This is a genomic window from Streptococcus sp. DD12 (genome assembly GCF_001578885.1).
GTDB lineage: Bacteria > Bacillota > Bacilli > Lactobacillales > Streptococcaceae > Streptococcus.
In genome coordinates this window covers 1,019,808-1,077,478 of record NZ_KQ969495.1, presented here as the reverse complement: position 1 = coordinate 1,077,478, position 57,671 = coordinate 1,019,808, and the positions used below count along the sequence as shown (strand labels likewise).

General features: G+C 45.9%; 56 protein-coding genes, 1 tRNA gene and 2 pseudogenes (2 of these 59 cut by a window edge). 48 read left to right on the top strand and 11 right to left on the bottom strand.

From position 1 onward, the window contains the following. The 32 genes from STRDD12_RS04985 to lytR form a co-directional block, all read left to right on the top strand. Positions 1-276, top strand: the end of a protein-coding gene (locus STRDD12_RS04985; protein WP_066915731.1) for a hypothetical protein. It extends 921 nt beyond the left edge of the window; the window shows 276 of its 1,197 coding nt (coding positions 922-1,197); its start codon lies off the left edge, out of view; its stop codon occupies positions 274-276. Positions 277-319: 43 nt separating this feature from the next. After that, positions 320-1,189, top strand: a complete 870-nt coding sequence (locus tag STRDD12_RS04980) for a hypothetical protein (RefSeq protein ID WP_156471443.1) — start codon at positions 320-322, stop codon at positions 1,187-1,189. 3 nt (positions 1,190-1,192) lie between these two features. After that, entirely contained in the window at positions 1,193-1,534 is a 342-nt protein-coding gene (locus STRDD12_RS04975; protein ID WP_066915727.1) for a hypothetical protein, read from the top strand. A gap of 753 nt (positions 1,535-2,287) precedes the next feature. Beyond that, positions 2,288-3,229, top strand: a complete 942-nt coding sequence (locus STRDD12_RS04965; protein WP_231853443.1) for a TNT domain-containing protein — start codon at positions 2,288-2,290, stop codon at positions 3,227-3,229. A 10-nt stretch (positions 3,230-3,239) separates the two neighbouring features. Beyond that, a complete protein-coding gene (locus STRDD12_RS04960; protein ID WP_066915723.1) occupies positions 3,240-3,623 on the top strand; it encodes an Imm63 family immunity protein in 384 nt (127 codons plus the stop codon). A gap of 79 nt (positions 3,624-3,702) precedes the next feature. Beyond that, positions 3,703-3,867, top strand: coding sequence for an Imm59 family immunity protein (locus STRDD12_RS08510; RefSeq protein ID WP_269450041.1), 165 nt, complete (start codon positions 3,703-3,705; stop codon positions 3,865-3,867). Next, positions 3,860-4,033 carry an Imm59 family immunity protein gene (locus STRDD12_RS08530; protein ID WP_331709086.1) on the top strand — a complete coding sequence of 58 codons (174 nt, stop codon included), beginning with the start codon at positions 3,860-3,862 and terminating at the stop codon, positions 4,031-4,033. Before STRDD12_RS08510 ends, STRDD12_RS08530 begins: the two co-directional genes overlap by 8 nt. 472 nt (positions 4,034-4,505) lie before the next feature. Then, positions 4,506-5,147, top strand: coding sequence for a guanylate kinase (gene gmk / locus STRDD12_RS04950; protein WP_066915721.1), 642 nt, complete (start codon positions 4,506-4,508; stop codon positions 5,145-5,147). A gap of 10 nt (positions 5,148-5,157) precedes the next feature. After that, positions 5,158-5,475 (top strand): DNA-directed RNA polymerase subunit omega, encoded by a 318-nt coding sequence (gene rpoZ / locus STRDD12_RS04945; protein WP_066915719.1) that lies wholly within the window; start codon positions 5,158-5,160, stop codon positions 5,473-5,475. A 43-nt stretch (positions 5,476-5,518) separates the two neighbouring features. Then, complete coding sequence (locus tag STRDD12_RS04940; RefSeq protein ID WP_066915717.1) at positions 5,519-7,897, top strand: primosomal protein N'; 2,379 nt, start codon at positions 5,519-5,521, stop codon at positions 7,895-7,897. A gap of 18 nt (positions 7,898-7,915) precedes the next feature. Further along, positions 7,916-8,851 carry a methionyl-tRNA formyltransferase gene (gene fmt, locus STRDD12_RS04935; RefSeq protein WP_066915715.1) on the top strand — a complete coding sequence of 312 codons (936 nt, stop codon included), beginning with the start codon at positions 7,916-7,918 and terminating at the stop codon, positions 8,849-8,851. Beyond that, complete coding sequence (gene rsmB, locus STRDD12_RS04930) at positions 8,841-10,160, top strand: 16S rRNA (cytosine(967)-C(5))-methyltransferase RsmB (RefSeq protein WP_156471442.1); 1,320 nt, start codon at positions 8,841-8,843, stop codon at positions 10,158-10,160. The genes fmt and rsmB overlap by 11 nt, the downstream gene beginning before the upstream one ends. A 37-nt stretch (positions 10,161-10,197) precedes the next feature. Then, positions 10,198-10,932, top strand: coding sequence for a Stp1/IreP family PP2C-type Ser/Thr phosphatase (locus STRDD12_RS04925; RefSeq protein ID WP_066916235.1), 735 nt, complete (start codon positions 10,198-10,200; stop codon positions 10,930-10,932). Positions 10,933-10,934: 2 nt separating this feature from the next. After that, on the top strand, positions 10,935-12,842 hold the full coding sequence (gene pknB, locus STRDD12_RS04920; RefSeq protein ID WP_066915711.1) for a Stk1 family PASTA domain-containing Ser/Thr kinase: 1,908 nt from the start codon (positions 10,935-10,937) through the stop codon (positions 12,840-12,842). Positions 12,843-12,966: 124 nt separating this feature from the next. Then, positions 12,967-14,199, top strand: coding sequence for an aminoacyltransferase (locus tag STRDD12_RS04915; protein WP_066915709.1), 1,233 nt, complete (start codon positions 12,967-12,969; stop codon positions 14,197-14,199). Positions 14,200-14,453: 254 nt separating this feature from the next. Beyond that, complete coding sequence (locus tag STRDD12_RS04910) at positions 14,454-15,440, top strand: Gfo/Idh/MocA family protein (protein WP_066915707.1); 987 nt, start codon at positions 14,454-14,456, stop codon at positions 15,438-15,440. A gap of 115 nt (positions 15,441-15,555) precedes the next feature. Then, a complete protein-coding gene (gene glmU, locus STRDD12_RS04905) occupies positions 15,556-16,938 on the top strand; it encodes a bifunctional UDP-N-acetylglucosamine diphosphorylase/glucosamine-1-phosphate N-acetyltransferase GlmU (protein ID WP_066915705.1) in 1,383 nt (460 codons plus the stop codon). A 4-nt stretch (positions 16,939-16,942) separates the two neighbouring features. Further along, entirely contained in the window at positions 16,943-17,512 is a 570-nt protein-coding gene (locus STRDD12_RS04900) for an NUDIX hydrolase (RefSeq protein WP_066915704.1), read from the top strand. A gap of 25 nt (positions 17,513-17,537) precedes the next feature. After that, positions 17,538-17,852: a cell wall synthase accessory phosphoprotein MacP gene (gene macP / locus STRDD12_RS04895; protein ID WP_066915703.1), complete on the top strand. Its 315-nt coding sequence runs from the start codon at positions 17,538-17,540 to the stop codon at positions 17,850-17,852. A 9-nt stretch (positions 17,853-17,861) separates the two neighbouring features. Further along, a complete protein-coding gene (locus STRDD12_RS04890) occupies positions 17,862-18,557 on the top strand; it encodes a 5'-methylthioadenosine/adenosylhomocysteine nucleosidase (RefSeq protein WP_066915701.1) in 696 nt (231 codons plus the stop codon). 54 nt (positions 18,558-18,611) lie between these two features. After that, positions 18,612-19,820, top strand: a complete 1,209-nt coding sequence (locus STRDD12_RS04885; RefSeq protein ID WP_066915699.1) for a hypothetical protein — start codon at positions 18,612-18,614, stop codon at positions 19,818-19,820. Between the two features lie 74 nt (positions 19,821-19,894). Beyond that, the gene (locus STRDD12_RS04880) at positions 19,895-20,953 is read left to right on the top strand and encodes a hypothetical protein (protein ID WP_066915697.1); all 1,059 of its coding nucleotides are present in this window, start codon (positions 19,895-19,897) and stop codon (positions 20,951-20,953) included. 43 nt (positions 20,954-20,996) lie between these two features. Beyond that, complete coding sequence (locus STRDD12_RS04875) at positions 20,997-21,392, top strand: single-stranded DNA-binding protein (RefSeq protein ID WP_066915695.1); 396 nt, start codon at positions 20,997-20,999, stop codon at positions 21,390-21,392. 139 nt (positions 21,393-21,531) lie between these two features. Further along, positions 21,532-21,816, top strand: a complete 285-nt coding sequence (gene groES, locus STRDD12_RS04870) for a co-chaperone GroES (RefSeq protein ID WP_066915693.1) — start codon at positions 21,532-21,534, stop codon at positions 21,814-21,816. 28 nt (positions 21,817-21,844) lie between these two features. Beyond that, a complete protein-coding gene (groL, locus tag STRDD12_RS04865) occupies positions 21,845-23,470 on the top strand; it encodes a chaperonin GroEL (RefSeq protein WP_066915691.1) in 1,626 nt (541 codons plus the stop codon). Between the two features lie 145 nt (positions 23,471-23,615). Continuing rightward, positions 23,616-24,401, top strand: coding sequence for a TatD family hydrolase (locus STRDD12_RS04860; RefSeq protein WP_066915690.1), 786 nt, complete (start codon positions 23,616-23,618; stop codon positions 24,399-24,401). A gap of 96 nt (positions 24,402-24,497) precedes the next feature. Then, entirely contained in the window at positions 24,498-25,067 is a 570-nt protein-coding gene (rnmV, locus tag STRDD12_RS04855; RefSeq protein ID WP_066915688.1) for a ribonuclease M5, read from the top strand. A gap of 221 nt (positions 25,068-25,288) precedes the next feature. Continuing rightward, complete coding sequence (rsmA, locus tag STRDD12_RS04850) at positions 25,289-26,164, top strand: 16S rRNA (adenine(1518)-N(6)/adenine(1519)-N(6))-dimethyltransferase RsmA (protein WP_066915687.1); 876 nt, start codon at positions 25,289-25,291, stop codon at positions 26,162-26,164. Between the two features lie 119 nt (positions 26,165-26,283). Further along, the gene (gene rpmH / locus STRDD12_RS08090) at positions 26,284-26,418 is read left to right on the top strand and encodes a 50S ribosomal protein L34 (protein ID WP_003082097.1); all 135 of its coding nucleotides are present in this window, start codon (positions 26,284-26,286) and stop codon (positions 26,416-26,418) included. A 148-nt stretch (positions 26,419-26,566) separates the two neighbouring features. After that, on the top strand, positions 26,567-27,010 hold the full coding sequence (gene tsaE, locus STRDD12_RS04845; RefSeq protein ID WP_066915685.1) for a tRNA (adenosine(37)-N6)-threonylcarbamoyltransferase complex ATPase subunit type 1 TsaE: 444 nt from the start codon (positions 26,567-26,569) through the stop codon (positions 27,008-27,010). Then, the gene (locus STRDD12_RS04840; protein WP_066915683.1) at positions 27,003-27,533 is read left to right on the top strand and encodes a GNAT family N-acetyltransferase; all 531 of its coding nucleotides are present in this window, start codon (positions 27,003-27,005) and stop codon (positions 27,531-27,533) included. The genes tsaE and STRDD12_RS04840 overlap by 8 nt, the downstream gene beginning before the upstream one ends. 5 nt (positions 27,534-27,538) lie before the next feature. Further along, on the top strand, positions 27,539-28,660 hold the full coding sequence (lytR, locus tag STRDD12_RS04835) for a glycopolymer--peptidoglycan transferase LytR (protein WP_066915681.1): 1,122 nt from the start codon (positions 27,539-27,541) through the stop codon (positions 28,658-28,660). 139 nt (positions 28,661-28,799) lie between these two features. Here the strand turns inward: lytR and serS are convergent, their stop codons facing one another. The 6 genes from serS to STRDD12_RS04805 all read right to left on the bottom strand — a co-directional run bounded on the left by serS (position 28,800) and on the right by STRDD12_RS04805 (position 34,606). After that, positions 28,800-30,080, bottom strand: coding sequence for a serine--tRNA ligase (gene serS, locus STRDD12_RS04830; protein ID WP_066915679.1), 1,281 nt, complete (start codon positions 30,078-30,080; stop codon positions 28,800-28,802). Positions 30,081-30,285: 205 nt separating this feature from the next. Continuing rightward, on the bottom strand, positions 30,286-30,663 hold the full coding sequence (locus STRDD12_RS04825; protein WP_066915677.1) for a DUF956 family protein: 378 nt from the start codon (positions 30,661-30,663) through the stop codon (positions 30,286-30,288). Between the two features lie 152 nt (positions 30,664-30,815). Further along, entirely contained in the window at positions 30,816-31,727 is a 912-nt protein-coding gene (locus STRDD12_RS04820) for a PTS system mannose/fructose/sorbose family transporter subunit IID (RefSeq protein WP_066915675.1), read from the bottom strand. Positions 31,728-31,745: 18 nt separating this feature from the next. Continuing rightward, entirely contained in the window at positions 31,746-32,552 is an 807-nt protein-coding gene (locus STRDD12_RS04815; RefSeq protein WP_066915673.1) for a PTS mannose/fructose/sorbose transporter subunit IIC, read from the bottom strand. Positions 32,553-32,579: 27 nt separating this feature from the next. Next, positions 32,580-33,575, bottom strand: coding sequence for a PTS sugar transporter subunit IIB (locus STRDD12_RS04810; RefSeq protein WP_066915671.1), 996 nt, complete (start codon positions 33,573-33,575; stop codon positions 32,580-32,582). Positions 33,576-33,793: 218 nt separating this feature from the next. Beyond that, positions 33,794-34,606 carry a Cof-type HAD-IIB family hydrolase gene (locus STRDD12_RS04805; RefSeq protein ID WP_066915668.1) on the bottom strand — a complete coding sequence of 271 codons (813 nt, stop codon included), beginning with the start codon at positions 34,604-34,606 and terminating at the stop codon, positions 33,794-33,796. Positions 34,607-34,848: 242 nt separating this feature from the next. On the opposite strand from STRDD12_RS04805, the gene STRDD12_RS04795 reads away from it, so the two are divergent. The 3 genes and pseudogenes from STRDD12_RS04795 to STRDD12_RS04785 all read left to right on the top strand — a co-directional run bounded on the left by STRDD12_RS04795 (position 34,849) and on the right by STRDD12_RS04785 (position 38,555). Continuing rightward, a complete protein-coding gene (locus STRDD12_RS04795) occupies positions 34,849-36,285 on the top strand; it encodes an NCS2 family permease (RefSeq protein WP_066915664.1) in 1,437 nt (478 codons plus the stop codon). A 173-nt stretch (positions 36,286-36,458) separates the two neighbouring features. Next, positions 36,459-37,359: pseudogene (locus STRDD12_RS04790) on the top strand (ABC transporter ATP-binding protein). After that, complete coding sequence (locus STRDD12_RS04785) at positions 37,356-38,555, top strand: ABC transporter permease (protein WP_066915662.1); 1,200 nt, start codon at positions 37,356-37,358, stop codon at positions 38,553-38,555. The pseudogene STRDD12_RS04790 and the gene STRDD12_RS04785 overlap by 4 nt, the downstream one beginning before the upstream one ends. 69 nt (positions 38,556-38,624) lie before the next feature. Here the strand turns inward: STRDD12_RS04785 and STRDD12_RS04780 are convergent, their stop codons facing one another. Together STRDD12_RS04780 and STRDD12_RS04775 are read right to left on the bottom strand one after the other, a co-directional pair. Beyond that, positions 38,625-38,930 carry a hypothetical protein gene (locus tag STRDD12_RS04780; protein ID WP_066915660.1) on the bottom strand — a complete coding sequence of 102 codons (306 nt, stop codon included), beginning with the start codon at positions 38,928-38,930 and terminating at the stop codon, positions 38,625-38,627. 1 nt (position 38,931) lies between these two features. Continuing rightward, the gene (locus STRDD12_RS04775; protein WP_066915658.1) at positions 38,932-39,345 is read right to left on the bottom strand and encodes an HIT family protein; all 414 of its coding nucleotides are present in this window, start codon (positions 39,343-39,345) and stop codon (positions 38,932-38,934) included. A 64-nt stretch (positions 39,346-39,409) separates the two neighbouring features. On the opposite strand from STRDD12_RS04775, the gene STRDD12_RS04770 reads away from it, so the two are divergent. From STRDD12_RS04770 to STRDD12_RS04715, 12 genes and pseudogenes are all read left to right on the top strand, one after another. Continuing rightward, on the top strand, positions 39,410-40,144 hold the full coding sequence (locus STRDD12_RS04770) for an ABC transporter ATP-binding protein (protein WP_066915656.1): 735 nt from the start codon (positions 39,410-39,412) through the stop codon (positions 40,142-40,144). Continuing rightward, a complete protein-coding gene (locus STRDD12_RS04765) occupies positions 40,141-41,196 on the top strand; it encodes an ABC transporter permease (RefSeq protein WP_066915654.1) in 1,056 nt (351 codons plus the stop codon). The genes STRDD12_RS04770 and STRDD12_RS04765 overlap by 4 nt, the downstream gene beginning before the upstream one ends. Before the next feature lie 39 nt (positions 41,197-41,235). Then, positions 41,236-42,021, top strand: a complete 786-nt coding sequence (ccrZ, locus tag STRDD12_RS04760) for a cell cycle regulator CcrZ (RefSeq protein WP_066915653.1) — start codon at positions 41,236-41,238, stop codon at positions 42,019-42,021. Further along, positions 42,018-42,659 (top strand): tRNA (guanosine(46)-N7)-methyltransferase TrmB, encoded by a 642-nt coding sequence (gene trmB, locus STRDD12_RS04755; RefSeq protein ID WP_066915651.1) that lies wholly within the window; start codon positions 42,018-42,020, stop codon positions 42,657-42,659. Before ccrZ ends, trmB begins: the two co-directional genes overlap by 4 nt. A gap of 54 nt (positions 42,660-42,713) precedes the next feature. Next, positions 42,714-42,800, top strand: a tRNA-Ser gene (locus tag STRDD12_RS04750). Between the two features lie 191 nt (positions 42,801-42,991). Continuing rightward, a complete protein-coding gene (rimP, locus tag STRDD12_RS04745) occupies positions 42,992-43,465 on the top strand; it encodes a ribosome maturation factor RimP (RefSeq protein ID WP_066915650.1) in 474 nt (157 codons plus the stop codon). Between the two features lie 24 nt (positions 43,466-43,489). After that, positions 43,490-44,725: a transcription termination factor NusA gene (gene nusA, locus STRDD12_RS04740; protein WP_066915648.1), complete on the top strand. Its 1,236-nt coding sequence runs from the start codon at positions 43,490-43,492 to the stop codon at positions 44,723-44,725. 10 nt (positions 44,726-44,735) lie between these two features. After that, complete coding sequence (gene rnpM, locus STRDD12_RS04735; RefSeq protein ID WP_066915646.1) at positions 44,736-45,032, top strand: RNase P modulator RnpM; 297 nt, start codon at positions 44,736-44,738, stop codon at positions 45,030-45,032. After that, positions 45,025-45,327, top strand: coding sequence for a YlxQ-related RNA-binding protein (locus tag STRDD12_RS04730; protein WP_066916233.1), 303 nt, complete (start codon positions 45,025-45,027; stop codon positions 45,325-45,327). Before rnpM ends, STRDD12_RS04730 begins: the two co-directional genes overlap by 8 nt. A gap of 18 nt (positions 45,328-45,345) precedes the next feature. Beyond that, positions 45,346-48,092 (top strand): annotated as a pseudogene (gene infB / locus STRDD12_RS04725) (translation initiation factor IF-2). A 29-nt stretch (positions 48,093-48,121) separates the two neighbouring features. After that, a complete protein-coding gene (gene rbfA, locus STRDD12_RS04720; protein WP_066915644.1) occupies positions 48,122-48,472 on the top strand; it encodes a 30S ribosome-binding factor RbfA in 351 nt (116 codons plus the stop codon). 99 nt (positions 48,473-48,571) lie between these two features. Further along, positions 48,572-49,240 carry a CPBP family intramembrane glutamic endopeptidase gene (locus STRDD12_RS04715; RefSeq protein WP_066915642.1) on the top strand — a complete coding sequence of 223 codons (669 nt, stop codon included), beginning with the start codon at positions 48,572-48,574 and terminating at the stop codon, positions 49,238-49,240. A gap of 244 nt (positions 49,241-49,484) precedes the next feature. Here the strand turns inward: STRDD12_RS04715 and pulA are convergent, their stop codons facing one another. Then, positions 49,485-51,593, bottom strand: a complete 2,109-nt coding sequence (pulA, locus tag STRDD12_RS04710; protein WP_066915640.1) for a type I pullulanase — start codon at positions 51,591-51,593, stop codon at positions 49,485-49,487. Positions 51,594-51,879: 286 nt separating this feature from the next. On the opposite strand from pulA, the gene STRDD12_RS04705 reads away from it, so the two are divergent. Continuing rightward, complete coding sequence (locus tag STRDD12_RS04705; RefSeq protein WP_066915638.1) at positions 51,880-54,144, top strand: glycogen/starch/alpha-glucan phosphorylase; 2,265 nt, start codon at positions 51,880-51,882, stop codon at positions 54,142-54,144. A gap of 306 nt (positions 54,145-54,450) precedes the next feature. Here the strand turns inward: STRDD12_RS04705 and glgB are convergent, their stop codons facing one another. Together glgB and glgA are read right to left on the bottom strand one after the other, a co-directional pair. Continuing rightward, positions 54,451-56,334, bottom strand: coding sequence for a 1,4-alpha-glucan branching protein GlgB (gene glgB, locus STRDD12_RS04700; protein ID WP_066915636.1), 1,884 nt, complete (start codon positions 56,332-56,334; stop codon positions 54,451-54,453). A 93-nt stretch (positions 56,335-56,427) separates the two neighbouring features. Next, positions 56,428-57,671, bottom strand: partial view of a glycogen synthase GlgA gene (gene glgA, locus STRDD12_RS04695; protein ID WP_066915634.1) — the 3' portion only. It continues 223 nt past the right edge of the window; the window shows 1,244 of its 1,467 coding nt (coding positions 224-1,467); its start codon lies off the right edge, out of view; it ends in the stop codon at positions 56,428-56,430.

The window sequence follows — 57,671 nt, the reverse complement described above, 5'->3', positions numbered from 1 at the left end:
GGAGAAATATTAAAGAAATTTGATGACGGAATAAAACGATCTGCCATGTCTCAAGATATGCGGGATATCTTAACAGGAGATAGTGATAAACCCATCACTGAGATTGAGCCAGATGTTATTAGAGATGCTTTAAATAAGGTGAATAGGGTTGCCTGTGATTTGAATACGAATGACGGATTAAGATGGGTAACTCGGTATTATGACAATAATTACCGTGACTTTGATGGATTGACTGGTAATGCAAAGACAAGTCATGTGGAAGGGAGCGCAGAATGAAAGGTAAAAAGTAAAAAAGATTCTCGGAAGTGTTTCTGTATTTTTGATACTGAGTGCGATTGCCTATACTGTCTATTCCCAGTTCTTCGCGTATCGTTTTGAGGAAGAACATGCGGCTAATATTACATCTATGGAGCTATTTGGCGACCAAAAGCAGTATCTCTCGGTCGTTGTAGAAGAAGGGACAACTGATGGTTGGAGAAGCGGTATCACGGTTTCGCAGAATTACTTAGTATCGGTGGATTCTAAGAAGCGCACGGATCGCTTGTCCAATCCCTACCAAATGGATGAGGGAGAGTCCGTCATGGTGACTACCTATGATTTAAATACAAGTAATTTTGCCCGAGAGTCAATTGATTTGGCCGATAGATGGCGTAAAGCCAACTATACCTATCAAATTGTGAACGTCTATGCCATAACCTATCAAGGGGAAGACTACCTCTCCATCGGATATGATGAAGATGAGTATTCTTCTGGTGTGGTTTGGTATAACCTGAAGACAAAGGCCTTTACCCAATACAAAGGTAAGGGTTCTCAAAGCAGTCTGCAAGTTTTGAGGGGGGGATACTACACTGGTATTGATGATAAGTTATCTGAATTGAATATGGATCTAAGGCAGTATTCGTTAAATTACAATTTTCAGAAGGCAAAAGGTATAAAAGACTTAAATATTTCAACGGAGTATCCTCAGATCGCCAAAAGGTTGACTGACGGCGGAGCTATCTATGCCCGCCCGACCATGGTCGATAAGGCTACCTGGTTTAACACGCTTATCCATTGGTTTGCGCCAGAAGGGCAAGAAGTCATGGAGCTCTATGCGAAGGATAATGAAACTGGTAAAAAGACTCCAATCAGAAGTTATGCGGACTATGAAGCGTGGAAAAAAGAATATTCAGAAAGCATGAGCAAATAATTTATGGGAAAGATAAAAATTAAAACCAACCAATTAAATATGTCTACTTCCAGCATCTTGACCATGGAAAGACTTCAAGGAGCCTCAAATGGGACAGATGCCTCGGTCAAAGACACCTCTAAAGTACCGCTCGATGATTGTCTGTTGTTGGCAAATCAAGGTGCAAGTAAAATAAGCGAGACGGTCCAAAAATACAGCAATTTTCTAACATCACTGGCCGATGCCTTTAAAAAACAAGACGAAATGCTTTCTGAAAAGTTTGGTTTTACACCAACAATAAAGCACGCGAAGCGAAAGAAGACAGCTAAGTCCGACGCAAGGCAGAGCGATGTCTACTTTAAGTGAGTATGAAAACGAGTTCGCCCGTTTTTTATATAGTAAGAAGAAAAAAACGGCTAGTGATAGGTCTCGTCTAACTGAGCTACATAGTCAGCTAACTCAAGCCGAAGTCCAAAGGGAGCTTGGTAGCAGGTGTGCGATTAATTCTGGCAACAAAGAAAGTTTCTGTGCAAAAAAATACGACAGGAAATTCTCAGATTAATGTGTCAAATTAGCAAGGCCTTTGGAACTCTCTATTTGAATCTGTGGAACAAAACATTAACATTCAAAATTGAGGATTTCTTTATTCCACATACAGTAAGAAAAAGGTAGCAGGAAGTAGGGGAAAAATCAGGGGTATTTAATGACAAAACGAATAATGGCGCATTTTCAGGAATAGGAATCACTCTTGGTTTTGTCAGCTATGAAATGAAAGTTGGTGATTGGCACATTAATTCAGGTAAAGAGTTCAATATTATGTGCCATACGTTTGGTTCGAAAACTTTTGGATGAGGGTAAGGGATAAGTATGTTACATTCAGTCATTAAAGTAGAGCAGCGTGTCTAATACAACCTTCAAGGGTATGGAGCATGAGTGAATGAAGGGCACTTTGTCCTCTGTTGTGGGCGATAAAAAGCCATTATTTTAGAAGGCCTAGGTCTTCTTTTTTTGCTGGTCTTGACAATACCCTGAGAAAATCTGACAATGTTTGAGTAGCAGTTTCTCCTAACCGCCACTGAACTCAGCTACAACACGGTGGTCAAGGGTGAGGACCCGACCATGGCTATCGCTAGCTTTGCCATGGGCAAGTTTGCAGGTAAGATAGCCGATGTTGGCATGACCCGGCAGAAGAGCCTTTCTGGCGTCGCTACCGATGTAGAGGTCTCTGCCAAAGGTAGCGACCTTGACAGTGCAAACGTCGATGCCACTATCGCTAAGAAGCTAACTGATGTGGACCTGACCGCTAAAGGTAGAGTCACCGCCGAGACCGCGGGAGCTGTCGCAGGGGCGAAGGTTGCGGACTTGGATGTGCCGAAGGTGACGGAGACCCAGGATATCGAAGCGCCTAAGTATAACCGAGAACTGATTCTAAGAAATCTGGAAGAAAGCAGGCTTGCGAGGGAGTCCAGTAACTTTGACCAATATTTGGCGAAGGAGAAATTTCAGCAAACCTTTATGGGTATGGAATCGATGGACCATCAGAGCTATCTTCAATGCCATAAATTTGCCGAGGCAGGGATCGAACCATACGATAGAGTTAAATTAAGAAATTGGTCCTATCCACCTGAGCCAGAATTTTACCTTAAAAATAAAAATGTATATGATAATCCGGATTATTTTAATCAGCTAACAGGTGATACAATTTATCCGGGAAGTCCCGAGAGTTCCATGGGTAGAGTTGATGGAAGTATACATAAAAATGGATTTTTGAATGGCGAATATGTAGAAGACATAATAGAACCAGGAGCAATTCTAGATCGTTATGGAGATAATGATTCTGGACGTTATTTTTCTCCTTCGGGCGCTAGTTTTGGAGAAAGAGCGCTACCCCCTTTCATGAAAAACAAGCCTAAGATAACTTATATCGTATCAAAACCAATCCCTAATAAAAAAGGATTAATTGCTCCATGGTTTGACGAGCTTGGAATGGGCATTCAACACTTTACAGATATGGAAGTGGGGTATTTGGTGAATAATGGTTATCTAATAATAATAGAGTGAGGTAAAAATAATGCAGTTAAAGCAAGAATTAATGGAGTTGCTAGTAAAAATAGGAGAGACAAATCTTAATCAGTCAGATTTATTTACAGAAAAAAAACCATCTCTATTCCTACCGGAAGGACGTACTATTTATTTAGAGGGCAATTATTACTATGTTGTTGGTGTCGAACGTGGAAAAATAAATTCTGAGAAGAAATTTGATAATAAGGAAGATATTCTTTATTATCTTTTGCAATCATATGTTACTAGAATAGCATCAAAGAACGCATGGACTAATGCCAATGGAGATTTTGAACGTTATAATAGCTTTCTACAAAAAGAACAAATTCGCTTATTTAGTATAATTAATCCTAAGTATGGGGAGAGAAGAAGAAAGGAAATTGAAAGAAACTAAGTTGAAGGGAAAAATAAATAATTTGATAGCATCTACAGGTAGAAAATGTTGAAGATATTCTACGTGGAGATAAAATAATATGGTATCAAAAGAATTGATTGAACAGTATAAGCAGGAAATAGAAATACTAATTAGAAAAAATAACTTTCAAACGTTGAGATATGAGTTATTTAATGAACAGAGCAATCTTCCGTGGGCGACACATCTATTTTATAGGGATAACAAGTTTATGATAAATAAGTAGAGATGAACGCTCATATGTTGTTGGAGTAACTTGGGAATACGATACTATTAATGGAGCTATAGACAAGTCCATGAGTATACTGAAACAAACCATTAACGCTGAGCATTTAGCACCAGAACTAGGATTTTCTCATCCATACTCGTCACCACTTTGGAATGAGGATTAAAAATGATGTAGCCTGAAGGCTACAGTGGAATGCAAAATTAGGCTTGTTGGGAGAGGTAAAATAATGGTAAATTTAGATAAAGAGAAACAAGAACTGATGGAAGAAATTAAATTGCCCTGTTGCACTTCATTTTACAACAGGGCGAGGAATTCAGTCCCTAATAATTTGTTTTTTAACTGTAGTAAAACACCCCTGTCTCTAAAATACTAGAAACCGAGGTGTTTTTCTTGTGTGTTAAATTTGAAACTAAATCCAACAAAGCTTCTTTTTACGCTGAAGGCGAGGAGCTTGGTAGCTTACGACAGTCAAATGTCATGTTTGATGGGCTTGTCTGGGGTCATTAGGATGCCTAGAAATGGGTGGTGTTTCACAGGAAAGGATGGCTACCTGTCCTTGTTTTTACGGCTTCCAAAACCTTGCTATTTTATGGGGTGCATGCTATAATAGGTAGACTAATCTGAAGGAGTGTGCGATGGCAGAACGTGGTTTGCTGATTGTCTTTTCGGGGCCGTCTGGTGTAGGTAAAGGGACGGTGCGTTCCGAGATTTTCAAGGATGATGCGCATAATTTTGAATATTCGGTGTCGATGACGACACGTCCGCAACGCCAAGGTGAGGTAGAAGGTAAGGATTACTTCTTTCGGACACGTGAGGAGTTCGAGGATTTGATTCGCCGGGGTGAGATGCTGGAATATGCAGAGTATGTGGGCAACTATTACGGAACGCCTCTCACTTATGTCAATGAAACCCTGGACAAGGGGGTTGACGTCTTTTTAGAGATTGAGGTTCAGGGAGCTCTTCAGGTGAAAAAGAAAGTTCCAGATGGGGTCTTTATCTTTTTGACACCTCCAGATTTGGCGGAGTTAAAAGAACGACTCGTAGGTCGTGGAACTGATAGCGCCGAAGTGATTGCGCAACGGATTGAGCGTGCTAAGGAAGAGATTGCCCTCATGCGGGAGTATGACTATGCGGTGGTCAACGACCAAGTGCCTTTGGCAGCAGAGCGCGTGAAACGGATTATCGAGACAGAGCATTACCGTGTGGACCGTGTGATTGGTCGATACACCCATATGATTTCAGAAACTGATGCAGCAAAAGCTGCTGTAAGAAAGTAGGACGAGAATTATGATGTTATACCCTTCTATTGACACTTTGACGGATAAGGTACCTTCTAAGTATTCTTTGGTCATGCTTCAAGCAAAGCGTGCCCATGAGCTAGAAGCTGGTGCGACAGCAACGAAAAACTTTACGTCGGTGAAGTCAACGTTAAATGCACTGGAAGAAATTGAAGCAGGGACGGTGACAATTCACCCAGAACCTGAAGCTAAACGAGAAGCAGAACGTATCGAAAAAGCTTTGGAACGCATTGCCAAAGAAGAAGAAGAACGTAAGATTAAGGCGCAAATCGCCAAAGAAAAAGAAGAAGAAGGCAAACGAATCTAAGGTATCTATCTTAGATTTTTCGTTTCATAAAGGGGGTGCAGGTATGCAAGCACAAGTTATCGTGGATCTGCCGGTCATGAAGACTGACCGACCTTTTACCTACGCTGTCCCAGAAGATTTGCAGACCATGGTGGCGGTAGGGTCACGGGTACATGTGCCTTTTGGGAAAGGCAACCGTCTCTTGCAAGGCTTTGTGGTGGGATTAAGTAAAGAAGAGGAAGATACCGGTCTCAAATCTCTGGTGCAAGTTCTGGACGAAAAACCTGTCTTGACCAAGGAACAGCTGGCGCTTGCAGATGCCATGCGCCACACGGTTTTTTCTTACAAAATCAGTCTCTTAAAAGCCATGTTGCCCAATTTGCTTAATTCTCGCTATGACCGTTTGTTGACCCCGCTGGATGAGTCTGACGCTGACGTCCAATCTCTGTTTGCCGGTCAGGCGCAACTCTTGTACAGTCAGTTGTCGCTGTCTCAGCAAAATCTGGCGCTAGCTCTAGTGAAAAAGGGCCTTCTTGCAGCGAGCTATGAAGCGCAAGATAGAAAGTCTGTCAAAAAGGAAAAACATTATCGCGTTTTGACGGAAGCTTTAGCAGGCCTAGCCATCAGCAGTCGGGCCAAAAAACGTCAGGCTCTAAAGGCTTATCTGGAGGCGCAACCCGAGCCGGGGCTATTTTCGGACTTGGTCTCACGTTTTTCCCGGCCTGTGGTTAATTTTTTTGTGGAAGAAGGGGTCATAGAGGTGACGGAAGTCGCTTTGAATCGCAGCCAAGGCTACTTTGATCAGGTGGCAAAGAGTGACTTTCTCCCACTCAATGCGGAGCAAGAGGCGGCTTCTGCTGCGATAATGCGTCAAATTGGCCAAGAAGGGCCTCCTTTTTTGCTGGAGGGCATCACGGGTAGTGGAAAGACGGAAGTTTATCTGCACATCATCCGAGAAGCCTTGGAGCAGGGGAAAACAGCTATCGTTTTAGTGCCAGAAATTTCCCTGACCCCACAAATGACCCACCGCTTTATTTCCCGTTTTGGAGAGCAGGTGGCTATCATGCACTCAGGACTGTCGGATGGGGAGAAGTTCGATGAGTGGCGCAAAATTAAAGAAGGCAAGGCCAAGGTAGTGGTCGGCGCTCGGTCAGCGATTTTTGCCCCCTTGGAGAATATTGGTGTTATTATCATCGATGAGGAACACGAAGCCAGTTATAAGCAGGAGTCCAATCCGCGCTATCATGCGCGTGATGTAGCTGTTTTGCGGGCTAAGTCCCATGCGGCTGTCTTGGTTTTGGGGTCTGCTACACCGAGTATCGAGAGTCGAGCGCGGGCTCAAAAGGGTGTTTACCAGCTCTTACGCTTGACCCAACGAGCCAATCCTAAGGCAAAGATACCTCAAGTCACTGTGGTGGATTTTCGCCAACAGCTGGGGGAGGAAGCTAGCGGTAACTTCACGCCTATTCTCTTAGAAAAAATCAAGGACCGTCTGGCTAAAAAAGAGCAGGTCGTCCTCATGCTGAATCGGCGGGGCTACTCCAGTTTTATGCTGTGTCGTGACTGTGGTTATGTGGACGAATGCCCAAACTGCGATATTTCCTTGACCTTACACATGGACACCAAAAGCATGAATTGTCACTATTGTGGCTACCAAAAAGGGATTCCTCAAGTCTGCCCGCATTGCCAGAGTCGAGACATTCGTTATTACGGAACAGGGACGCAAAAGGCTGAAAAAGAGTTGCTAGAACGTCTCCCAGAGGCCCGTGTGCTCAGGATGGATGTTGACACGACACGGCGCAAAGGGGCGCATGAAAAGATTTTGACGGCTTTTGGACAGCATGAAGCGGATATCTTATTAGGAACTCAAATGATTGCGAAGGGATTGGATTTTCCTGATGTTACCTTGGTCGGCGTTTTAAATGCTGACACGGCTTTGAATCTGCCCGACTTTCGGTCGTCAGAACGCACCTTTCAGTTATTAACCCAGGTTGCAGGTCGGGCTGGTCGGGCTGACAAGGCAGGTGAAGTTCTGATTCAAACCTATAATCCAGGGCATTATGCGATTGCACTGGCCAAAGAGCAAGATTACGAAAAATTTTACCAAAAAGAAATGGCCATTCGCAGACAGATGGCTTACCCTCCTTACTACTATACGGTGGGGATAAGCTTGTCGCATGCAGACGCTGATTTTGTGGTTTCTAAGGCCTATGATGTTTTGACACTCTTGCGTCGGGGCTTATCTGACCGTGTGGTGATTTTGGGGCCGACCCCTAAACCCATTGCGCGAACGCACAACCTGCACCATTACCAGATTTTGATTAAATACCGTTTTGAGGACCAGTTGGAGGCTACTTTAAATGCCTTGCTCAATTGGTCACAAGAAGATGGGCAAAAGGGCCTGCGCTTGGCCATTGACCACGAACCTCAAAATTTTGTATAAGGAAAGAATGAGATTAGTATGACAAAACTTATTTTTATGGGGACACCAGATTTTTCAGCGATGGTCTTAGAAGGCTTGCTTAATGATGGTCGCTATGAGATTGTCGCTGTTGTGACCCAGCCCGATCGGGCCGTCGGACGGAAAAAAGTGCTCCGTCAAACACCGGTTAAGGAGCTTGCCCTGGCCCATGATTTACCTGTGTATCAACCTGAAAAATTATCAGGGAGTCCTGAAATGGAAGCTGTGATGGCTTTGGGGGCTGATGGGATTATTACAGCAGCTTTTGGGCAATTTTTGCCGGGGAAATTGCTAGATAGCGTGTCTTTTGCACTCAACGTTCACGCTTCTTTGTTGCCTAAACACCGTGGTGGGGCGCCTATTCATTATGCTCTGATACAAGGAGACAAGGAAACAGGGGTTACCATTATGGAAATGGTCCGCCAAATGGATGCAGGCGATATGGTTGCCAAGGCGTCAACCCCTATCACAGATGAGGACACTGTCGGCACGTTGTTTGACCGTTTGGCTGTGATTGGTCGCGATTTACTTTTGGAAGCCTTGCCCTACTATCTGGCAGGCAAACTGACCCCTAGTCCGCAAGACGAAGCTGAAGCGACTTTTTCGCCCAATATTCAACCAGAAGAAGAGCGTATTGATTGGACACAATCTAATCGTGAGATTTTCAATCATGTTAGAGGCATGAATCCTTGGCCTGTAGCGCACACACTCTGGCAGGGGCAACGCTTCAAACTGTATGAGGTGACACCAGAAGCCGGCGAAGGGGAAGCTGGCCAAGTTATTGCAAAAACCAAAAAAGACCTCTTGGTGGCAACGGGTGATGGCGCACTGCGCTTGAAGGTCGTCCAGCCAGCTGGCAAGCCCAAGATGGCCATTCAAGACTTCCTAAATGGTGTCGGAAGAAAGATAGAAGTAGGAGATAGCTTTGGTCACTAAAGAAGCTAGTGCACGGTCTTTAGCCTTGGATATCTTAGGGCAGGTACTAGGGGATGGGGCCTATGCTAATCTTGCCTTGCAACAAAGCTTGGCGACAAGTTCGCTGTCAGCAAAAGACAAGGGGCTGGTCACTGAGTTGGTCTATGGAACCTTGACTCGTAAAATACAGCTAGAATGGTACCTGTCTCATCTGATTGCAGACCGAGACCAGCTAGAGCCATGGGTTTACCACCTCTTGCTCCTCAGCCTTTATCAAATCTGTTACCTCGAGCGAATCCCTGACCATGCAGTGGTCAATGAAGCGGTGACGCTTGCTAAAAAGAGAGGGCATAACAGAGGAGCTGAAAAACTGGTAAACGCCGTCCTACGTCGGATTTTACGAGATGGGGTGGCCGATGTGACGACCATCAAGCGTAAAAACAAGCGCCTGTCCATAGAGTATAGTCTTCCTGTCTGGCTGGTGAAAAAACTGCTTGAACAGTACGGAGAAAGCCGGGCTCAAGCCATCATGGCAAGCTTATTAGAAAAAAGTAAGGCCAGTATCCGTGTGAGTAAGGGGCAAGATTTGGCTCGGATTGCCCAAGAAACGGATAGCCAAGTCTCCCGTTTGTCTCCGGTTGGATTGGTGAAGACAAGCGGGCATTTTGCAGCCAGCCAGCTCTTCCAGAAGGGGCAAATTACCATCCAGGATGAGTCCAGTCAATTGGTCGCTCCGACCTTGCGACTGACTGGAACTGAGAGGGTCTTGGATGCTTGTGCGGCCCCTGGTGGGAAAACCTGCCACATGGCTTCTTATTTGACGACAGGAGAGGTTCTGGCTTTGGACCTGCACGAACATAAGCTGGCTTTGATTCGGGAAAATGCAGAACGCTTGGGCGTGGCGGACCGTGTCAAAACCCAGCAAATGGATGCGAGCACGGTCCACCAGCACTTTGCACCAGATAGTTTTGATAAAATTTTGGTGGATGCTCCCTGCTCAGGAATGGGACTTTTGCGTCGCAAGCCAGATATTCGCTTTCGTAAAGAGGGTTCAGACTTTGCTCAATTAGCCGATATTCAACTGGCCATCTTGGACAGTGTTTGTCAAACCTTACGTAAAGGTGGTATAATAACCTATAGTACCTGTACACTTTTTCAGGAAGAAAATCAAGGCGTGCTCCAACGGTTCTTGGAAAAACATAGCAATTTCGAGTTGGTACCTTTGGAACACCCACAAAAAGATATTGTTGTTGATGGTTGTTTGGTCATTACGCCTGAACTCTATGGTTCAGATGGCTTTTTCATCGGTCAGCTCAAACGGATAAACTAATCAGGAGGAAGAAACCTTGTCTGAAACACACCAAGCTGTGCAGATTGCTGTACGGACAGATATTGGTCAAAAACGTACGGAAAATCAAGACTACATCTCTAGTTATACCAATGAAGTGGGTCTGCCTCTGCTCGTCTTAGCAGACGGCATGGGAGGTCATCGTGCGGGGAATATTGCCAGTCAGATGGCAGCGACCCTACTGGGTGAAAAATGGCGCCAAAGTTCACTGACAGACTTGTCGGCTATTCGTCGGTGGCTCCAACAAGAGATTGAGACGGTCAACCGTTTGGTGCATGAAAAGGGCCTCGAAGAGCAATACCGTGGGATGGGAACGACCATTGAAGCGGTTGTAGTGGCTGGTCATGTGGCGCTTTATGGCCATGTTGGCGATTCTCGTATTGGTCTTTATCATGAAGGCAGTTACCAGCAGGTGACTAATGACCATTCTTTGGTGAATGAATTGGTGCAAGCGGGTCAATTGACCGAAGAAGAAGCCCAACACCATCCGCAAAAGAACATCATCACCCAGTCTATCGGTCAACCTTCACCTGTTGTGGTTGACGTGGGTGTTGAAACCTTGGTTGCAGGGGATATTCTGGTGGTTAACAGTGATGGTTTGACCAATATGATTTCAAAGGAGCAACTCGAAGAGGTCTTGTCACAAGCAGATAGCTTGGACGACAAAACCAAGGCCTTGATTGGACTTGCCAACCAAGCAGGTGGATTGGATAACATCTCTGTTGGACTGATTTTGGCAGAGAGTGAGGGGTAGGCATGATTGAAATCGGAAAACTCTTTGCCGGTCGTTACCGCATTCTCAAGGTTATCGGTCGTGGGGGGATGGCAGATGTCTATTTGGCCAATGACCTCATTTTAGATAATGAAGAAGTCGCCATCAAAGTCCTTCGCACCAATTACCAGACCGACCAAGTAGCCTTGGTGCGCTTTCAGCGTGAAGCGCGTGCCATGGCAGAATTAAATCACCCCAATATCGTTAGTATTCGTGATATTGGTGAAGAAGATGGCCAACAGTTTTTGGCCATGGAATATGTTGATGGGACGGATTTGAAACGTTACATCAAAGACCGTGCGCCTTTGTCAAACCAAGAGGCTATTCGGATTATGTCAGAGATTTTGTCTGCCATGACCCTAGCCCACCAAAAAGGTATCATTCACCGCGATCTTAAGCCACAAAATGTGCTCCTCACGCGAGACGGTGTGGCCAAGGTGACTGACTTTGGGATTGCTGTGGCCTTTGCAGAAACCAGCTTGACACAGACAAACTCTATGTTGGGATCTGTGCACTACCTATCGCCTGAACAGGCGCGTGGGTCGAAAGCTACGGTGCAAAGTGATGTCTATGCCATGGGGATTATGCTGTATGAGATGCTGACTGGGCATGTCCCTTATGATGGTGATAGTGCGGTTACGATTGCGCTTCAGCATTTTCAAAAGCCTCTGCCATCGCTCATGGCTGAAAATCACAATGTGCCACAGGCGCTGGAAAATGTTGTCTTAAAGGCGACTGCCAAGCGTTTGGACGACCGTTACAAGTCAACCATGGAAATGGCCAATGACCTGATGACTGTCTTAGACCCTATCCGTAGCTATGAGCCACGTTTAGAATTTGCACCAATGACACCACGCTCTCGGCCTAATCAGGTGACAACCCAGACACAACCCATCAAGACGGAAAATCTGAGCAAGCCAGTCCCTGTCGCTGAGAAAAAAGAGGAAACCTCTAAGGCAACCTCATCTGCTACGGAAAAACCGTCAAATCCAGCCACTGACCGTCAAAAGAAACGGCTCAGCCGTCGTCGGAAGGTATTTTATGCGGTCGTGGGACTCCTCGTGGGGGGAATCGTCCTTGCCCTATTGGCAAATATGTTTACCCAGACCAGCAATGTGACGGTACCAGATGTTGCGGGACAAGACCAGACCAGTGCGGAAAAAACGATACGAGATGCCAATCTCCAAGTCGGTAGTGTCAACAAAGTTGAAGATAGCACAGTAGAAGCGGGTAAGGTCATTCGGACCAATCCAGCGAGCGGTAGCAGCAAAAAGTCTGGTTCTAAAATTGACCTCTATATTTCGCGAGGTCAAGCGGTGACCCTGTCAGATTATACAGGCCAAGATATTGATAATGTCCAAAGTTCTCTGGCTGACCTTGGTATCACAAACATTGAAATAAAACGCGTGGAATCTTCTGATTATGACAGTGGCCAGGTCATTAGTCAAAGCATCAAATCAGGCACCAAGTATTACTTGGCTGAGGGTAAAAAGCTAACCTTGCGGGTGGCGAAGGCTTCAACAGCAACCATGCCCAACCTGGTAGGAGACAGCTACGAAGACGCCATTAACACCTTAACCAACCTTGGTGTTGACAAATCACGTATTCGTATCCATGTCAATAATACCGTGACACAGACTGCCTTAGGTAACAATTATCTGGTTTCAGGGCAATACCCTTACTATGGGTCAACCATTAACCTTAATGAAGACACCATTGACCTGTACTTCTATGATAGTACGGCAAATACTGAGACAACAACCAGTTCTTCAACGACTGCTTCAAGCAGTGTCACGACTAGTAGCGATAGTTCGGAGTCCACTAGCAGCACCTCATCGGAAAGCTCTTCAAGTAGTTCCAATGAATCAAGTGCGAGCAGCGGTGGTTCTTAAATGATTTCCTCAGTCAACCCAACAAATAGCATCCTCTTATGGGGTGCTATTTTTGTAATGACTTGGAACTATCACCTGAGTGATTTTTTTGGTACACTAGTAGAAATAGAAAAAGAGGAAGAAGATGCAGTTAGAAATTTTGTCTCTTGCAGACTACCAACGTTTTTTAAAGAAAGCGCGTCAAGCGTCCTTTACCCAAACACCTGAGATGGCTGAATTGCTAAAAAAACGTGGGTTTACCGTGGACTTCGTGGGGCTTCGTGTGGACGGGGTTCTTCAGGTCGCAGGTGTCCTATATAGTAAGCCGATGACAGGTGGCCTGCATATGGAGATGAACTCGGGACCAGTCTCTCTGAATAGGACCTATTTGGGAGATTTTGCGCAGGCCTTGGCTCAGTATGCCAAAGCAAACGGGGCCTTGGAACTGCTCCTAAAACCCTATGATACCTACCAAACTTTTGATGACATGGGGCAGGCGACGGGACCTGCTCATGAGGAACTTATTTTAGCCTACACATCTGCTGGCTATCAGTTTGATGGCTTACAGACTGGCTATCCAGGTGGGGAACCAGATTGGCATTATGTCAAAGATTTGACAGGTTTAACGAAGGCCAACCTGCGCCAATCCTTTAGTAAAAAAGGCAAACCCTTGGTGAAAAAGGCGGCTAGTTTTGGTACCCAGCTTCGCCCACTCAAGCGTGACGAATTAGCCATTTTTAAGGCAGTAACAGAAGCCACCTCAGAACGGCGAGACTATGTCGATAAGCCTTTGGATTACTATGAAGCCTTCTATGATAGCTTTGGTGATAAGGCTGAATTTATGGTTGCTACGCTCAATTTTCAAGCCTATGCGCAACACCTCGAAGAAGACCAAGCCAAATTGCAAGACAAGTTAGCCAAACTGGAAGAACGGTTTGTTGGCCAAGAAAGTTCCCCAAAATTTCAAAACCAAGCGCGGGAATTAAAGGCCCAGCTAGCTACCTTTGCCAAACGTATCGTAGAGGCACAGGAACTCATCGAACGCTATGGGACCAAGGACCAGGTGCTGGCAGTCAGTCTCTTTATCTACACGGACCAGGAGGCTGTCTATCTCTTTAGTGGGTCTTACCCAGAGTTCAATCGCTTTTATGCGCCAGCTCTTTTGCAAGAACACGTGATGACCCAAGCCATTCAACGGGGCATTAGCTTTTACAGCTTTCTGGGGATTATGGGTGTCTTTGATGGGTCAGATGGTGTATTTCGCTTCAAGCAAAACTTTAAGGGGTCAATTGTCCGCAAAATGGGAACCTTTCGTTACTACCCAAATCCCTTGAAATACAAACTGATACAAGGGCTTAAGAAACTTTTAGGCCGTTAGCAAAATGCAAAAAAAGTCTAAAAGATTGGGTTTCTTATTTCTCCTTACGAATAGATAGGTAAGGAGGTGAGAACATGAACTGGTCTTTTATTGCTTGGTGGTTGTTCCGTATGTAAGTTACGGATATATTTTTGAAGGCATGAAGAGGTTAAAAGATTGCAGTCACGGATGCAGTCTTTTGTTTTTTTAAGTCTTTGAAAACCCTACCAAGAAAGCCCCAAATATGCTATAGTAGATAGAAAAGGAGTGAAAACATGCAGTTAGCTATCTTTGGAACGGGAATGATCGTGCAAGAAGTTCTGCCAGTCTTGGCGGGGCTAGAAGACATTTCACTAGAAGCCATCCTATCGACCCCTAAGAGTTTGCCTCAGGCAGCCGAATTAGCTGAACGTTATGGGATTAAGCAGTATACTGCTACGTTAGAGGACATTTTAACCAATCCAGACGTGGATACGGTTTATGTCGCCTTGCCCAACCATTTGCACTATGACTACAGTCGTTTGGCGCTATTGGCAGGAAAGCATGTCATCTGTGAAAAACCCTTTACCTTGACCTTGGCAGAATATGATGACTTGGTAAACTTGGCCCAAGCTCGCGACCTTTTTTTGCTAGAAGCAATTACCAATCAGTACCTGCCTGCTTTTTTTGAGCTGAAAAAACACCTAAGTGCTTTAGGTGAGATAAAGCTTGTCACAGCTAACTATTCTCAGTATTCTTCACGTTATGACCGCTTTATGGCAGGCGAGTTACCCCCAGCTTTTGACCCTCAAAAAGGTGGTGGTGCCTTGCGGGATATCACAATCTATACGATTCATCTGCTGGTGGGGCTTTTTGGTCGTCCACAGGCAGTGACCTATCACCCGAACCTTTGGCGTGGTGTCGATACCTCAGGGATTTTGCTCTTGGATTACCCGAGTTTTAAGGCGGTGGCTATCGGAGCCAAGGATAGTTGGGGAAGAAATGGCCTCAGTATCCAGGGAAATCAAGGCAGATTAGACATGCGAGGGGCTGCCAATAGCTTGGGGCCAGTAACCTATCAAGCCTTGCAAGGGGAGATAGAGACCGTGTCTTTAGCCTCAGAGCAACACCGCATGGAGGCAGAATTCCGTCACTTTGTAACGATTTTAGCCCATCAAGATAAAGAGGCGGCAGCCAAGGCTATCGCTCACAGCCGTGATGTCATGGCGATTCTTGAAGCAGCTGCTAAGGATATGTCAGAGTTAACAATTTCTTTACAGTAGGTCTAAGATGGTAAATTTATGATAAAATAAAAAGGCATGACTTCTGCTGGCCCTTGCTTTTTCCTAGCTCAGGGACCTAAGGGAGCTTGAATACAGAAATGGAAAGAAGAAACCTATGTCAAACTACGCAATAATTCTCGCGGCCGGAAAAGGGACCCGCATGAAATCCGACCTTCCCAAGGTCTTGCACCAGGTGACGGGGCAAAGTATGTTGGAGCATGTTTACGATGCGGTTTCCGCTATCTCTCCAGATAAATATGTGACCGTCATCGGGCACAAGGCAGAGCTGGTTCGTGATGTGCTGGCTGGAAAATCTGACTTTGTCCTTCAAGAAGAACAATTAGGGACGGGCCATGCGGTACAGATGGCTGAAGGGATTTTAGGCGACTTAGAAGGGCATACCTTGGTGATTGCAGGTGATACGCCACTGATTACCGGAGAAAGCCTGAAGGATTTGATAGCCTTTCATGTCAACCATAAAAATGTGGCAACGATTTTGACCGCCCAAGCCCAAGACCCATTTGGCTATGGACGTATTGTTCGCAACGCCCATGATGAAGTGGTGAAAATTGTTGAACAAAAGGATGCCACTGATTTTGAAAAACAAATTCAAGAAATCAATACAGGTACCTATGTCTTTGACAACAAGCGTTTATTTGAAGCTTTGAAGAACATTACCACCAACAACGCTCAGGGCGAATACTATGTGACTGACGTGATTGGTATCTTTAAGGAAGCTGGTGAAAAGGTCGGCGCCTATAAATTGCGAGACTTTGATGAAAGTCTTGGTGTCAATGACCGTATCGCTTTGGCGCAGGCTCAGGCCATCATGCAGGCTCGTATCAATCGTCAACATATGGTGAATGGTGTTAGCTTTACGAATCCTCAAGCGACCTATATCGATACCGGGGTGACCATCGCAGCGAATGTGACCATTGAGGGCAATGTCACCCTGAAAGGGAAGACAAGCATTGGTTCTGGTAGTCTCTTGACCAATGGCACCCGTATTGAAGATTCGGAAATCGGTGACAATTGCGTCATCACCCAATCTGTGATTGAATCTTCTCGCTTAGCTGATGCGGTTACCGTTGGGCCTTTCGCTCATATCCGTCCGGACAGTCAGCTGGCAGATAATGTTCACATCGGAAACTTTGTCGAAGTTAAGGCAAGCACCATTGGGTCTGGCACAAAAGCAGGCCATTTGACCTATCTGGGAAATGCCAGTGTGGGACAAGAGGTCAACTTTGGCGCTGGAACGATTACGGTCAACTACGATGGCCAATCCAAATTTGACACGCAGGTGGCCGACCACGCCTTTGTGGGCAGCCATTCAACGCTGATTGCGCCTGTAACAGTCGGCGAAAATGCTCTGACAGCTGCAGGTTCAGTCATCACAGAAGACGTCCCTAAGGACGCTGTTGCCATCGGTCGTGGCCGTCAGGTCAATAAAGCAGGTTATGCCCTGAAAAAACCTCATCACCCATCTCACCGAGGATAACCTTATGGATTTTGAAGAAAAAACAATTGCGCGTGAGGAAATTTTTCAAGGTGCCGTCGTACACTTGGTAAAAGACAAGGTTGCCCTGCCAGATAAGAAGGGGGAAAGCTACCGCGAAATTATTCTCCATAATGGCGGTGTCAGTGTCTTGGCCATTACGCCAGAAGGTCGCATCGTCTTGGTCAAGCAATACCGTAAGGCTGTTGAAGAAGTTTCTATCGAAATTCCTGCTGGGAAACTTGAACCTGGTGAAGCGAGGGATAAAAAGGCTGCGGCCTTGCGAGAACTCGAAGAGGAAACCCACTACACAGGAGACTTGCGACAGATTGCTCAGTTTTACTCAGCCATTGGATTTTGCAATGAGGAGATAACACTCTTTTTAGGGGAACAGTTGACCCGGGTGACCAACCCACGTCCACATGACCCTGATGAAACCTTGGAGCTGTTAGAAGTGACTTTGGCTGAGGCTTTGGAGTTAATCGCCCAAGGGCACATTAAAGATGCAAAGACCATCATTGCGATACAATACGCCCAGCTCAACCTCGCTGAAACTTTAGGTCAGTCTGAGTCTTAACCCCGTCTGAAAAGGAGGAAATGCTATGGGAAAACCCTTATTGACAGATGAGATTATTGCCCGAGCCAATCGTGGTGCATACGATGAAGACCCTGAGGCGACCAAGGTCATGCCAGGGCAACTGATACCGGATGAGCCAGTAGACTTGGATGCGACTCGGACCTTTGTCTTGGACGACAGGCAAGAGGATTGGGCAGAAGAACCTTCGCATGAGAAAGTCTATAAGAGTAGACGAATTGAAAATGAAAAACGCAATGTCTTTCAGAGCAAACTCAACCGCTTTTTCGTGATTGTTTTGGTTTTATTGGCTATTTTAATTTATGCAATCTTTAACTGGTAAGGAGACGAGATGACAATTGGAATTATTGCAGCTATGGCTGAAGAACTCGCCTTTTTGCGCTACCACCTAGAGGAGCGAGAGGATCACGAGGTTTTGGGCGTGACCTATTCTCAAGGGCGGTTAGGTCAACAGGATGTGGTACTTGTGCAAAGTGGTATTGGTAAGGTTATGTCGGCCATGAGTGTGGCTGTTTTAGCTGACCACTTTGGGGTGCAAGCCATCATTAACACGGGTTCAGCGGGAGCTGTAGCACCCGGAATTGCTGTCGGGGACTTGGTCCTTTCAGAAAAGCTTGTCTACCACGACGTGGACGTCACCGCTTTCGGCTATGCTTATGGGCAAATGGCGCAACAAGACCTGTATTTTTCTGCCGACCAGACAATGCTGGACTGTTTTCGTCAAGTTGCTCAGGCAGAAGGGATGACCTGCCACCAAGGCTTAATTGCTACAGGCGATAGTTTTGTGGCTGACCCTGAACGGGTAGCGGCAATCAAAGAACATTTCCCAGACGTTCTGGCGGTCGAAATGGAAGGTGCCGCCATCGCCCAAGCAGCTCAGGCGGTCGGACTACCCGTCATGGTGGTACGGAGCATGAGCGATACGGCTGACCATGACGCTCAGGTGTCCTTTGATGATTTCATCTTTGAAGCCGGCAAGCGTTCTGCCCAACTGGTTTTGAATTTCCTCAAAGCTTATCAATCCTAGAAGGAAGCCCCCACCCCTTGTTTTGTAACTACTATTTTATATTAAGGAGATAAAATGACCCCAAAAGAAAAGTGGCTTAATGCCTTTGAAAATCGTCACGGCCGTAAGCCGTCTCCACAAGAATTTCAAGCTGCTAAGGCAGTTGATTTTGACGTAACTGATCTTGTGACGCCAGAAACTCCCCAAGCACAGGAGGAGCCAGTCACTCAAGCCCCTCAAGCCATTGCAGAAGCAAGTCAGCTTGACGCTCCAGAAGTACAGGAAAAAACAAAAGCAACAGCGGTTGAAGCAGCTCAGCCTGCTTTCCAAGGCCAGCCTGAGCCGGTAGCTGCGGCCAGCCAGCAAGATAAGGCAAGCATCATTCCACCGACAATTATCTTAGTAGGTGCTGTGATTTTCTTGGTTGTCGCTTTGGTTGTGCCAGTTCCCCTCGCTTGGCTTTTTGTGGCTTTGTCATTAGCGACAGCTACTGCAGGCTTGGTATTCTTTATCCTAGATTTGAAGAAATCCAATAAAGTCCTTAGTATCATTGCCTTTGCTGTGTCTTTGGTCTTGTTTATGGGAACAGCAGGAACCGTTTTGACCAAACAGCTTTTAGCTGTGGGATCACAAGCCCAAGAAGCCATTGAAGTCATCGAAGAAGTGGAGTCCAATGATTCGGGTAAAGACAGCTCTGACATTGATAATTATGTCGATGAAGATGCTGCCTTCAAATGGACTGAAAAAGATTTTAGGGCATTGAAGTTTAGCAACAAGTATGCGGGAACACGTCTGACAACTATTGTCAAAAAATATGGGAAAGCAACAAGAGGGACGGTTGGTACAGAGAGTCTGACTCTGGATTATTCAGGGAAGTCAGGCGATACGACTAAGAGTGTCAGTTTGACCTTCCGTAAGGATGATGAAGGGCACTATGTCTTAATGACTGGTTATGCGACCAATATCAGCAAAGCTCCTGTTGAAGCCCAAGACAGCGACAGCTACACGTCTAACTGGACCAAGTCAGACTATGAAGCTTTGAAGGTTCAGGAGTCTGGTGAAGACAGCAAAACAGGCACCACATTAAAGGATATCGTGGATAAACACGGTAACCCAACAGACGTCCAAATGGTAATCAACAATAGTGGGAATGGTTTTGGAGAACGCTTGTCTATTACTTACTCTGACTATGATACCGAAGACAAGTTGCAATACGTGAGCCTTGATTTTGAAAAAGTTGACGACAGCTTTTACTTGACCTATAAATACGGTTCTGATGACTAAGTGTTCTACCAAATAGAAAAAGTGCTTGACCAGTCGCTTTCTGGCAGGCATTTTTTGTGACAAAAGGAGATGAAATGACGCCTAAAGAAAACTGGGCATTGGCTTTTGAAAAACACATGGGGCGAAAACCTAACCCAGATGAGTTTTTAGAGGCCAGCCGCCGAAACTTTGACCTGGCTACTATCAATGACAGCGCTCATCTTGAGGCCGAGCAGAGGCCCCTTGGTTACGTTTGGCAACCTCAACTCACACCCCTTACCAGCCCACAGTTTCATGAGCCGGATTTTGCTGACAAGGGGCTTCCCTGGTCTTGGATTAGTTGGCTTGCTTTAGGGCTTGGGTTACTGCTTCCTTTTTCCTTTTTGCTTTTGCCTTGGCCCTGGACTTGGGGAAGCCTTGCTTTTTCCTTTGTCCTTTTTCTGCTTTACTTAGTGGGATGCTTAAAAGTAGGGGGCAAAACCTGGTTAGCTTGGTTGACCTTGGCTCTTGTGAGTCTTAGTTTAGTCCTAAATAGCGGAATTTTGCTCTATCAAGGCTTAGAGGTGGCTAATGTTTTCCCAGATAGCCGTGAGCCGTCACACTATGCCCAAGAAGATGCAACCTTCAACTGGACGACCAAGTCTTTTAAGCAGTATCGTTTTGAGGGGAGCCATCCTACGCCACTTAGACAGGTGATACGTGAACGTGGTTTGGCTTCTCAGAGTCAGATGGTAGCTGGCGACCTACAACTGGTTTATGTTAATCTAGCAGATACGTCACAGACGGTCACCTTAGTTTTTAGTGAGGATAAGGGGCATTTCTACCTCAAGGCAGGGCAGGCTGACAATCTGGATAAATCGGTCAGGACACAGGCGACTTATCAGTCAGATTGGACTAGGGAATCTTTTGAAGCTTTAAAGGTAGGGATAGGTGATGGTAGGGGCAGCTCTTGGTCACGTATCCAGGCGCAGCACGGCTTACCTTCGTCGGCCAAAGTAAGACTTACTAGTACAACAGACGGGCAATTTGACCAGGTCTTGACGGTCACCTATCGGGATAATGACACACCTGAAAATAGGCTATCTTCTGTTTATTTGACCTTTATCTGGAAGCAAGGGCAGTATACTTTGCAATCGAAATCATCTTTGGATTAATTTTCTGCTACTCTTTTCGAATAGAAAGGTAGGAGGAAGATAAATGTATAATAGAGTTGTATTGATTGGGCGTTTGACGGCCCAACCTCAGGTGCGTAAAACGGTTAAAGAGCGGTCGGTCTGTCAGATTCGTCTGGCTGTTAATCGCCGCTACAAGTCTGCTGATGGCAAACAAGAAGCGGATTTTGTGTCCATTACCTTCTGGGGACGTCTGGCAGAAACTCTGGGGTCTTATGGGAGTAAAGGGAGCTTGTTGACTGTTGAAGGCGAGTTGCGGACAGACCGCTACGAAAAAGACGGACAACAGCATTACACCATGGAAGTGCTGGGGCAAAGCTTTCAATTTCTTGAAAGCCGTAGCCAGCGAGAACAGCGGCAACAAGATAAAGGCGAAGCCTTGTCTGACCTTGTTTTAGAAGCAGAAAGCTTGCCTTTTTAAAGGGATTAGCACTCTAGATGAAAGAGTGCTAATTTTTTAGGTTTTTTGCTTGACTTGCTGTCGAAAGGTGGTAGAATAAGAACATACCGTTAGCAGACAACTCTTTAGAGTGCTAACGTCTTACTCGGAGGATAATCAGATGTTAAAACCTATTGGAGACCGTTTGGTCGTTACATTAGAAGAAGCAAAAGAACAAACTGTTGGTGGTTTTGTCTTGGCAGGTGCTGGACAAGCCCAAACACGTACCGCCCAAGTCTTGGCTGTCGGTGAAGGAAGTCGCACGCTCAATGGCGATCTGATTGAGCCAGCTGTTAAGGTCGGCGATCGCGTCATTGTTGACCAACACGTTGGGATTGAAGTGACAGATGGGGATGACAAGGTTTTGGTCATCCGTGAAGCAGACGTGATTGCTGTTTTGGTCTAAGATTGTAAGGAAAGAAGGACGATAAGTTATGGCAAAAGATATTAAATTTTCAGCAGATGCCCGTGAAGCAATGGTTCGTGGTGTGGATGTCTTAGCAGATACGGTTAAGGTCACCTTGGGCCCTAAAGGACGCAATGTCGTTCTAGAAAAATCCTATGGTTCCCCTTTGATCACGAATGATGGGGTGACCATTGCCAAAGAAATCGAATTAGAAGATCATTTTGAAAATATGGGAGCTAAGTTGGTTTCTGAAGTGGCCTCTAAAACCAATGATATCGCAGGTGACGGTACAACAACAGCGACAGTCTTGACCCAAGCGATTGTTCGTGAAGGCCTTAAAAATGTGACAGCTGGTGCCAACCCAATCGGTATCCGTCGTGGGATTGAAGCAGCGGTTGCAACTGCCGTTGAAGAACTCAAAGCGATTGCGCAACCTGTTTCTGGAAAAGAAGCCATTGCGCAGGTTGCAGCTGTTTCTTCTCGCTCTGAAAAAGTTGGTCAATACATTTCAGAAGCCATGGAAAAAGTAGGCAACGACGGGGTTATCACCATTGAGGAATCTCGTGGAATGGCGACAGAATTGGATGTTGTCGAAGGGATGCAGTTTGACCGTGGTTACTTGTCCCAATACATGGTGACAGATAACGAAAAAATGGTGGCAGAGCTAGAAAATCCCTTTATCTTAATCACAGATAAGAAGATTTCGAATATCCAAGATGTTCTGCCTTTGTTGGAAGAAGTGTTGAAGACCAACCGTCCGCTTTTGATTATTGCAGATGATGTGGATGGTGAAGCCCTACCAACTCTGGTACTCAATAAAATCCGAGGCACCTTTAATGTCGTAGCTGTTAAGGCACCTGGTTTCGGGGACCGTCGCAAAGCCATGTTGGAAGATATTGCAATCTTGACTGGTGGTACCGTGATTACAGAAGACCTTGGCTTGGAGCTCAAAGATGCAACTATTGAAGCCTTGGGACAAGCTGCCCGCATCAGCGTAGACAAGGACAATACAACAATCGTTGAAGGCGCTGGCTCACCGCAAGCTATCGCTGAACGCGTGGCTGTCTTGAAAGCACAAATCGAAGACACCACTTCTGAATTTGACCGTGAAAAATTACAAGAACGTCTGGCAAAATTGTCTGGTGGTGTGGCTGTTGTTAAGGTCGGTGCTGCGACAGAAACAGAACTTAAGGAAATGAAACTTCGTATCGATGACGCTCTAAATGCCACACGTGCCGCTGTTGAAGAAGGTATTGTGGCTGGTGGGGGAACAGCCTTGGTAAATGTCATTGCCAAAGTTTCTGCTCTAGATATGACCGGTGACGAAGCTACTGGACGTAACATCGTCTTGCGTGCTCTAGAAGAGCCTGTTCGCCAAATTGCGAAAAATGCAGGCTACGAAGGTTCTGTGGTGATTGAGCATTTGAAAAATGCCCCAGTCGGTACTGGTTTTAATGCCGCTAACGGCGAGTGGGTTGACATGGTGGCGTCAGGAATTATCGACCCTGTGAAGGTGACCCGTTCTGCCTTGCAAAATGCAGCATCTGTTGCTAGTTTGATCTTGACCACAGAGGCTGTTGTTGCTGATCAACCTGCGCCAGAAGCCCCAGCTGGTCCTGCCATGGATCCTTCCATGATGGGTGGGATGATGTAAAGGCAAAACCCACAGTGTTTGAAAAGTTTGTCCCAAGGGGGCAAGCTTTTTTGTTTTAAAGGAAAAACAAGTGAGACTTAAAGAACTTGCGCTTTTATGGTACAATGGCTAGGCAAGTAGGATGAGTTGAGAGGAAGGTAATAGGATGAGTCAACCACTCGCTATTTTTGATACCCATACGCATTTAAATGTTGATAACTTTTATGACCGTGTGCCAGAAGAATTAGAACTGGCTGCTGAAATGGGCGTCACCCAGATGAATATCGTTGGTTTTGATACGGAGACGATTAGCCGGTCTTTAGCGCTGTCAAAAACCTATCCCAATCTCTATAGTACGATTGGTTGGCATCCAACAGAAGCTGGGTCTTATAGTGATGCCGTTGAGGCGGAGCTGGTCTCGCATTTGCAAGATGATAAGGTCATTGCTCTGGGGGAAATCGGATTAGATTACCACTGGATGGAGGACCCCAAAGAGGTTCAAGAGAAAGTCTTTCGTCGGCAGATTCAGCTGTCCAAGGATTTTGATCTGCCCTTCGTTGTCCATACACGCGATGCCCTCGAAGACACCTATGCCATTATCAAGAGTGAGGGGGTCGGCCCACGCGGCGGTATCATGCATTCTTTTTCGGGCTCGTTGGCGGATGCCCATCGCTTTGTCGAGCTTGGGATGAGCATTTCCTTTTCGGGGGTTGTGACCTTCAAAAAGGCCCTCGATGTCCAAGAAGCTGCGACTTACCTCCCCTTGGACAAAATCCTTGTAGAAACGGATGCCCCTTATTTGGCCCCAGTACCTAAACGTGGCAGGGAAAACCATCCAGCCTATGCCCGTTATGTGGTCGATAAGATTGCTGAATTGAGAGGATTATCTGTCCAAGAAGTCGCTCAAGCCACCAGAAACAATGCCCTCAAACTCTTTAGGCTGGATGTCTGAGGCTGTGACAGCTAGCTGTTTTTAAAAAAGGGCAGGTATGTTCAGACAGGCATAAAGGTCCCTTCCCATGTAAAAAAGAAACGACTCAAACAAAGAATGATGGAAAAACAAAAAATTCAAGAAGTCGTTGTCGTCGAAGGTAAGGACGACACGGCCAATCTCAAACGTTACTATGAGGTGGACACCTACGAAACCCGCGGTTCTGCCCTAAACGAGGATGATTTGGAGCGAATTGAGGCCCTCAACGACTTGCGTGGGGTCATTGTTTTCACCGACCCCGACTATAATGGGGAACGCATCCGTAAGCGCATCATGCAGGCTGTCCCTAGCGCCAAACACGCCTTTCTCAACCGAGGGGAAGCCGTGCCCAAGTCCAAGACTAAGGGCAGGTCGCTGGGTGTTGAACATGCTAGTCAGGCGGATTTGGACAAGGCCTTATCAGGCCTTCTGGGGAGCTATGACGATGAAAACACCTTTGACATAACACGTAGTGACCTCATGCGTCTGGGACTTCTCATGGGGAACGATAGCCGCAAGCGACGTGAATACCTGGGCGAGCACCTACGTATCGGCTATACCAACGGCAAACAACTCCTCAAACGCCTAGAACTCTTTGGAGTGACCTTGGCGGAGGTGGAAACCTGCATGGACAGGTATGAGGTATAGCTTGTGTCTTAGTTGCCGACGCATGCCTGTGTTGCGCAAAACTAAGGGCTGTATTTTTGAAGGACAGGCTATGGATAGAATGGGGAAGGGCCTATATGCTAGCTTCCTTCGAGACCTCGGGTTTTGACAATGCCAAAGCGACCGGGGCATAACCATAAGAATAACACGAAAAATTACTAGACATTTACAAGAAATTTCGAATGAGTAGGGAAAATAGACACATGAAAATCGCAGACAAAACCGTTACCCGTGCTATTTTAGAGCGTCATGGGTTTACGTTTAAGAAGTCCTTCGGGCAGAACTTTTTGACCGATACCAATATTTTGCAAAAAATTGTGGACACAGCTGAAATTGATGACCAGGTCAATGTTATCGAGATTGGTCCTGGGATTGGCGCTTTAACCGAGTTTTTGGCGGAGCGGGCAGCTGAAGTCATGGCCTTTGAGATTGATGACCGCTTGGTGCCGATTTTAGCGGATACCTTGCGGGATTTTGACAATGTCACCGTGGTCAATGAAGACATTCTTAAGGTCGACCTAGCCAGTCACATCCAGAATTTCAAAAATCCCGACCTACCCATCAAGGTGGTGGCCAATCTGCCTTACTACATCACCACGCCCATCCTTATGCACCTGATTGAGAGCAAGATTCCTTTTGCCGAGTTTGTGGTAATGATGCAGCGGGAAGTGGCTGACCGTATCTCAGCGGCGCCAAATACTAAGGCCTACGGCTCGCTTTCGATTGCAGTGCAGTACTACATGACAGCAAAGGTCGCCTTTATCGTTCCAAGGACGGTTTTTGTTCCTGCACCGAATGTGGACTCGGCCATCCTAAAAATGACGCGCCTACCCCAGCCGGCTGTCTTAGTTGACGATGAGAATTTTTTCTTTTCCGTCGCTAAAGCTATCTTTGTCCAAAGGCGCAAGACCCTGTGGAACAATCTCCTTGGGCGTTTTGGCAAGTCACCTGAAACCAAGGAAAAATTAGAAGCGGCTTTAACTGCAGCAGGCATCGCCCCCAATGTCCGAGGGGAATCTTTGGACCTTTCAGCTATCGCCCATTTAGCTGACTGCCTCAAAGCTCAAGGTCTCTCGTAAATAAAATCCTAAGAGACCTTGACATTTGTCGGTGGAGGTAGTAAACTAGTAAGGTATGTTTAGTATCTTAGACAGATAGCCGGCTAAACCTATACGAAATCTAAGAGGAGGTAATTCACGTGAAACGCACTTTCCAACCAAGTAAAATCCGTCGTCAACGTAAACACGGATTCCGCCATCGTATGGCAACTAAGAACGGACGTCGTGTCCTCGCAGCTCGTCGCCGTAAAGGACGCAAAGTTCTTTCAGCCTAAGACAAAAGCACCCAAGAAGAACTCGAGCTTCTTGGTGCTTTTTTATTTTGGAGAAATTCTGTAGGGGGATTAGCCTTTCATGGTGGGGGTAAAAAGGCATTTCCGAATTTCTATGGTTTCTTGACAGAATTTTTGGTATAATCAGACTATGTTTTATAGTGAATCAGCGGATACTTTGATGGCCTTTGGTCAAAAGTTAGGAGAAAAGCTCGTGCCCGGCACGGTTATTGTCTTGACTGGAGACCTTGGGGCTGGTAAAACCACTCTGACCAAAGGTATCGCTCGTGGCTTGGGAATTGACCAAATGGTCAAAAGTCCAACCTATACCATTGCACGTTCTTATGAAGGACGCTTGCTCTTGCATCATTTGGATGTTTACCGCATCGATGGAGACACTGACTCGATTGATTTGGATGAGTTTCTCTATGGGGATGCGGTGACAGTCATCGAATGGGGCAATCTTCTTGAAGAGGGTCTCTTAGAAGATTATTTAGAGATTGTTATTGTGCCAAAGGGTGACGGGAGACAGCTAACCTTGCTTGGTCATGGGCCTCAAAGCCAACAACTGGTAAATGAGGTAGCCAATGGCTAAGGCGCAGGTCGTTGACATTCGTGAAGCACTTGCGACGGATAGTGAGGCCTTGCTTGCTTTTATGGCGCGTGTTCAGGAGCAGACTTCTTATATTTCGGTAGCAGACTGGCAAAATTTTCAGTCAGATGCGCTAGCCCACTTTTTAGCTGAAGATTGTGAGCGCTTGGGGCAATTCTGCCTGGTCGCCTGCTTGGGAAAACGCGTGATTGGCCTTTGTCACCTCAGTCGTGATCAAGACCCTATGTTGGCCCATATTGGGGACTTGTTTCTAGTCGTAGATGAGGACTTCTGGGGACAAGGTTTAGGACAAGCCTTGTTAGAGACAGTTATAGATTGGGCTGTGCATACGCCTGAGCTTGCCAAACTATGTCTGACCGTTCAGGCGCGTAATCAGGCAGCTATCCATATCTATGAAAAGAATGGCTTTGTCATTGAAGGCAAACATCCACTTGGGGTAAAAACGAGAAAGGGAGACTTTCTTGACACCTATTCGATGGGTAGGTTGATAGACGAAAGACGATAAAAATAATGAAGCTTGGAAAAAAAATCTTAATCATGGTCTTGGCCATTGTTGCCACAACGGTTGCTGCTGGGGTTATCTATATCACATCAGCATTTAATTATGGGACGTCAGCCTTGTCAAAAACCTATAAGGACTATGGCAATGGCGCCTCTAGCAAGGTCATTCAACAAACGCAGCCGATTTCCATCCTCTTAATGGGGATTGATACAGGGGATTCGCAACGGACGGATGCCTGGGAGGGGAATTCGGACACCATGATTCTCATGACGGTGAATCCCAAGACTAAAAAAACGACCATGACCTCGCTCGAACGCGACACGATGGTGAATATTACAACCACAGATGCAGGGACCTACCAGGCGAAGCTCAATGCAGCTTACGCGACTGGGGGAGAAACCTTGGCCCAATCAACGATTGAGAACCTCTTAGACATCAAAGTGGACTTTTATGTGCTCATTAATATGCAAGGTCTGGTGGATTTGGTTAATGCCGTTGGTGGAATCACTGTCACCAATGAATTTAGCTTCCCAATTTCCATTGCTGAAAATGAACCAGAATACACAGCGACAGTCGAACCGGGAACACACCATATCAACGGGGAACAAGCTTTGGTCTATGCCCGCATGCGTTACGATGACCCTGATGGCGACTACGGCCGTCAAAAACGTCAACGTGAGGTCATCTCCAAAGTTATGAAAAAAATCCTGTCAATGGATTCAGTTTCAAACTACCAGAAGGTTTTAGATGCTGTTTCGAATAACATGCAAACCAACATTGATGTGGCCAACAACTGGTCAAATCTATTGGGTTACCGCGATGCCTTAAAGAGCGTTAAATCTTACCAACTAAAAGGTGAAGATGCTATGGTGGATGGGGTTTCTTACCAGCTGGTGACCAATGACAGTCTGTTGCAGGTGCAAAATCGCATCAAAAAACAATTAGGGCAAGCCGAAAGTGATACTCTAAATAATGACAACAGTGTCATTACCTACGAGGACTACTATGGGACAGGCACCTATTACAATGGCTACGATAGCACAACTACAGGTTATGCTGATACCAGTACCTATGGCTATGATACAGGAACTGGAGCAGTTGATACGACCAATGGCTATAGCGCCTATTAAGACATAACGCTTGAGGTTACCTCAGGCGTTTTTTCTAGGGCTAGACCTAGCTTTTTTACGGCATTGTTTTGGACAACAAAGGCAACAAAAAAAAGTCCGTCCTCTAGCATCAGGCTAAGAGAACGAACTTTATGAGTTATTAGTCTTGAGGGGCAATTACTTCGACGCCTCCCATATATGGGCGCAAGACTTCTGGGATGGTAACTGAACCATCTTCATTTTGATAGTTTTCCAAGATAGCAGCGACCGTGCGGCCTACGGCCAAACCAGAACCATTCAGGGTATGGAGGAGTTTGACCTTGCCGTCTGCTTCATCACGGTAGCGGATTTGGGCCCGACGGGCTTGGAAGTCCTCGGTGTTTGAACAACTGGAAATTTCACGATAGGTTTCTTGAGCTGGAATCCAAACTTCTAAGTCGTAGGTCTTCGCAGCAGAGAAGCCCATATCTCCCGTAGACAAGGCTACAACACGGTAAGGCAGGTTGAGTTTTTGGAGAATAGATTCTGCATTTGCGGTCATTTTCTCTAACTCTGTGTAGGATTCTTCAGGTTTTGAGAATTTAACCATTTCAACCTTGTGGAATTGGTGCAAGCGGATAAGGCCACGGGTATCACGTCCAGCAGAACCTGCCTCAGAGCGAAAAGATGGGCTCATCGCTGTGAAGTAGATGGGAAGGTCCTTGCCATCAAGGATGTCACCACGATAGTAGTTGGTCAAAGGTACTTCTGCTGTCGGAATCAAAACATAATCCGTATCAGCCAATTCAAAGGTATCTTCCTTGAACTTAGGGTATTGACCAGTCCCAAACATGGAATCATGGTTGACCATATAAGGAGGAATGACCTCTGTATAGCCCTCTTTACCGTGTTCGTCAAGCATAAAGTTGTAGATAGCGCGTTCTAAACGAGCACCGAGTCCCTTGTAAAACAAGAACCGTGACCCTGTAACTTTTGCGCCAGCTTCCCAGTCGAGAATTCCCAAGTCTTCGCCCAAGTCCCAGTGAGCCTTAGGAGCAAATGCAAAATCACGTGGCGTTCCCCAGCGACGAACTTCCACATTATCATCCTCATCAGCCCCAACTGGGACATCGTCAGCTGGAATGTTTGGCAAGGTCGTTGTAAAGACGGTTAATTGTTCATCAAGATCGGCCAACTTGGCGTCAAGGGTTTTGATTTCTGCGGAAAGTTCTTGCATGGCAGCAATTTGAGCAGAAGCGTCTTCTTTGTTACGCTTGGCCTGAGCGATGGCAGCAGAAGCCGTGTTACGTTTGGCCTTGGCTTCCTCGACGGTAACAAGAACTTGGCGGCGGTCTTGGTCAATGGTGCGCATGGCTTCCAGTGTCTCTGCTGGGACGCCTCGTGTCGCTAATTTTTGCGCCACTTGATCAAAGTCATTGCGAATACGTTTGATATCTAACATAATTTCCTCCTACAAAAAAAGATTGTGAACTGTTGGAGTGCTCTCGCACGGTTCCATCCAACTTCACAATCTTTGTGCACTTAATCTGTCTATCTCAAAATATCACGGTAGAATTTCATCGCTTTGGCTTGCCTACTCGCAGCAACCGTAGGCTTTCTGGAAAGCACGCCGAGACTACTTATCCGTTAGCTTCATTATACACCAATTACTTTTTCTTGGCAAATCGTGTCTTTATCCAGCGACTGATGGTTTGTAAAAGTGTCGGTAGTTTGACGACTTTTTCATCACCTAGGTGGTCGCGGGCGATTTTGAGTATTTTTCCTGAATCTGATGAGGCAAAAAGAAATTTGCCTTTATCGGTAAAGACTTCGAAGTGGCGACTGATGTGTTTTCCTCGGGTTACATTAGCACCGATTTTGTCAATGCTTTCCCAAGGAATTTGGATAAAGCGCTCGACATTGTTATCATTGTAAAATTCAAAGCCCCTATCACCAATTAAAAAAGAACCGACATTGCTTCCCATAGACAGATAGGAACGTCCTTTTCCAGTGTATTCGACAGTAGTGTTGATGGATTGTGCCATGCGTCATCTCCTAACTCGCTCTTTTGTAGTTTATCGCTGTTTTTTATTATAACAAAATTTCCATCTGGGCACGGAGAAATGCTCTAGTCCTTAGTCTCCCTAATCTGAGAAAAACAAAAACGATTGAGACAGCTGTCTCAATCGTTTGACGATTACATCAAGCCAAGCACGTGGAATACGATACCCACGATGAAGAGCGCGATGATGATTGTGATAGGTGAGACTTTTTTCTTGAGCAACCACATACACAAGAAGGTCAAGAGCAAGCCCATTAAACCAGGGATTAGGGAATCCAATTGGCTTTGCAGGGTGTTAGCCTTTTCAGCTGTCAAGCTCAAACCGTCTTTGTATTGTCCCAAGATAGTTTGCAATTGTTCGCCAGTGACAGCATTTTTAGGGAATTCGATGAAGGCACCTTTGGACAGTTGTTGAGATGGCAAGTTAACAGTGAAATTAATGCTTACCCAACGTTCAACCAAAGCTGCCAAGATGAACATCCCAAGGATAGAAGCACCTTTGGTGATGTCTTGTAAGATACCGCCTGAGAGGTCTTTAGTGATTTCAGAACCTGCTTTGTAGCCCAATTCTTGGGTGTACCACAAGAAGGCCATACGGATGATGTTCCATCCGAGGAAGAAAATCAGTGGGCCTAAGATATTGCCGGTCATAGCAATAGAAGCTCCTAGGGCACCAAGGATTGGACGAACTGTAAACCAGAAGACTGGGTCACCGATACCGGCCAAAGGTCCCATCATACCGATTTTAACCCCTTGGATAGCCGCATCATCGATTTCAGCACCGTTTCCACGTTCTTCTTCCAAAGCCAGAGTAACCCCTAAGATAGGAGAAGCGATGTAAGGGTGCGTGTTGAAGAATTCCAAGTGGCGTTCCAAAGCTGCTGCTTGGTCTTCTTTTTTGGTGTAGAGGCGTTTGATAGCTGGGATTAATGAGTAAGCCCAACCCAAGTTTTGCATCCGTTCGTAGTTCCATGACCCTTGAAGGAAGGTAGAGCGCCACCAAACTTTACGACGGTCGGATTTTGTAAGTGTAATACGTTCTGACATAAGATAGTGCTCCCCTTTCTAGTAGTCTTCTAAAATGTCGCCGATTGGGTCACCTGAACTAGAACCGCCACCAGCGTTTCCAGAACCACCTTGTTTAGACAAGTTCAGGTAGATGAGAGCAATGGCTACACCGATAGCTCCAAGGGCAATCAAGGTGAAGTCAGTCACAGCCGCGAAAACAAAACCAAGAGCGAAGAATGGCCAAACTTCACGAGAAGCCATCATGTTGATAACCATAGCGTAACCAACCGCTACGACCATACCACCACCGATGGTCATACCGTCTTTCAGCCAAGCAGGAATAGCATTAAGCATAGCTTGTACAGTTTCTGTTGGCAAGGCCAAGAGCAGTGCGATTGGAATAGCAATACGCAACCCTTGAAGCAAGAGTGCCAAGAAGTGAGCACGTTCGACACCACCGATATTACCGCGTTTTGCAGCTGCATCAGCTGTATGAACGACTGCGACAGAAAGTGTCCGTACAATCATGGTCAAAGCAAGACCAGCAACGGCCAATGGGACAGCGACAGCAGTTGCGACACCGATACCTTGAGTGGAGAAGTCCCCACCTTTTACCAAGATGACAGCGGCAGCTGTGGAAGCTAGGGCAACGTCAGGAGCTACTGCAGCACCGATGTTTGCCCAACCGAGCGCGATAAATTGCAAGCTACCACCCAGGATAATTCCAGCGCTAGCATGCCCTGTTGCAAGACCAATCAAGGTACAAGCAACCAGTGGTTGGTGAAATTGGAATTGGTCCAAAATCCCATCAAGCCCTGCCAAGAAGGCTACGATAAGGACCAGAACAATGGAAATAACTGACATGTTATTTGTCCTTTCTCTTTATTTGAATTATTGAACGTTGGCTTTTTTGATCAGTTCCCAGAGATCTTTAGGGGTATCGTTGGCAACCTTACGGACGTCAAAGTCAACACCGAGGTCGCGAAGTTTTTCAAAAGTAGCGACGTCTTCTTTGTCCATAGACAGAACGTTGTTGACCATGGTTTTACCAGTTGAGTGTGCCATAGAACCAATGTTGAGTGAGGTGATTGGCACACCGCCTTCGATAGCGCGCAAGGCATCTTGTGGGGTTTCGAACAAGACCAAAGCATGCGTGTTTCCAAAGCGAGGATCTTTAGCGGCTTCAATCAGTTTAGCGATAGGAACAACGTTGGCCCGGACACCGTTTGGTGCCGCTTGTTTGATCAATTGCTTACGCAAGTCATCTTGGGCAACGCTATCTGAAGCAACGATGATACGGTCTGCTTTAGAGTATGGGGTCCAGTTGGTTGCAACCTGACCGTGCAAGAGACGTGTATCAACACGTGCCAAGTTGATTTTAAGTTTACCGTCTCCGATGACAGTTCCCTCAGGGATGGCACCTTGTGGGGCAGCTTCTTCACTAGTTGCAGCAGGGGCTTCTGCTTCGGCAGGGTTAAGCTCTTCAGGCAAGGCTTTGACACCGTCCTTAGCTTCCTTGATGATGTTTGCCGCCACTTGCTCAACGCCTGCATTGGCATCCATCAACCGTTCGGTGTAAGCTTGGATCAACATCGGCAAGTTTAATCCGGTGATGATTGCCATCTTACGGTCAGGGTTTTCCCCCATGACACGACTGGCTTGGTTAAAGGGCGAGCCACTCCAAAGGTCCGCAAGGACAAGAACTTCATCGTTAGCATCAAATGTTGCGATGGCATCGTTGAAGTGGGCGTAAAGGTCGTCTGGGCCTTCATTAGGCATGAAAGTAACCACTTGTACTTTCTCTTGATCGCCGAAGATCATAGAGCCTGATTGGTGAATCCCCTCAGCGAACTTGCCGTGACTGGCAATCACAATTCCGATTCCCATTCGTGTTCTACCTCCTTGATAAATTTTGTCTGAAACCGCTCTCTTTTTTCTTGAAAAAAAATGAAATCGGAAGCAGATGCTTTCTAGAACTCATTTATTGTAAAACGGTTTCATAAAATTGTCAATAGGTTTTTAGGGAAAATTCAGAAAAATAGCTCAAAAACAGGCAAAAAGCACCAGAATGTGTCACTTCTTGGACGTTTTCAGGTGCTTTTTTATCATAAAAAGAGATTTTCCAAGGTACGGGCTACCCCGTCCTCATCGTTGGTCCATTGGGTTTGGCGGTCAGCATGAGGCAGTAAAACAGGGCTACAGTTTTTCATGGCGTAACCAAGGCCAGCAAAATCCAGCATCTCGGTGTCATTGTGCTCATCACCAAAAGCAATCAGGTCCTTGCGGTCTTTCTGATAGATGTCTAAGAGGTAGTTGAGAGCGAAAGCCTTGTTGATGCCTTTGGCAGAACATTCTAAGATATTGAGGGGTCCACCCCAAGTATTGATTTCAATTTCATCCTTATAATAGTGACGCATGCTGTCACCGAGGGCATACTTATCCTCGGCATGGGTTTGAAAAAGGATACCATTTGGGTCGTCTGTGATTTTGTCGCGTTGCAGTTGCATTTGCGAGATGAAACGTTTAACCCCGAACAGCTCTGGGGCAATGACTTGGTCATCTAAAGTGGTCAGATAGAATTTTCGACGGTATTCGCTAGCCAGCGCATCCACCTCAAAGGCCTCAAGTTGATCAAGCATGCTAAAAAGGTAATGTTTATCAATGGTGATACTGAGGGTTTTATTCCAGTTTTGATGGGGGAGATGGGTCAAGGAGCCATTAAAATTAATCATGGGGGTGCTTAAGCCCAGCTCATGGTAATAATCCCAAGCCATGCGATAGGGGCGTCCCGTCGTAATAATCGGTAAATGGCCTTGTTTCTCAAGGGCTTTAAGTGTTTTTTTGGTGTAGTCAGAGATGGTGCCATCGCTATGGAGCAAGGTGCCATCCAAATCTAGGGCGATTAGTTTTGAAGTCATAGCTTTATTATAGCATAGGCAAGTGCAATAAGGGGCTGATAAAAAAGCCGAACGTTTTTGGTTGATTTCGACCAATACAAGAGAATAATAGGAGCGTTTTGTAAGAATTTGACTGAAAAAAGCTTCTTAAAGCGAGTTTTTACGAAAGATAACGCATACATTTGGGCAACGAACTTGCCAGTGTTGGAAATTTTAGTTAAAATTAAGAGTATTTTTATTTTAAAGGAGTTTCATTAGACCTAATGGACAAATTTTTCAAACTTAAAGAAAACCAGACGGACGTTCGCACAGAACTGATGGCTGGTTTGACAACTTTCTTTGCCATGAGTTACATCCTCTTTGTCAACCCTTCTATCTTGGGACAGACAGGGATGCCTGCTCAGGGTGTTTTCCTCGCAACGATTATTGGCGCTGTTGCAGGGACTCTTATGATGGCCTTTTACGCCAACATTCCTTATGCCATGGCACCTGGAATGGGACTCAATGCCTTTTTCACTTATACCGTATGTTTTAGTTTGGGCTATACATGGCAAGAAGCGCTGGCTATGGTCTTCATCTGTGGGCTGATTTCAATTGTGATTACGCTGACACGTGTGCGTCGGATGATTATTGATGAAATTCCTGATGGTCTGAAAAAAGCTATGTCTGCTGGTATTGGTGTCTTTTTGACTTATGTTGGGTTGAAAAATGCCGGCTTGCTCCAGTTTGCTATTGACGCGGGTACTTATACTGTGACAGGTGATGCCAATAAAGGGACTGGCTCTATCACGGCTAGTGCCAGTGCAACCCCATCTTTGGTACACTTGAATACGCCAGCCGTCCTCTTGGCAGTTGTGGCTATCTTTATTACCGCCTTTTTCGTAATCCGTAACATCAAAGGCGGGGTATTGATTGCCATCGCTTTGACAACCATCATTGCGATTTTTGCAGGTGTGGTCGACTTGTCGGCCATCAACTGGGCAGCAAGTAGCCCTGTATCTGCTTTCCATGACTTGGGTAAAATTGCAGGACAGGCCGTTGGAAGCAAAGGGATTGTGGCCCTCTTTTCACAAAGCGGGCGTTTGCCTGAGGTCTTATTGACCATCTTGGCCTTTGTCTTGACCGATGTCTTTGATAATATCGGAACCTTGGTAGGAACTGGCGCTAAGGCTGGTATCTTCAACATTTCCAGCGATAAGGAAGTGGCTCAGACGAAAGGGCTTCAAACTAAAATGGATAAGGCGCTCTTTTCCGATATGGTCGGGACAACAGTTGGTGCCTTGGCCGGAACATCAAATGTGACGACTTATGTCGAATCAGCAGCCGGAATCGGAGCTGGTGGTCGGACAGGTCTGACAGCTCTCGTTGTGGCGGTGCTCTTTGCTCTGTCAAGCTTCTTTAGCCCACTCTTATCTATTGTGCCAAGTCAAGCAACTGCTGCAGTGCTGATTATGGTTGGGGTCATGATGCTGTCAAACCTCAAGGAAATCGATTGGGACGATTTGGGTGAAGCCATTCCTGCCTTCTTTATGACTATCTTTATGGGATTTGCTTATAGTATCACCATGGGAATTGCGACAGGCTTCATTGTATACACCTTTAGTAAAGTGGTTCAAGGCAAGGCCAAAGATGTTCATGCCATCATCTGGGTTTTGGATGCCCTCTTTATTCTCAACTTTATCAGCCTAGCTGTTTTATAAAAAAGAGACAATTACCCCCAAGTCGCTAGCCGGCTGGGGTTTTTGTTTGCCAAGCTAAAGCAGGATATGTTGCTAAGCCTTCCTTAAAAAATCTTTAAAAAACCTTGTAGGTCTGCTATAATAGAAAGTACTTTGATACTCAAACAGGTATTTATGAAATAAAGGAGAGGTTTATGCTAGAAGTCAAAGAGCTCGTCAAGCGCTTTGGGGACAAAGAAGTGCTCCATGGCTTGAGTTTTCAAGCGAGTGCCGGGCATATTGTTGGAATCATTGGAAAAAATGGTTCTGGGAAAACAACACTTTTTCACTCCATTTTGCGTTTTCTACGCTTCGAGGGTGAAATTCTTTTTGAGGGACAACCCATTCGTCAATCTCTCTATTCTCGGATTGGTTATTTGCCAGAAGAACGGAGTCTCATGCCCAAATGGACTGTCTTAGAGCAGGTGCAGTACTTGGCCCAATTAAAAGGGTTATCCGCTAGCCAGGTCAAAAAGGACCTTCCCGAATGGATGGAACGTCTGGCTGTCAAGGGACGAATGACCGACAAAATCAAGTCCTTGTCTAAGGGAAATCAGCAAAAAATCCAACTCATCATTACCTTGATTCACCAGCCAGATTTGATTATTTTGGATGAACCCTTCTCTGGGTTGGACCCCGTTAATACTGCCTTACTCAAAGAAGTCATTTTAGCCGAGAAGCAACGGGGGGCTTTAATCCTTTTTTTCAGACCATGTGATGACCAATGTCCAAGAAATCTGTGACGATTTACTGATGATTCGAGATGGGGATATCGTTTTAAACGGAAGTATCCAAGAGGTGCGCAATCATTTTGGTAAGACCCGGATTTTGACTTCTAGCCAGAAAAGCCAAGAGCAACTGGAAGCCCTTCCCCATGTGGAGGCCGCTGATTTGCAAAAAGATGGCAACTGGTTGTTGAAAATTGATGATGAAGCAGCAGGTCCAGCTTTATTTGACGCATTGACCGAGGGGCAATATGTGACGACCTTTGTTCAGGAGGCCCCAAGTTTAGATGAAATCTTTAAGTGGATTGCACAAGGAGGAGACAAAGCATGACAAAAGTATGGACCGTTTTTAGCAGTGGCTACAAGCGCCAAGTGCGTTCTTGGAGTTTTGTCTTTATGGTGTTGTCCCCTTTTCTCTTCATTGGGATTAGCTTTGCTGGGAACTACTTTGCTAAAAATGCGCAATCGGACACCATCGCCGTGGTCAGCCAAGACAATCAGGTCAATCAAGTCTTCAAGGAAAAGGTCTTTAAGAGCTACACCAGCCAAGAAAAGGCTAAGGATGCCCTTGATTCTGATGACATTATGGGCTATCTCCTGATTACACAAGATGAGGGGCACTATCAGGCGACTTACCGTGCCAAACAAAGGTTGTCAGCTAATGATAAACTTCTTATCAATGGGCATTTGCAGACGCTACAGGTGGCCAGTAATGTAGCTAGGGCGCAACTGTCTGTTGACCAAGTGACAACCTTGCAGGACCAAGCCCAATTGGTTGAAAAAGTATCTGCCAAAGAAAACACCGATAGTTTAGCCAAAACGATTTCTTTTTATGGAATGGTTGCCGTTCTCTATATTTTATTGCTCTTTTATTCGGCCAACACAGCCCAAGAAATTGCCAGTGAAAAAGGCACCAAAATCATGGAAGTGGTCTTTTCTAGCATGAAGGCTTCCACTTACTTTTACAGTAGGCTCTTGGTGGTGGCGGCTGTTATTGTGACCCAGTTGGTTATCTATGCGCTAGGCGCTGTCTTGACCTATCAAGTGGCGAGTCGTCTTCCAGAAACCAAGGATTGGTTGCAGCAATTTCAACCTCTCTTGCAAGCTGTTTTAAAACACTTTGACCTGATTAATCTCTTGTTTATCATCTTTGGGTTAATTATTTATGTAGCTTTGTCAGCCCTGTGTGGGGCTATCGTTGCAAGACCTGAAGATGCTAATAAAGCTTCCCAGCCTGTCCTCTATCTGGTCATGCTTGGCCTTTTTGGCAGTATCTACCTTGGTCAATCGAATAGTCTTATTGTCAGCCTGGGTTCTTTTGTTCCCTTCTTGTCAAGCTTTTTTATGCCTATCCGAGTTATCAATGGCTTTGCCAGTCAAGGGGAAGCATTGGTCTCCTTGGCTATCCTGGTCCTCGCCACCTTTGCTTTGGTGGGCTTCATCGGTCGTTCCTACAGCGGTCTTATCTTACAAACGGATGACCTAGGGCTCTGGCAAAGTTTCAAACGGGGGCTCACCAGACGCTAAGCGCTGGCGACCTCTCTTATAACGCACGAAAGAAGAGCCACAGAATCGTATTCTGTGGCTCTTTTTAGGCTAGTTATCTTCTTTGGGGCTGTATTTTTGGGCAATGTTTGCGATGGTTTCTAAGCGGTAGGCTCTTTCAGTCTGGTAGTGGGCTAAGTGGCGCTGTAAATCACGTCCTGCCTTCTCCAAGGTCGGTGTCATCGCTTGGATGTCAGCCAGTCGATCCGTGATGTTTGCGAGATCCGCTTGGATTTTCGGCAATCGTTCTTGGCTTTCGGACAGCAAGTCAGCGATGGCCTGCCGTTTTTGATAGAGGCGATAAGCGCCGTAACCAAGGAGACCGACGGTTACAAGAGTTCTTGTTTTCCAGCGCATCTTAGACCTCCTTGGCAATGCTTTGAGCCAGTTGTCCTAAAGCTTCAAAATCAGGGGCGTGTTCTGTAAATTGGATGTTGATGCCATCTGTATTACCATAGCGGGGAATCAGATGGACGTGGGCGTGAAATACGGTTTGACCAGCAGCTTCTTCGTTATTATTGAGGATGTTGAGACCACTAGCCCCAGTGGCCTTTTGAACCGCACGCGCTAACTTGGGTAAACGTGAAAAGAGGTCTTGGCTCGTGATGGCATCCATGGCCAAGACATTTCGGACGTGCTCTTTGGGGATAACTAGGGTGTGGCCCTTGGTGGTTTGTGAAATATCCAAGAAGGCCAGAACCTTGTCATCTTCGTAAATTTTTGAGGCAGGAATGTCACCTGCTACGATTTGGCAAAAAATACAATTATCCATGAAGCCTCCCTCATTGTGCTTAATTTGGTATAATAAACTAAGTATATCAAAAAATGGTGAGAATATGTTAAAAGTAGAACAATTGGTCGGAGGTTATGCCAACACTCCAGTCCTCAAACAGGTTTCTTTTGAAGTGGCGGATGGGGAATTGGTGGGGCTTATCGGTCTGAATGGAGCCGGAAAGTCAACGACTATTCATGAAATTACCGGGCGCCTGCGTCCCTATAGTGGTCAGATTTTGTTAGATGGCAAGAGCCTGGAAGAGGACAGGGCTGGTTTTCGTCGGCAAATTGGTTTTATCCCAGAAACCCCTAGCCTGTATGAAGAACTGACCCTTCGGGAACATCTGGAAACCGTCATCATGGCTTACGATTTGCCAGCTGAAAGCACCTGGGAGACAGTTCAGGGGCTCTTAGAGCGCTTTCGCCTGAGTGAACAGTTAGATTGGTTCCCGACGCAATTTTCTAAAGGGATGAAGCAGAAGGTGATGATTATTCAGGCTTTGATGCTCCAGCCTCGTTTGCTGATTGTGGACGAACCTTTTCTGGGGCTAGACCCTGTTGCCATTCATGACCTGGTAGACCTCCTGCAAGCTGAAAAAGCCAAGGGGACGGCTATCCTTATGTCCACACACGTTCTTGATTCGGCTGAAAAAATCTGTGACCGTTTTATCGTTTTAGATAAGGGGGAAGTTAAAGCCTTTGGTGATTTAGAGGACTTGCGTCGTCAGTTAGATAAGCCAAATGCGGATTTGACAAGCCTCTACTTGTCCTTGACCCAAGGAGTGACTGAGAGATGAATGCCTTATTTACCCGGAGGCGACTGGCCTTTTGGCAAAGTTCCTTGCGTTATTTACGTTTTGTTTTCAACGACCATTTTGTCTTGGCCTTACTGTTTCTTTTAGGTCTTGTGCTCTATCAGTATAGCCAACTCTTACGGCACCACCCCCAAAATCCTCTTTTTTTGCTAGGGGCTAGTTTTTTGTGGGTGGTGGCATTTGTTTGGATGGGCAACATAGCCACTTACTTAGAGCCTGCTGACAGGCACTATTTGTTGGTTCAAGAGGCAGCTGTTTTAAGCCATATCAGGAAAGCCCAATTACGTTCGTGGGTCTCAGGCGCCTTTTTACTCCTGCTAGCCAATGCCTTTGCTTGGCCACTTTGGTTGGCTATGGGGGTTAAGGTCTGGCAACTGGTGGTGATTTTGCTTGCTTCGTTCTTGGGCAAGTGGGGTGCTTTGGCATGGAAATCGCGTCACCTTTATCAAAAAGATCGCGTGCTTTGGGACCAAGCCATCGCTCAGGAACAAAAGCGCCAACAAGGCTGGTTGCGGTTTTATGCTCTTTTTACCCGAGTAAAAGGTTTAAGTAGCTCGGTGAAACGGCGGGCCTTTATGGATGCTTTTTTGAGGCTGCTTCCCCTCAGGGCCAGCCACCTGTGGGACAATCTATATGCGCGTGCTTTTTTTAGAGCTCAGGACTACCTAGGTTTAACCCTGCGTCTGTCAGTCCTATCTTTCGTTGGTCTCGTCTTTTTGCGGCAACAAGCCTGGGTTGCCCTTGGTCTTTGTTTACTGTTTAATTACCTCTTGTACTTTCAACTTTTGGCCCTAGCTAACCACTACAATTACTACCCCTTAGCCTTTTTATACCCTCAGCCACCGGCAATCAAGTACCGACGGTTGAGAGGGTTTTTGGCAAAACTCATGGGAATTGTCGCTTGTCTTCAGGTCTTCTTGGCCCTGCTTTTGGGGCTGTGGGTGCAAGCGGTCGTGCTTGTGCTGGGAACCGGTCTTATGGTTACGGGTTACGGTTATCTTCGTCAAAAAAAGTGGATTGACGTTGACAGATAAAATGATACAATTAAAAGACAAAAAACAAGGAGAAATGACGTGTCTTTGGAAGATAAAGATTTAGTGTTAACACCCTTAAAAGGGGAGAGCGGTCGTGCTTATTTGGGCACTTACCCAGATGGCCAAAAAGTATTCATCAAATTGAACACGACCCCGATTTTAGCAGCTCTGGCTAAGGAACAAATTGCGCCACAACTTCTTTGGGCAAAACGTCGTGAAGATGGGGACATGATGAGCGCCCAAGAATGGTTGGACGGCCGTCTCTTGACCAAACAAGATATGGGGGCCAAGCAAGTGGCTCAGATATTAAGCAACCTGCACAAGTCCCGCCATTTGGTTAACCAATTGCGTCAACTAGATTCCAAGGTTCAAGGGCCTTTGGATTTGCTCAATCAGTGGGATGCACAAGCCCCTATTCAGCTAAAAGAAAACAGCTACCTTCAAAGCATTCTTCATCAATTGCGTAGCGATCTGCCTGACTTTGATGCAGATATTGCGACTATTGTCCACGGGGATGTGCGTCACAGCAACTGGATTATTACAACTAGTGGCTTGATTTACCTTGTGGATTGGGATGCTGTTTTGATTACAGACCGCATGTATGATGTGGCTCACGTCTTGAGCCACTATATCCCGCGTATGGGTTGGGAAAAATGGTTGACTTACTATGGCTACAAGTACAACGAAAAAGTGCTTCGCAAGGTGGCTTGGTATGGGCAGTTGTCTTATTTGATGCAAATATTGCGTCTCTACAACAGCCGTAACATGGAAGCTGTCAATCAAGAAATTTACGAATTACGGCAGTTTCGTGAGGTTATTTTATGAGGGTGAGAAACCGTAAAGGGGCCCAAGAAATGCTGGATGCCCGTCCTGATTTGGTGTTGACGGATGCGCAAGCAGTCAAGGGACACTGGGCAGACATTTTTGGTAATAGCCACCCTATCCATATCGAAGTCGGTTGTGGAAAGGGTCAGTTTATTACTGGCATGGCCCAGGCCCATCCAGATATCAACTACGTTGCCATTGATATGCAAAAATCAGTTCTCAGCCATGTCTTAGACAAGGTGGTTGAACAAGAACTCCCCAATGTTCGCTTGCTTTTAGTAGATGGTTCTGAATTGACCCATTATTTTGCCCCAGCTGAGATAAGCCTCTTGTATCTTAACTTTAGTGACCCATGGCCGAAAAAACGGCATGAAAAGCGCCGTCTAACCTACAAGGACTTTCTAGCCACCTATCAGACGATTTTACCGGCAGGTGGGGAAATTCACTTTAAAACGGATAATCGCGGACTCTTTGAGTACAGTTTGGCGAGCATGAGCCAATATGGGATGACCTTACAAGAGGTTTTTCTGGACTTGCATGCCAGTGATTTTGAAGGCAATGTCTTGACGGAATATGAAGAGAAATTTTCCAAACGCAATCAAGTGATTTATCGCTTAGAGGCGAGATTTGAGGATTGACGGCGTCAAACTTTGTGTTATAATATAACGGTAGCCCAAAAGGCAACCTATTTAGGAGAGGTCGCATAGTGGCCGAGTGCGCACGCTTGGAAAGCGTGTAGTCCTTAACGGGGCTCGGGGGTTCGAATCCCCTCCTCTCCTTAAGTTCAGTGGACATCTAGCTTAAAAAGCTAGGTGTTTTTTTGAACCATTGCCTGAAAGTAGCTTTGGCGACTTGTAACGGTTAAAGCTTGCATTTTGCAAAGTATATGCTATAATGATAACGATAGATAGTAGAAAGGAGGCGGAGTTGAGAGACTTCGTCTCTTGTTTATGTCGGAAAGGAGGTAATCATGTCAACGATTACAGATGCGGTGACAGCCTGTGTGGCTCCCTTGATAGAGGCGCCCTTTGAGCTGGTTGATGTCACCTATGAAAAAATGGGGAAAGATCAGCTGCTTAGCATTTTTATCGATCGCCCGGGGGGGATAACGGTCAATGAAACGGCTGACCTCACCGATATCATCAGTCCAGCTTTGGATACCATTAGTCCAGACCCCTTCCCAGAGCAAGGGTATCTCTTGGAGGTATCTAGCCCTGGTTTAGAGCGTCCTTTGAAGACCAAAGAGGCCTTGCAGGGAGCGCTAGGGCAGTATATCCATGTCAAACTCTACCAAGCCATTGATAAGCAAAAGGAATTTCAAGGGACCTTGGAAGCATTTGACGGCCAAGAACTGGTTTTGACATACAAGGACAAGACACGTGACAAAACAGTTACCATTCCTTATCAGAGCGTGGCTAAGGCCCGCCTAGCGGTAAAGATTTAGAAAGGAAGGGCATAGCCCACAAGTATGAGCAAGGAAATGCTACAAGCCTTCCAAATTTTGGAAGAAGAAAAACAAATCAATAAAGAAGATATCATCCAAGCTGTCACAGATTCCCTCAAAGCGGCTTACAAGCGTCGCTATGGGCAATCAGATAGCTGTGTCATCGACTTTAATGAGAAAACAGGAGATTTTCAAGTCTTTACTGTCCGCGATGTGGTTGATGAAGTCTTTGATAGTCGTTTAGAAATTTCTTTGGAAGATGCCCACAAGATTAGCGATGCCTACGAGTTAGGCGACAAGATTCGTACGGAAGAATCCGTCAAAGAATTTGGTCGTGTGGCAGCCCAATCGGCTAAACAGACCATCATGGAAGTGATGCGTCGCCAAACACGTGAAATCACCTTCAATGAGTACAAACAGCATGAAGGTGAGCTCATGCGTGGGACAGTGGAACGTTTTGATAATCGTTTTATCTATGTCAACCTCGGCAAGATTGAAGCGCAATTGTCCAAGCGGGACCAGATTCCTGGAGAGACTTTCCAGTCACATGACACGATTGAAGTTTACGTCTACAAAGTTGAAAACAACCAACGTGGCGTGAATGTCTTTGTTAGCCGCAGTCACCCTGAATTTATCAAACGTTTGATGGAACGTGAGATTGATGAAGTCTACAAGGGGATTGTTGAAATTGTCAGCGTTGCTCGTGAAGCTGGTGACCGTACCAAGGTAGCTGTGCGTAGCCATGACGATTCTGTGGATCCAGTCGGAACGATCGTAGGTCGCGGTGGTAGCAATATCAAAAAGATCACGAGTCAATTCCATCCTAAACGCTTGGATCAACGGACAGGTCTTTGGGTACCAACAGAAGAAAATATCGATGTTATCCCATGGAGTCCAGATGAAGCAGAATACATTTACAATGCGATTGCTCCAGCTGAACCCGATCAAGTCCTCTTTGATAATGAAGATGCCAAACATGCCGTTGTTGTTGTGCCAGACAATAAACTGTCCTTGGCCATTGGACGGCGGGGACAAAATGTTCGCTTGGCTGCTCACTTGACCAACTTCCGCATCGACATCAAGGCGGCTTCTGAGTTTGATGAAGAAGAGGCTGCGCAGTATGATATGCCGGATAGCATCGACGTTGCTACAGAGGATGAACTAGAGCCTGTAGACTACACCAAAGTTGAGGTGGATGATGATTTGGCTGCCGCAGCCAGTGCTTTTGGCCTGACTGAGGAAGACAATCTGGACGAATAGGGGGTAGCTTATGGCTAAAACCCGAAAAATTCCGCTACGCAAGTCAGTGGTTTCTGGAGAAATGATTGATAAGCGAGACCTCTTGCGGATAGTCAAGAACAAGGAAGGGGAGATTTTTATCGACCCGACCGGTAAAAAGAATGGCCGTGGGGCCTACATTAAGCTGTCCAACGAAGAAGCCCAAGAAGCCAAAAAGAAAAAAGTCTTTAATCGCGCTTTTCAGGTGGAAGTTGCTGATAGTTTTTACGATGAGCTGATTGCCTTTGTGGCACACAAGGTCAAAAGAAGAGAGCTTGGTCTTGACTAATAAAGAAAAATACCTGCAATTATTGGGCTTGGCCCAACGGGCTGGAAAGGTTATTTCTGGTGAAGAACTCACCATTAAGGCCATTCAGCAACACAAGGCTCATTTGGTTCTTGTGGCTAGCGATGCCAGCGCCAACTTGCAGAAAAAAATTAGTGATAAAACAACCTACTATAAGATAGAAAGGTCCACTGCATTTACCAGTCTCGAGTTAAGCCTTGCGCTCGGTAAGAGTCGCAAGACTGTGGCTGTGTGTGATGCGGGATTTGCAAAGAAAATGAGGACTCTTATGGACTAAGGGATAGGAGGACAAGATTTGTCTAAAAAACGATTATACGAGATTGCCAAAGAATTGGAGAAATCCAGTAAAGAAGTTGTTGAACGGGCCAAGAGCTTGGGACTTGACGTGAAGAGCCATTCTTCTAGCGTCGAAGAAGAAGCTGCAAGCCGTATTAAAGCCAGCTTTCAAAAGGCATCTTCCAAAGTAGCTGAAACGGCTGAAAAAGTTGAGAAAAAAGCACCTGCCAAGGCTCAAGCAGCCAGCGGGCCTGAAACAAAAGCAGCCCCTGAAAAGACGGCACCTCAAGCAGAAACAGCGGCTCAGGCAGAAGCTCCTGTTAAACGCCCAAAAAGTCGTAACTTTAAGGCAGAGCGTGAAGCCAAGGCCAAACAAGCTGGACAAAAGGCTGGCCAGCAAAATAAGGCTGGGGCTCGGAATAAAGACCGTGACCGTGGTGCTAACACCAATCGGGACCGTCGTCAAAATGACCGTAACCGCCAGAACAATCGCAATGACCAGCGCAATCGTCAAACAACGCCAAACCAAAAGGCAGCCCGTGCTGGTGGCCGGATTGACTTCAAAGCACGAGCGGCTGCTCTAAAGGCAGAACAAAACGCAGAATATTCTCGTCAGAGCGAGGAGCGTTTCTACCAAAAAGAAGCGGCTAAAAAAGAAAAGGCCAAACAGGCTGAACAAGCGCGTGAGGCCAAACGGCAAGCCAAGGAAGAAGTCGCAAAGGCAACGGCTCAAGCAGTCGCTAAACCTAAGGCAGCTCCTGTGGCTGCTGCGCCAGCGACCAATCAAGCAAGTGATACGCGTCGTAAAAACAAAACCGACCTGAAAAGAGTCGAGAAGATAATCGCCGTACAGAAGATGGCCCTAAAGGTCGCAATAAGAAGAGTTGGAATAATCAAAATCAAGTGAGAAATCAACGCAATAGTAACTGGAACAAAAAGAAAAACAAGGGCAGAAATACCAAAGGCCAAAGTCAAGCGCCTGTTACGGAACGTAAGTTCCATGAGTTGCCAAAAGAGTTTGAATACACTGAGGGCATGACCGTTGCTGATATCGCTAAACGTATCAAGCGCGAACCTGCTGAAATCGTCAAAAAACTCTTTATGATGGGAGTGATGGCTACCCAAAACCAATCATTGGACAAGGAAACCATTGAACTCTTGATGATGGATTATGGGATTGAAGCCCATGAAAAAGTTCAGGTGGACAATGCGGATATCGAGCGTTTCTTTGCTGAGGAAGGCTATCTGGATCCTGAAAAAATGGTGGAACGTCCACCAGTTGTGACAATTATGGGACACGTCGACCACGGGAAGACAACCCTTCTAGACACCCTGCGCAACTCTCGAGTGGCGACAGGCGAAGCTGGGGGAATCACCCAACATATCGGTGCCTACCAAATCGAAGAAAATGGCAAGAAGATTACTTTCTTGGATACGCCTGGACACGCGGCCTTTACCTCAATGCGGGCGCGTGGTGCTTCTGTAACGGACATTACGATTTTGATTGTTGCCGCAGATGATGGGGTTATGCCACAGACCATTGAAGCTATCAATCACTCCAAAGCAGCTGGCGTGCCGATTATTGTTGCGATCAATAAAATTGATAAACCAGGGGCAAATCCTGAACGTGTCATCGGTGAATTGGCTGAACATGGTGTCATGTCAACGGCTTGGGGTGGTGACTCTGAGTTTGTGGAGATTTCTGCTAAATTCGGTAAGAATATCAATGAACTTTTAGAAACGGTTCTTTTGGTTGCTGAGTTGCAAGAGCTCAAGGCAGATCCGACAGTTCGTGCGATCGGTACCGTTATCGAGGCTCGCTTGGATAAAGGAAAAGGTGCAGTGGCAACCCTCTTGGTGCAACAAGGTACCTTGCATGTCCAAGACCCAATTGTTGTCGGCAATACCTTTGGACGGGTTCGTGCCATGACCAATGATCTGGCACGTAGAGTCAAAGAAGCTGGTCCATCCACACCTGTGTCTATTACAGGTCTAAATGAAACGCCAATGGCTGGTGATCATTTCGCCGTTTACGCAGACGAAAAAGCAGCCCGCGCAGCTGGTGAAGAACGTGCTAAACGTGCCTTGATGAAACAACGGCAAGCGACGCATCGTGTTAGCTTGGAAAATCTCTTTGATACCCTTAAAGATGGTGAGATGAAATCCGTTAATGTCATCATCAAAGCCGATGTGCAAGGGTCTGCTGAAGCCTTGTCGGCTTCTCTGCAAAAGATTGATGTCGAAGGGGTTAAGGTGACCATTGTTCACTCAGCTGTAGGTGCCATCAACGAATCCGATGTGACCCTGGCAGAAGCTTCTGATGCCTTCATCGTCGGCTTTAACGTTCGCCCAACACCACAAGCGCGTCAGCAAGCCGACAGCGATGGGGTTGAAATCCGCTTGCATTCTATCATCTACAAGGTCATCGAAGAAGTCGAAGATGCCATGAAAGGAATGCTGGACCCTGAGTTTGAAGAAAAAATTATCGGAGAAGTTACGATTCGAGAAACCTTCAAGGTCTCCAAGGTCGGAACTATCGGTGGTTTCATGGTGTCTAGCGGTAAAATTACCCGTGATGCCAAGGTCCGTGTTATCCGTGATGGTGTCGTTATCTACGATGGCGACTTAGCCAGTCTGAAACATTACAAGGATGATGTGAAAGAACTTGGTAGTGGTCAAGAAGGTGGTCTGATGATTGATGGCTACAACGATATATCTGTAGATGACGTGGTTGAAGCCTACATCATGGAAGAAATCAAGCGTTAAAAATCTGCTAAAGACAGAGAGGAGATAGCATGGGACGTTCATTTCGTGCTGATCGAGTGGGGATGGAAGTTAAGCGTGAGCTCAATGACATTCTCCAAAAGAAAGTCAGAGACCCTCGTGTACAGGGGGTGACCATTACAGACGTGCATATGCTGGGAGACTTGTCTCTGGCCAAAGTTTACTACAGTATTATCAGTGATTTGGCTTCAGATAATGAAAAGGCACAGGTTGGTCTAGACAAGGCCAAGGGGACGATTAAACGTGAACTTGGCCACCAGCTGACCCTCTACAAGATTCCAGACTTAGAGTTTATTAAAGACGAATCCATCGAATATGGCAATAAAATCGATGATATGTTGCGTCAGTTACATAAGGATTAAAAAAGAGCCTTCGGGCTCTTTTTGTGTGATGACAGGGGCAGTTGTTAAAGTTGATCTATTTTGTTAAAATAAGCTTAAAAGTTTACAAAAGGAGTAAAAATGTCAACATCACAATTCTGGAAAAAGGTTGGTTGGGTTCTCGCTACAGTGGGGATTCTTGCCCTGGATTTGATCCCAAGTGAACTAACGGTCTTCATCTATGGGCTGACCAAACAAGGAATGCTAGCGCAAGTGATTGGTCTTATCACTATGGCTGGCCTTGTGACCTTGATCGTCTGGCTCGCCTATCGTCATCAGGTATTGGCAAAAGATAACATTTCGTTCAAGCGCTTTGTGCTAACGCTGGTCCTAGGCTTTGTGGCTATAACCCTTTGTAGCCTTGTGGGGCAAGTGGTGATGCGTTTGACGGCTAGTACCCAAATGATTAATCAAGATGCGATTCGTTCGAGTCTAAGAGCCCTGCCGGTCTTTACCCTAGTTTATACGGCGCTTGTTGCTCCTGTGATAGAAGAGATTATTTTCCGAGGATTTATTTTTAAGAAATGGTTCCCTCACCATGATTATTGGGCCTTGGCGGTTTCGACGATTCTTTTTGCCCTTTTGCATCGAGCGTTTACGCCAGGTAGTTTTATCACTTACGGAGGAATGAGCTTGATTTTTGGACTCGTCTACCTCAAAAATGGGAAAAACCTCAAATACAGTATTGGGCTACATTTGTTCAATAACTTCTGGGCGCTTTTGGCCATGCTCTTGCTCTTGTTGCACTAACATTCAGCGACTAAGTTGACAAAAAAGTGTTTCTAGAATGGCATTCTAGAAACACTGAGACTAAAGACAAGGTCTTTTTAAGACTTCCCTTAGGTGAGGGGTGGACGGTAGCGACTCCTATCGAACGCTATACCTTAACCTTGAGCCTAAGGTTTCAACCTTATCGAACGCTTGAAGCAGAGATGCTTCAAGCGTTTTTCTCATGTCGGGAAGTCTTGGTTGGTGCTTGTGAGCACTGGTGTTATCAATTCTCATGAGGATGAGTTGGTTTTTGAAGAACAATTAGTGACTGAGGTGAGAGGGGAATATTTTCCTTGACTCCCTGATCGTTGAGGTCGGGGTACTGCAGGATGAGGTGACGCTTGTCATCGTTAGGGTAGACATAGTGTTCGGTAGAAAAATTGATGACGATTTCCAAATCACGCTGGTCTTTGTAAAGATTGTAGCGCAAGACATAAGGATTTAGCCAATAAAAGTGACTAGCCTTTTGAATCGCTTCTGTCTGGTTAAGGGCAAGAAGGGGTTCACTCTTACGAAAGGCAATAAGCTCGCTGATGAATTGGGCGTTTTCGGCGTAGGTTTGTCGCCGTTTCCAGTCCAGACGATTGATGGAATCGGGACTATTGTAACTATTTTCTAAATGATTTTTGGTGCGGAAAAATTCTTGCCCACTGTGGATAAAACAGACACCTTGTGACAACAATTGCAGTTGGAGACCAAAGCTGGCAATGTGTTCTTGCCAACCCCGATGAATGGTGGGCAGTTTCAGGCGAATGTAGTCAAAAAAGGTGGCATTATCATGGCATTCAAGATAGTTGATGCTCTGGTCAGCTGTCAGATAGGCGGGTGTTTGCTGACTGAGGCCAATGCTACCTGAGAGGAGGTTTTCAATCTTTTGGTGGAGATGTTCATCCAGAAGGCGTTGCGGTTGCGTCAGAACCTTCTTAAAGGTGTCGCGGTAACTGTCGTTAAAGAAACCGATTTCTGGCAAGTATTTGGCATTATTTTGGTGGGCTAATAATTGGGTGTCTAGGCCAGTTCCCATTTCCCAGCCTTCGCCATAGAGATAGGCATTGGGTTTGATGGCCTTGAGCTGGGTGGCGATGTCACTGATGGTTTGGCGGTCGATGAGTCCCATTAGGTCAAAACGAAAGCCATCCATGTCAAAGGTCTGTGCCCAATAACAGACGGATTTGACAATGTAATCACGCATCATCAGGCGTTCGGTCGCCATGTCGTTACCACACCAGCTCCCATTACTCTTTTTGCCTGCCAAATCAACTCGGTAGCAGTAGCCGGGAACAATTTTCTCAAAGGCGTACTGGTCGATATCGTAGACATGGTTGTAGACGACGTCCATGATGACCCCAATGCCTGCCTGGTGGTAAAGAGAGATGGCATCTTGAAGGTCAGTCAGACGGTTGTAGGGGTGGTCAGGGTCGCTAACAAAAGAGCCATCTGGGACATTGTACTGAACAGGGTCATAGCCCCAGTTGTAGCAGAGGCGCGGATGCTCTTCATCGACGCTCCCAAAATCATAGAGGGGCATGAGTTGGATGTGGCTGATTCCCAGTTCTTTGAGGTAATCAAATCCCTGACTAGCTTGACCGGTTTTTGGTGACTCCGTTAGTCCCTTGAATTGGCGCTTGTGGCTAAAACCTGCACTGTCTTGGGCTGAGAAGTCACGCACACTCATCTCGTAGACGATAGCTTGGGCCTTGGGGAGTTCTTTTTTAAGAGGGCTAACGGGGTGTAGCCGTGAGGGGTTAATCACATAGGATGCGCCAGAGTTGCTGGTTGAGGAGATAGCATAGGGGTCGTGTACCTCTTGCCATTGCCCATTGACCAGATGGAGGTAACGGTAGCTGGCACCTTCCCAGTCGCCTGTGAGGCGCAGTTCCCAGACCCCTTTTTCACGGTAATTGAGCGCTAAACTTTCCTTATGACCGTCTTTTTCAATCTGTAACCAGACCTCATCAGAAATGGGGGCCCAGAGTCGAAAAATGGTTGCGGTTTGTTGGTAGCTGGCTCCTAGGCGAAAGTTTCTCGCATCGAAGGTTTGATCAAAGATTGGCGTGCGGACAATATGGCGATAGGTCAAGGCTTGAACATTACGATCTGAATCATAGACAAGGTACCGTTTTTCTAAGTCTAGGGGACTTTGAAGGGACAGACGGTAGTAGATGGCATCATCGTCAGTATACTCTTGCTCAATCCAGGTGTGGATCTTCTGATCATGCCTGTCTTTTTCCTCTAAGACAAAAGCAATCTGCTGGTGAGGGAAGCGCTTGGGCAGACAAATGGTTAAGGATTGGAGGTCATCGAGATAAGCCTTGAAATGTCTAAGTGTCATAACAACTCTCTTTTCTAAAAAAATGTAACTGCTTTCATTAACTATTATACGCTAAAAAAAGATAAGAACAAGTATTGTAATTTATGGTCAAGTAGGGTAAAATATAATAGTAAGCGTTTTCAATTATTCATCAAAAAGATTGCTAAAATAATTGGAAAATGTTCAGATAATTCACGAAAATATTATTTTTTGAGAAAAGCATGGCAATTGTAGGTTAAATAGCGTACAATGTCAGTAGGGAATTCCGAAGCCGTTCGGGAAATGAATGTTCAAGAGGAGATTGTTCATGATTAATTTGCAAAATTTCGTTCAAGCCCAATATGCCAAACGTATTGAAGATTGTTCGGATAAGGAGCTTTACTACGCGCTCTTGGCCTTTACCAAGCAACGCAGTGCTTCCAAGTGTACCAATGACCAAAAAAAGAAACTGTATTACATTTCAGCTGAGTTTTTGATTGGGAAGCTCTTGTCCAATAACCTCATCAATCTGGGGCTTTATGACGAAGTCAAAGACCAGCTAGCTGCTGCTGGTAAAGACTTGATTGCCATCGAGGATGTGGAGCTAGAACCATCACTTGGAAATGGGGGTCTGGGACGTCTGGCAGCCTGTTTCTTGGATTCGATTGCCAGCTTGGGCCTCAATGGAGACGGAGTAGGTCTGAATTACCATTTTGGCCTTTTTCGACAGTTGTTTGAGTACCATCAACAGTCCACTCAGCCTAACAACTGGATTACTCCTCAGTCATGGTTGACCGAATCTTCCATCTCTTATCAAATCCCATTTGCTAACTTCACCTTGACGTCAAAACTTTACGACATTGACGTTCCAGGCTACAAGACAGAACGCAAAAACCGTTTACGTCTCTTTGACTTAGGCTCTGTAGACAATAATATCATCTATGACGGTATTGAATTTGACAAGGAAGACATTTACCGTAACCTTACCTTGTTCTTGTATCCTGATGACTCAACTGACCAAGGTAAGATTCTCCGAATCTTCCAACAATATTTCATGGTGTCAAATGCGGCGCAACTCTTGATTGACGAAGCCATTGCCAAAGGGTCTAACTTGCATGACCTAGCAGATTATGCTGTGGTCCAAATCAATGACACGCACCCGTCCTTGGTGATTCCTGAATTGATTCGCCTTTTGGAAATCAAAGGGATTTCATTTGATGAGGCGGTGGACATCGTCAAATCCATGACAGCCTACACCAACCACACCATCTTATCGGAAGCCCTCGAAAAATGGCCTTTGGACTTCTTGCGTAAGGTCGTGCCTCACTTGGTGCCATTCATTGAAGAATTGGACCGCCGTGCTAAGGCCATCAAGGATGACCCTGCTGTCAATATTATCGACAATGAAGGGCGTGTTCACATGGCGCATATGGACATCCATTATGGCTACTCCATCAATGGTGTGGCGGCTCTGCATACCGAAATCCTCAAGAATTCGGAACTTAAGGCATTTTACGACCTTTATCCTGAAAAATTCAACAACAAGACGAATGGGATTACTTTCCGGCGTTGGCTTATGCACGCTAACCCACAGTTAGCTGGTTACTTGGATGAGCTTTTGGGTCACGGATACCACCATGATGCTAGTCAGTTAGAAAATCTCCTTACAATCACAGGTACCAAAGACCTTAAGGCCCATCTCGAAGACATCAAGGCCCATAACAAACGCAAACTGCAACGCCATATTCAAAAAACGCAAGGGGTTCAAGTTAATCCCGAGTCCATCTTTGATGTGCAAGTCAAGCGTCTCCATGAGTACAAACGCCAACAGATGAATGTCCTCTACGTCATTTACAAGTACTTGGACATCAAGGCTGGAAATATTCCTGCGCGGCCTTTGACCATCTTCTTTGGTGGAAAGGCAGCTCCAGCCTACACGATTGCTCAGGATATTATTCACCTGATTTTGGTCTTGTCTCAAGTCATTCAAAATGACCCAGATGTCAGCCCATATCTGCAATTGGTCATGATTGAAAACTATAATGTGACTGAAGCGAGCTTCCTCATCCCAGCAACGGATATTTCGGAGCAAATTTCCTTGGCCTCTAAGGAAGCTTCAGGAACAGGTAACATGAAATTCATGCTCAACGGAGCGCTTACCTTAGGTACAGATGATGGCGCTAATGTTGAAATTCATGACTTGGTTGGAGATGATAACATTTATATCTTTGGTGAAGACAGTCAGACTGTGATTGACCATTATGCAAATGGAACTTACAACTCTTATGACTACTATCAACGTGAACAGATTAAACCATTGGTTGATTTCATCACGAGTGATGTGGTTCGTAACGCAGGCGGGATTGATGAACGTCTCTGGCGCTTGCAAAGACGTTTGCAGCATGAAGACCATTTCATGACCTTGCTCGACCTCGAAGATTACATCCAAACCAAGGAAACTATGTTGAAAGACTACGAAGATCGTGACAAATGGCTGGATAAGGTCATCGTCAATATCGCTAAAGCTGGTTTCTTCTCATCAGACCGTACCATCGAACAATACAACGAAGACATCTGGCATTTGGAAAAATAATAAGAAGAAACACCTGCTCTGCAGGTGTTTTTTTGACTAGTGACAAACGGCATTTATTTTTTAACGGCGCTCGGCCAATAAAAGGGAATGGCAGACTATTCAGCAAAAACCAAGACTTCCCACCGTAAGAAAAGCACTTGAAACAGAGGCGTTTCAAATGCTTGGGAACTTTGAGACCTTAGGCTCAAGGTTAAGGTAGGCAATCCGTCAGGACATGCGACTGTCTGTCCGCCCCTAAGGGAAGTCATAAAAAGCCTTTGGCTTTATCATCAAAACACCTGCCTTGCAGGTGTTTTGGTGAGTTGATTAAGCTTTCTTTTTTGGCTTAGGATTCTTCTTAGGTTTTTCTTCTTTGACTTTCTCCAGATAGAAGGTCGTGTAGCGTGGAATGGTCACTTTGGCTTGGCCGTCTGTGGCAACGAGTTCAAAGTGCTCAGTCGGCAGGCTATTAGATGAAAAGACAAGTTTATAGCGGTTCTTGTCAGGGAGGTCCAAGACGACATCGTAAAGCTCTTGGTCATTGAAATTGTTGAGAATCAAGAGTTCCTGGTCATCAGAAAAGCGTCTAAAGGCGAAAAAGTTGGCTTCCTCGCTAATCTTAGTCCACTCAAAGCCTTTATCATAGGCTTGGAAATCGTATTGCCAGAGGGCGCTATTGTCATGGTAAAAACGACTGAGGGTTCCCATCATCTGATAAAAAGCATCATGGATAGGATAAAGTTTGAGGACCCAGTCCATCTCTGTGTATTCATGCCACTCACGGATGTGACCCCACTCATTTCCCATAAAGAGCAACTTTTTGCCTGGATGGGCGAAGAAGAAGCTGTAATAGGCGCGTGCCTGATGAAACTGGTCTTCGTAGTTGCCATTCATCTTTTCGACGATGGAGAGTTTGCCGTGAACAACTTCATCATGCGACAAAGGCAGGACATAGTGTTCGTTTTGATTGTAGAACATCCCAAAGGTGATTTCCTTGCTGTGAAATCTCCGATAGATAGATGGGCGACTGAAATATTTGTTGGTATCATTCATCCAGCCCAAATCCCACTTGAGGTCGAAGCCTAGACCGCCATCTGCCAGGTCATGGGTGACGCCAGGATAGCTCGAAGAGTCTTCAGCAATCATAAGCACACCTTTGAACTCGGTATGCACAAGCGCATTAACGCGCTTGATGAAGTCAACAGCGCCTTGGTTGATCTTGCTGTCTTCGGTTTCCCCCCGCCAGTAGAGTAGGTAAGAAAGGGCGTCAACGCGGATACCGTCAAAGTGAAATTCTTTGAGCCAATAGTGGATGTTTGACAAAAGGAAGGAACGTGTCAGGCCTTTTCCGAGGTCAAAATTGACGGTTCCCCATTGGCTGTTATCCCAGTCTCTCTCATTGGGGTACTCGTAGAGAGTTGTCCCATCAAACTGCATGAGTCCTTGCGCATCCCGACAAAAGTGAATTGGCACCCAATCCAAGATGACACCGATACCTGCTTGGTGGCACTGGTCGATGAGGTATTTGAGGTCGTCAGGTTTGCCATAGCGACTGGTTGGGCTATAGTAACCTGTAATCTGATAGCCCCATGAGGCATCTAGAGGATGCTCCATGAGTGGCATCAGCTCGATATGGGTGTATTTGTTTTCTAAGACGTGTTCAATCAGTAAGGGGGCCAGTTCACGATAGTTGTAAAAGTTCGAAATCTGAGCCCCAGCCTCGTCTTTGTTGACGACTTTTTGTTTCCAAGACCCCAGGTGAACTTCATAGATGGACAAGGGTTTTTCCTTAAAATCATAGGAAATACGGTCGTACATCCAGATAGCGTCTTTAAAGGCGTAACGTGAATTGTAAGTCTTTGAAGCGGTCGCTGGACGGACTTCGCTAAATTGCCCGTAGGGGTCGGCCTTATAGAGTTTACGGCCATCAGGGGTTAGGATGACGTATTTATAAGAAGCTTGGGATGGAAGACCTTCGAGATAAAGGGTGTAAATCCCATCTCCTTGATGGGTGAGCGGGGTGTCTTCTTGCCAATTATTGAAGTCACCAACCAAATAGACAGCTTGCGCATTGGGGGCGTAGACACAAAAGGTATAACCGAGGATTTTATTGCCTTTTTTGACAACATGAGCCCCGAATTTTTCATAGAGACTGGTATGCTCACCAGCATTCATGTAGTACAAATCCAAATCGCTAAACGGAGTGGTCATAGGACCTCCTTTCTAAAACCAGGTTTGGGGGTGCTGGTAAAAAAAGAGCGGACAATGCAATGTGAAAACAGGGCAGGGTCACACTCTTTTTCCTTAATCTATAAGAGCCTTGTAGAGGTCTAGGTATTTTGCAGCAGAAGCAGTCCAGCTGACATCTTTGGCCATGGCTTGGTCAATCAAAGCCTGCCAATCCTCAGGGCGTTCTTGATAGGTTTCTAAGGCCCAGTTAAAGACGAACATCATGCTGTTAGCATCCTTGCCTCCAAAGCTAAAGCCAGTTCCTGTGCCAGTTTCAATATTGTAGGCTTCTACGGTATCGACGAGACCTCCTGTCTCGCGAACCAAAGGAAGGGTACCATAATGCATGGAAATGAGCTGACTGATACCGCAAGGTTCAAAGAGAGACGGCATAAAGAAGAGGTCGCTGGCTGCGTAAATACGATGCGCTAAAGCCTCATTGTAGCCTTGGTAAAAGGCAAATTGCTCTGGATAGGTGGACTTAAAGTAGTTGAAACTATCTTCGATGGCAGCCTCACCACTCCCTAAAATGACAAACTGAACAGGTGCTTTTAGCATGTCATTAAGCTTTTCTACCATGAGATAGAAGCCTTTCTGGCGGGTTAGTCGAGAAACCACCCCAATCAAGAGGGCATCTGGGTCCTGTGGCAGGGCAAATTCTTTTTGCAAGGCGGCTTTATTTTTGGCTTTATTGGCCAGATTTTTGCGACTGTAGTGGGCAGGAATATCTGTATCAGTCTCAGGGTTCCAGATGTCCGTATCGATGCCATTGACAATTCCTAGCAAGTCAAAGTAGCGGCTACTCAAGACATACTGCATATTTTCGCCAAATTCATCGGTTAAAATCTCTTGGGCATAGGTTTCTGAGACAGTAGTCACCTTATCAGCATACTGAATACCAAGTTTCATGTAGCTAATGCTATTGTCATGAAAACGAGCGGTGCCATCTAGGTAATAGTTGTAGTTCATCCCCAAAGAAGCCCAGAGTTCCTCTTTGTTGAAAACCCCTTGAAAGGCGAGGTTATGGATGGTAAAGACCTGACGCATGCGCCGAAACTCCTCACGATAGCTGTAAAAAGTGCGACATAAGAAAGGAATTGCCGCTGTGTGCCAGTCATGAGTGTGGATGACATCTGGGAAATAATCCAGCGCTTCTAAAAGGCGGCAGGTGGCATGTTGGAAGAAACCAAAACGATAGGCATCATCGTCGTAACCATAGAGGGCATCCCGCTCAAATAGGTCACGGTGTTCGATGAAGTAAAAACGGACACCGTCACGTTTTTCTGTGTAGACATTAGCCAGTGTGTGGATATTCCCTG

What these genes read in the sequence shown, in the direction of transcription:
- STRDD12_RS04900 (WP_066915704.1), top strand. Translation starts at nt 16,943, where the DNA reads ATGGATTTTGAAGAAAAAACAATTGCGCGTGAGGAAATTTTTCAAGGT.
- pknB (WP_066915711.1), top strand. Translation starts at nt 10,935, where the DNA reads ATGATTGAAATCGGAAAACTCTTTGCCGGTCGTTACCGCATTCTCAAG.
- STRDD12_RS04860 (WP_066915690.1), top strand. Translation starts at nt 23,616, where the DNA reads ATGAGTCAACCACTCGCTATTTTTGATACCCATACGCATTTAAATGTT.
- macP (WP_066915703.1), top strand. Translation starts at nt 17,538, where the DNA reads ATGGGAAAACCCTTATTGACAGATGAGATTATTGCCCGAGCCAATCGT.
- rnmV (WP_066915688.1), top strand. Translation starts at nt 24,498, where the DNA reads ATGATGGAAAAACAAAAAATTCAAGAAGTCGTTGTCGTCGAAGGTAAG.
- lytR (WP_066915681.1), top strand. Translation starts at nt 27,539, where the DNA reads ATGAAGCTTGGAAAAAAAATCTTAATCATGGTCTTGGCCATTGTTGCC.
- STRDD12_RS04825 (WP_066915677.1), bottom strand. Translation starts at nt 30,663, where the DNA reads ATGGCACAATCCATCAACACTACTGTCGAATACACTGGAAAAGGACGT.
- STRDD12_RS04960 (WP_066915723.1), top strand. Translation starts at nt 3,240, where the DNA reads ATGCAGTTAAAGCAAGAATTAATGGAGTTGCTAGTAAAAATAGGAGAG.
- STRDD12_RS04880 (WP_066915697.1), top strand. Translation starts at nt 19,895, where the DNA reads ATGACGCCTAAAGAAAACTGGGCATTGGCTTTTGAAAAACACATGGGG.
- tsaE (WP_066915685.1), top strand. Translation starts at nt 26,567, where the DNA reads ATGTTTTATAGTGAATCAGCGGATACTTTGATGGCCTTTGGTCAAAAG.
- STRDD12_RS04785 (WP_066915662.1), top strand. Translation starts at nt 37,356, where the DNA reads ATGACAAAAGTATGGACCGTTTTTAGCAGTGGCTACAAGCGCCAAGTG.
- rpoZ (WP_066915719.1), top strand. Translation starts at nt 5,158, where the DNA reads ATGATGTTATACCCTTCTATTGACACTTTGACGGATAAGGTACCTTCT.
- fmt (WP_066915715.1), top strand. Translation starts at nt 7,916, where the DNA reads ATGACAAAACTTATTTTTATGGGGACACCAGATTTTTCAGCGATGGTC.
- rimP (WP_066915650.1), top strand. Translation starts at nt 42,992, where the DNA reads ATGTCAACGATTACAGATGCGGTGACAGCCTGTGTGGCTCCCTTGATA.
- STRDD12_RS04890 (WP_066915701.1), top strand. Translation starts at nt 17,862, where the DNA reads ATGACAATTGGAATTATTGCAGCTATGGCTGAAGAACTCGCCTTTTTG.
- STRDD12_RS04965 (WP_231853443.1), top strand. Translation starts at nt 2,288, where the DNA reads ATGGCTATCGCTAGCTTTGCCATGGGCAAGTTTGCAGGTAAGATAGCC.
- STRDD12_RS04775 (WP_066915658.1), bottom strand. Translation starts at nt 39,345, where the DNA reads ATGGATAATTGTATTTTTTGCCAAATCGTAGCAGGTGACATTCCTGCC.
- STRDD12_RS04885 (WP_066915699.1), top strand. Translation starts at nt 18,612, where the DNA reads ATGACCCCAAAAGAAAAGTGGCTTAATGCCTTTGAAAATCGTCACGGC.
- STRDD12_RS04765 (WP_066915654.1), top strand. Translation starts at nt 40,141, where the DNA reads ATGAATGCCTTATTTACCCGGAGGCGACTGGCCTTTTGGCAAAGTTCC.
- rsmA (WP_066915687.1), top strand. Translation starts at nt 25,289, where the DNA reads ATGAAAATCGCAGACAAAACCGTTACCCGTGCTATTTTAGAGCGTCAT.
- STRDD12_RS04875 (WP_066915695.1), top strand. Translation starts at nt 20,997, where the DNA reads ATGTATAATAGAGTTGTATTGATTGGGCGTTTGACGGCCCAACCTCAG.
- glmU (WP_066915705.1), top strand. Translation starts at nt 15,556, where the DNA reads ATGTCAAACTACGCAATAATTCTCGCGGCCGGAAAAGGGACCCGCATG.
- STRDD12_RS04805 (WP_066915668.1), bottom strand. Translation starts at nt 34,606, where the DNA reads ATGACTTCAAAACTAATCGCCCTAGATTTGGATGGCACCTTGCTCCAT.
- rnpM (WP_066915646.1), top strand. Translation starts at nt 44,736, where the DNA reads ATGGCTAAAACCCGAAAAATTCCGCTACGCAAGTCAGTGGTTTCTGGA.
- serS (WP_066915679.1), bottom strand. Translation starts at nt 30,080, where the DNA reads ATGTTAGATATCAAACGTATTCGCAATGACTTTGATCAAGTGGCGCAA.
- nusA (WP_066915648.1), top strand. Translation starts at nt 43,490, where the DNA reads ATGAGCAAGGAAATGCTACAAGCCTTCCAAATTTTGGAAGAAGAAAAA.
- groES (WP_066915693.1), top strand. Translation starts at nt 21,532, where the DNA reads ATGTTAAAACCTATTGGAGACCGTTTGGTCGTTACATTAGAAGAAGCA.
- STRDD12_RS08510 (WP_269450041.1), top strand. Translation starts at nt 3,703, where the DNA reads ATGGTATCAAAAGAATTGATTGAACAGTATAAGCAGGAAATAGAAATA.
- gmk (WP_066915721.1), top strand. Translation starts at nt 4,506, where the DNA reads ATGGCAGAACGTGGTTTGCTGATTGTCTTTTCGGGGCCGTCTGGTGTA.
- STRDD12_RS04795 (WP_066915664.1), top strand. Translation starts at nt 34,849, where the DNA reads ATGGACAAATTTTTCAAACTTAAAGAAAACCAGACGGACGTTCGCACA.
- glgB (WP_066915636.1), bottom strand. Translation starts at nt 56,334, where the DNA reads ATGACCACTCCGTTTAGCGATTTGGATTTGTACTACATGAATGCTGGT.
- STRDD12_RS04940 (WP_066915717.1), top strand. Translation starts at nt 5,519, where the DNA reads ATGCAAGCACAAGTTATCGTGGATCTGCCGGTCATGAAGACTGACCGA.
- STRDD12_RS04810 (WP_066915671.1), bottom strand. Translation starts at nt 33,575, where the DNA reads ATGGGAATCGGAATTGTGATTGCCAGTCACGGCAAGTTCGCTGAGGGG.
- STRDD12_RS04815 (WP_066915673.1), bottom strand. Translation starts at nt 32,552, where the DNA reads ATGTCAGTTATTTCCATTGTTCTGGTCCTTATCGTAGCCTTCTTGGCA.
- STRDD12_RS04705 (WP_066915638.1), top strand. Translation starts at nt 51,880, where the DNA reads ATGATTAATTTGCAAAATTTCGTTCAAGCCCAATATGCCAAACGTATT.
- STRDD12_RS04915 (WP_066915709.1), top strand. Translation starts at nt 12,967, where the DNA reads ATGCAGTTAGAAATTTTGTCTCTTGCAGACTACCAACGTTTTTTAAAG.
- STRDD12_RS04770 (WP_066915656.1), top strand. Translation starts at nt 39,410, where the DNA reads ATGTTAAAAGTAGAACAATTGGTCGGAGGTTATGCCAACACTCCAGTC.
- STRDD12_RS04820 (WP_066915675.1), bottom strand. Translation starts at nt 31,727, where the DNA reads ATGTCAGAACGTATTACACTTACAAAATCCGACCGTCGTAAAGTTTGG.
- rbfA (WP_066915644.1), top strand. Translation starts at nt 48,122, where the DNA reads ATGGGACGTTCATTTCGTGCTGATCGAGTGGGGATGGAAGTTAAGCGT.
- STRDD12_RS04780 (WP_066915660.1), bottom strand. Translation starts at nt 38,930, where the DNA reads ATGCGCTGGAAAACAAGAACTCTTGTAACCGTCGGTCTCCTTGGTTAC.
- STRDD12_RS04715 (WP_066915642.1), top strand. Translation starts at nt 48,572, where the DNA reads ATGTCAACATCACAATTCTGGAAAAAGGTTGGTTGGGTTCTCGCTACA.
- trmB (WP_066915651.1), top strand. Translation starts at nt 42,018, where the DNA reads ATGAGGGTGAGAAACCGTAAAGGGGCCCAAGAAATGCTGGATGCCCGT.
- STRDD12_RS04840 (WP_066915683.1), top strand. Translation starts at nt 27,003, where the DNA reads ATGGCTAAGGCGCAGGTCGTTGACATTCGTGAAGCACTTGCGACGGAT.
- STRDD12_RS04975 (WP_066915727.1), top strand. Translation starts at nt 1,193, where the DNA reads ATGGGAAAGATAAAAATTAAAACCAACCAATTAAATATGTCTACTTCC.
- STRDD12_RS04910 (WP_066915707.1), top strand. Translation starts at nt 14,454, where the DNA reads ATGCAGTTAGCTATCTTTGGAACGGGAATGATCGTGCAAGAAGTTCTG.
- pulA (WP_066915640.1), bottom strand. Translation starts at nt 51,593, where the DNA reads ATGACACTTAGACATTTCAAGGCTTATCTCGATGACCTCCAATCCTTA.
- groL (WP_066915691.1), top strand. Translation starts at nt 21,845, where the DNA reads ATGGCAAAAGATATTAAATTTTCAGCAGATGCCCGTGAAGCAATGGTT.